The sequence below is a fragment of the Halopseudomonas sp. genome (genome assembly GCF_038130085.1).
In the GTDB taxonomy this organism is placed as follows: domain Bacteria; phylum Pseudomonadota; class Gammaproteobacteria; order Pseudomonadales; family Pseudomonadaceae; genus Halopseudomonas.
Map to the genome: position 1 here is coordinate 1 of NZ_JAYPMU010000016.1, position 57,671 is coordinate 57,671.

Annotated in this window: 50 protein-coding genes and 1 riboswitch (1 of these 51 running past the window's edge); of the genes, 26 read left to right on the forward strand and 24 right to left on the reverse strand. The window is 60.4% G+C overall.

What is annotated here, in order from left to right; genetic code table 11:
- Positions 1-125: 125 nt before the first annotated feature.
- From AAFM31_RS12530 to AAFM31_RS12540, 3 genes are all read right to left on the reverse strand, one after another.
- Positions 126-842: a divalent cation transporter gene (locus AAFM31_RS12530; RefSeq protein WP_341708269.1), complete on the reverse strand. Its 717-nt coding sequence runs from the start codon at positions 840-842 to the stop codon at positions 126-128.
- Between the two features lie 77 nt (positions 843-919).
- On the reverse strand, positions 920-1,867 hold the full coding sequence (trxB, locus tag AAFM31_RS12535) for a thioredoxin-disulfide reductase (RefSeq protein ID WP_341708270.1): 948 nt from the start codon (positions 1,865-1,867) through the stop codon (positions 920-922).
- 105 nt (positions 1,868-1,972) lie between these two features.
- Positions 1,973-2,572 carry a peroxiredoxin gene (locus tag AAFM31_RS12540; RefSeq protein ID WP_341708271.1) on the reverse strand — a complete coding sequence of 200 codons (600 nt, stop codon included), beginning with the start codon at positions 2,570-2,572 and terminating at the stop codon, positions 1,973-1,975.
- A gap of 153 nt (positions 2,573-2,725) precedes the next feature.
- On the opposite strand from AAFM31_RS12540, the gene cysZ reads away from it, so the two are divergent.
- Both cysZ and AAFM31_RS12550 read left to right on the forward strand, forming a co-directional pair.
- The gene (cysZ, locus tag AAFM31_RS12545) at positions 2,726-3,466 is read left to right on the forward strand and encodes a sulfate transporter CysZ (protein ID WP_341708272.1); all 741 of its coding nucleotides are present in this window, start codon (positions 2,726-2,728) and stop codon (positions 3,464-3,466) included.
- A gap of 56 nt (positions 3,467-3,522) precedes the next feature.
- Entirely contained in the window at positions 3,523-4,719 is a 1,197-nt protein-coding gene (locus AAFM31_RS12550; RefSeq protein ID WP_341708273.1) for a glycosyltransferase family 1 protein, read from the forward strand.
- A 24-nt stretch (positions 4,720-4,743) separates the two neighbouring features.
- Here the strand turns inward: AAFM31_RS12550 and AAFM31_RS12555 are convergent, their stop codons facing one another.
- The 3 genes from AAFM31_RS12555 to AAFM31_RS12565 form a co-directional block, all read right to left on the reverse strand.
- The gene (locus AAFM31_RS12555; RefSeq protein ID WP_341708274.1) at positions 4,744-5,853 is read right to left on the reverse strand and encodes an NADH:flavin oxidoreductase; all 1,110 of its coding nucleotides are present in this window, start codon (positions 5,851-5,853) and stop codon (positions 4,744-4,746) included.
- Positions 5,854-5,937: 84 nt separating this feature from the next.
- Positions 5,938-6,525, reverse strand: coding sequence for a TetR family transcriptional regulator C-terminal domain-containing protein (locus tag AAFM31_RS12560; RefSeq protein ID WP_341708275.1), 588 nt, complete (start codon positions 6,523-6,525; stop codon positions 5,938-5,940).
- Positions 6,526-6,687: 162 nt separating this feature from the next.
- Positions 6,688-7,173 (reverse strand): peptidylprolyl isomerase, encoded by a 486-nt coding sequence (locus AAFM31_RS12565; RefSeq protein ID WP_088274689.1) that lies wholly within the window; start codon positions 7,171-7,173, stop codon positions 6,688-6,690.
- 164 nt (positions 7,174-7,337) lie between these two features.
- Here AAFM31_RS12565 and AAFM31_RS12570 point away from each other — a divergent pair, with 164 nt between their 5' ends.
- The 3 genes from AAFM31_RS12570 to AAFM31_RS12580 are packed head-to-tail and all read left to right on the forward strand — an operon-like array spanning position 7,338 to position 11,637.
- Positions 7,338-8,537: an acetate kinase gene (locus AAFM31_RS12570; protein WP_341708276.1), complete on the forward strand. Its 1,200-nt coding sequence runs from the start codon at positions 7,338-7,340 to the stop codon at positions 8,535-8,537.
- 2 nt (positions 8,538-8,539) lie between these two features.
- Entirely contained in the window at positions 8,540-10,675 is a 2,136-nt protein-coding gene (gene pta, locus AAFM31_RS12575) for a phosphate acetyltransferase (RefSeq protein ID WP_341708330.1), read from the forward strand.
- 47 nt (positions 10,676-10,722) lie between these two features.
- Positions 10,723-11,637, forward strand: a complete 915-nt coding sequence (locus AAFM31_RS12580) for an acyltransferase (RefSeq protein WP_341708277.1) — start codon at positions 10,723-10,725, stop codon at positions 11,635-11,637.
- Positions 11,638-11,715: 78 nt separating this feature from the next.
- Here the strand turns inward: AAFM31_RS12580 and AAFM31_RS12585 are convergent, their stop codons facing one another.
- The 3 genes from AAFM31_RS12585 to AAFM31_RS12595 all read right to left on the reverse strand — a co-directional run bounded on the left by AAFM31_RS12585 (position 11,716) and on the right by AAFM31_RS12595 (position 15,555).
- A complete protein-coding gene (locus tag AAFM31_RS12585) occupies positions 11,716-12,369 on the reverse strand; it encodes an OmpA family protein (RefSeq protein WP_341708278.1) in 654 nt (217 codons plus the stop codon).
- A 68-nt stretch (positions 12,370-12,437) separates the two neighbouring features.
- On the reverse strand, positions 12,438-13,079 hold the full coding sequence (locus AAFM31_RS12590; protein ID WP_341708279.1) for an MBL fold metallo-hydrolase: 642 nt from the start codon (positions 13,077-13,079) through the stop codon (positions 12,438-12,440).
- A gap of 208 nt (positions 13,080-13,287) precedes the next feature.
- A complete protein-coding gene (locus AAFM31_RS12595) occupies positions 13,288-15,555 on the reverse strand; it encodes an EAL domain-containing protein (protein WP_341708280.1) in 2,268 nt (755 codons plus the stop codon).
- Between the two features lie 233 nt (positions 15,556-15,788).
- Here AAFM31_RS12595 and AAFM31_RS12600 point away from each other — a divergent pair, with 233 nt between their 5' ends.
- Positions 15,789-17,570 carry a diguanylate cyclase gene (locus AAFM31_RS12600; RefSeq protein WP_341708281.1) on the forward strand — a complete coding sequence of 594 codons (1,782 nt, stop codon included), beginning with the start codon at positions 15,789-15,791 and terminating at the stop codon, positions 17,568-17,570.
- Positions 17,571-17,587: 17 nt separating this feature from the next.
- Here the strand turns inward: AAFM31_RS12600 and AAFM31_RS12605 are convergent, their stop codons facing one another.
- The 3 genes from AAFM31_RS12605 to AAFM31_RS12615 are packed head-to-tail and all read right to left on the reverse strand — an operon-like array spanning position 17,588 to position 23,698.
- On the reverse strand, positions 17,588-17,968 hold the full coding sequence (locus AAFM31_RS12605; protein ID WP_341708282.1) for a response regulator: 381 nt from the start codon (positions 17,966-17,968) through the stop codon (positions 17,588-17,590).
- Positions 17,961-21,590 carry an ATP-binding protein gene (locus AAFM31_RS12610; RefSeq protein WP_341708283.1) on the reverse strand — a complete coding sequence of 1,210 codons (3,630 nt, stop codon included), beginning with the start codon at positions 21,588-21,590 and terminating at the stop codon, positions 17,961-17,963. The genes AAFM31_RS12605 and AAFM31_RS12610 overlap by 8 nt, the downstream gene beginning before the upstream one ends.
- An 11-nt stretch (positions 21,591-21,601) precedes the next feature.
- On the reverse strand, positions 21,602-23,698 hold the full coding sequence (locus AAFM31_RS12615) for an EAL domain-containing protein (RefSeq protein WP_341708284.1): 2,097 nt from the start codon (positions 23,696-23,698) through the stop codon (positions 21,602-21,604).
- A 337-nt stretch (positions 23,699-24,035) separates the two neighbouring features.
- Between AAFM31_RS12615 and AAFM31_RS12620 the strand changes: the two genes are divergently transcribed.
- Positions 24,036-24,794, forward strand: coding sequence for an SDR family oxidoreductase (locus AAFM31_RS12620; protein WP_341708285.1), 759 nt, complete (start codon positions 24,036-24,038; stop codon positions 24,792-24,794).
- Positions 24,795-24,813: 19 nt separating this feature from the next.
- On the opposite strand, the gene AAFM31_RS12625 is transcribed toward AAFM31_RS12620, so the two are convergent.
- The 3 genes from AAFM31_RS12625 to AAFM31_RS12635 are packed head-to-tail and all read right to left on the reverse strand — an operon-like array spanning position 24,814 to position 26,664.
- Complete coding sequence (locus AAFM31_RS12625; protein ID WP_341708286.1) at positions 24,814-25,182, reverse strand: GFA family protein; 369 nt, start codon at positions 25,180-25,182, stop codon at positions 24,814-24,816.
- Positions 25,183-25,204: 22 nt separating this feature from the next.
- Positions 25,205-26,077: a carbon-nitrogen hydrolase family protein gene (locus AAFM31_RS12630; protein ID WP_341708287.1), complete on the reverse strand. Its 873-nt coding sequence runs from the start codon at positions 26,075-26,077 to the stop codon at positions 25,205-25,207.
- Positions 26,077-26,664, reverse strand: coding sequence for a GNAT family N-acetyltransferase (locus AAFM31_RS12635; RefSeq protein ID WP_341708288.1), 588 nt, complete (start codon positions 26,662-26,664; stop codon positions 26,077-26,079). The genes AAFM31_RS12630 and AAFM31_RS12635 overlap by 1 nt, the downstream gene beginning before the upstream one ends.
- 99 nt (positions 26,665-26,763) lie before the next feature.
- Between AAFM31_RS12635 and AAFM31_RS12640 the strand changes: the two genes are divergently transcribed.
- On the forward strand, positions 26,764-27,162 hold the full coding sequence (locus AAFM31_RS12640; protein ID WP_341708289.1) for a ketosteroid isomerase-related protein: 399 nt from the start codon (positions 26,764-26,766) through the stop codon (positions 27,160-27,162).
- Between the two features lie 67 nt (positions 27,163-27,229).
- Here the strand turns inward: AAFM31_RS12640 and AAFM31_RS12645 are convergent, their stop codons facing one another.
- Positions 27,230-28,591, reverse strand: a complete 1,362-nt coding sequence (locus tag AAFM31_RS12645; protein ID WP_341708290.1) for a DUF1329 domain-containing protein — start codon at positions 28,589-28,591, stop codon at positions 27,230-27,232.
- A gap of 438 nt (positions 28,592-29,029) precedes the next feature.
- A complete protein-coding gene (locus tag AAFM31_RS12650; protein WP_341708291.1) occupies positions 29,030-30,715 on the reverse strand; it encodes a fatty acid--CoA ligase in 1,686 nt (561 codons plus the stop codon).
- Positions 30,716-30,942: 227 nt separating this feature from the next.
- Between AAFM31_RS12650 and AAFM31_RS12655 the strand changes: the two genes are divergently transcribed.
- From AAFM31_RS12655 to AAFM31_RS12685, 7 genes are all read left to right on the forward strand, one after another.
- The gene (locus AAFM31_RS12655) at positions 30,943-32,124 is read left to right on the forward strand and encodes an acetyl-CoA C-acyltransferase (RefSeq protein ID WP_341708292.1); all 1,182 of its coding nucleotides are present in this window, start codon (positions 30,943-30,945) and stop codon (positions 32,122-32,124) included.
- Positions 32,125-32,479: 355 nt separating this feature from the next.
- On the forward strand, positions 32,480-33,778 hold the full coding sequence (gene urtA, locus AAFM31_RS12660; protein ID WP_341708293.1) for an urea ABC transporter substrate-binding protein: 1,299 nt from the start codon (positions 32,480-32,482) through the stop codon (positions 33,776-33,778).
- Between the two features lie 102 nt (positions 33,779-33,880).
- The gene (gene urtB, locus AAFM31_RS12665; protein WP_341708294.1) at positions 33,881-35,527 is read left to right on the forward strand and encodes an urea ABC transporter permease subunit UrtB; all 1,647 of its coding nucleotides are present in this window, start codon (positions 33,881-33,883) and stop codon (positions 35,525-35,527) included.
- Positions 35,528-35,556: 29 nt separating this feature from the next.
- Complete coding sequence (urtC, locus tag AAFM31_RS12670; RefSeq protein WP_371833035.1) at positions 35,557-36,669, forward strand: urea ABC transporter permease subunit UrtC; 1,113 nt, start codon at positions 35,557-35,559, stop codon at positions 36,667-36,669.
- Positions 36,666-37,502 (forward strand): urea ABC transporter ATP-binding protein UrtD, encoded by an 837-nt coding sequence (gene urtD / locus AAFM31_RS12675; protein WP_321348779.1) that lies wholly within the window; start codon positions 36,666-36,668, stop codon positions 37,500-37,502. Before urtC ends, urtD begins: the two co-directional genes overlap by 4 nt.
- A gap of 2 nt (positions 37,503-37,504) precedes the next feature.
- Positions 37,505-38,200, forward strand: a complete 696-nt coding sequence (urtE, locus tag AAFM31_RS12680) for an urea ABC transporter ATP-binding subunit UrtE (protein ID WP_341708295.1) — start codon at positions 37,505-37,507, stop codon at positions 38,198-38,200.
- Between the two features lie 205 nt (positions 38,201-38,405).
- Complete coding sequence (locus tag AAFM31_RS12685) at positions 38,406-39,311, forward strand: SDR family oxidoreductase (RefSeq protein ID WP_118129081.1); 906 nt, start codon at positions 38,406-38,408, stop codon at positions 39,309-39,311.
- A gap of 100 nt (positions 39,312-39,411) precedes the next feature.
- Here the strand turns inward: AAFM31_RS12685 and AAFM31_RS12690 are convergent, their stop codons facing one another.
- The 3 genes from AAFM31_RS12690 to AAFM31_RS12700 all read right to left on the reverse strand — a co-directional run bounded on the left by AAFM31_RS12690 (position 39,412) and on the right by AAFM31_RS12700 (position 42,259).
- Complete coding sequence (locus AAFM31_RS12690; RefSeq protein ID WP_341708296.1) at positions 39,412-39,987, reverse strand: GIY-YIG nuclease family protein; 576 nt, start codon at positions 39,985-39,987, stop codon at positions 39,412-39,414.
- Between the two features lie 152 nt (positions 39,988-40,139).
- Positions 40,140-40,889, reverse strand: a complete 750-nt coding sequence (locus tag AAFM31_RS12695) for a hypothetical protein (RefSeq protein ID WP_341708297.1) — start codon at positions 40,887-40,889, stop codon at positions 40,140-40,142.
- Positions 40,890-41,095: 206 nt separating this feature from the next.
- A complete protein-coding gene (locus AAFM31_RS12700) occupies positions 41,096-42,259 on the reverse strand; it encodes a type III PLP-dependent enzyme (RefSeq protein WP_088274661.1) in 1,164 nt (387 codons plus the stop codon).
- Positions 42,260-42,747: 488 nt separating this feature from the next.
- On the opposite strand from AAFM31_RS12700, the gene AAFM31_RS12705 reads away from it, so the two are divergent.
- The 7 genes from AAFM31_RS12705 (at position 42,748) to AAFM31_RS12735 (ending at position 49,424) form a co-directional block, all read left to right on the forward strand.
- Positions 42,748-43,584 (forward strand): MotA/TolQ/ExbB proton channel family protein, encoded by an 837-nt coding sequence (locus AAFM31_RS12705; protein WP_341708298.1) that lies wholly within the window; start codon positions 42,748-42,750, stop codon positions 43,582-43,584.
- On the forward strand, positions 43,574-43,969 hold the full coding sequence (locus AAFM31_RS12710; RefSeq protein ID WP_341708299.1) for a biopolymer transporter ExbD: 396 nt from the start codon (positions 43,574-43,576) through the stop codon (positions 43,967-43,969). Before AAFM31_RS12705 ends, AAFM31_RS12710 begins: the two co-directional genes overlap by 11 nt.
- Positions 43,966-44,394: a biopolymer transporter ExbD gene (locus AAFM31_RS12715; protein ID WP_341708300.1), complete on the forward strand. Its 429-nt coding sequence runs from the start codon at positions 43,966-43,968 to the stop codon at positions 44,392-44,394. Before AAFM31_RS12710 ends, AAFM31_RS12715 begins: the two co-directional genes overlap by 4 nt.
- Complete coding sequence (locus AAFM31_RS12720) at positions 44,391-45,140, forward strand: energy transducer TonB (protein WP_341708301.1); 750 nt, start codon at positions 44,391-44,393, stop codon at positions 45,138-45,140. Before AAFM31_RS12715 ends, AAFM31_RS12720 begins: the two co-directional genes overlap by 4 nt.
- 152 nt (positions 45,141-45,292) lie before the next feature.
- Positions 45,293-47,539, forward strand: a complete 2,247-nt coding sequence (locus AAFM31_RS12725) for a TonB-dependent siderophore receptor (RefSeq protein WP_341708302.1) — start codon at positions 45,293-45,295, stop codon at positions 47,537-47,539.
- Positions 47,540-47,611: 72 nt separating this feature from the next.
- The gene (locus tag AAFM31_RS12730; RefSeq protein WP_341708303.1) at positions 47,612-48,295 is read left to right on the forward strand and encodes a Fe2+-dependent dioxygenase; all 684 of its coding nucleotides are present in this window, start codon (positions 47,612-47,614) and stop codon (positions 48,293-48,295) included.
- A gap of 13 nt (positions 48,296-48,308) precedes the next feature.
- On the forward strand, positions 48,309-49,424 hold the full coding sequence (locus AAFM31_RS12735; protein WP_341708304.1) for an alpha-hydroxy acid oxidase: 1,116 nt from the start codon (positions 48,309-48,311) through the stop codon (positions 49,422-49,424).
- 51 nt (positions 49,425-49,475) lie between these two features.
- Here the strand turns inward: AAFM31_RS12735 and AAFM31_RS12740 are convergent, their stop codons facing one another.
- From AAFM31_RS12740 to AAFM31_RS12755, 4 genes are read right to left on the reverse strand one after another with little or no spacing between them, the layout of a single operon-like run.
- Entirely contained in the window at positions 49,476-50,342 is an 867-nt protein-coding gene (locus tag AAFM31_RS12740) for an ABC transporter ATP-binding protein (protein ID WP_341708305.1), read from the reverse strand.
- 18 nt (positions 50,343-50,360) lie between these two features.
- Positions 50,361-51,380: an ABC transporter permease gene (locus AAFM31_RS12745; RefSeq protein WP_233049021.1), complete on the reverse strand. Its 1,020-nt coding sequence runs from the start codon at positions 51,378-51,380 to the stop codon at positions 50,361-50,363.
- Between the two features lie 60 nt (positions 51,381-51,440).
- Entirely contained in the window at positions 51,441-52,823 is a 1,383-nt protein-coding gene (locus AAFM31_RS12750) for a CmpA/NrtA family ABC transporter substrate-binding protein (RefSeq protein ID WP_341708306.1), read from the reverse strand.
- A 41-nt stretch (positions 52,824-52,864) separates the two neighbouring features.
- The gene (locus AAFM31_RS12755) at positions 52,865-54,091 is read right to left on the reverse strand and encodes an alginate export family protein (RefSeq protein WP_341708307.1); all 1,227 of its coding nucleotides are present in this window, start codon (positions 54,089-54,091) and stop codon (positions 52,865-52,867) included.
- Between the two features lie 517 nt (positions 54,092-54,608).
- Positions 54,609-54,709: riboswitch (guanidine-I (ykkC/yxkD leader) on the forward strand.
- A 53-nt stretch (positions 54,710-54,762) separates the two neighbouring features.
- On the opposite strand from AAFM31_RS12755, the gene AAFM31_RS12760 reads away from it, so the two are divergent.
- The 4 genes in view from AAFM31_RS12760 to AAFM31_RS12775 are tightly spaced (at most 45 nt apart) and all read left to right on the forward strand, a layout consistent with a single transcriptional unit that may run on beyond the window.
- Entirely contained in the window at positions 54,763-55,806 is a 1,044-nt protein-coding gene (locus AAFM31_RS12760; RefSeq protein ID WP_341708308.1) for a putative urea ABC transporter substrate-binding protein, read from the forward strand.
- Between the two features lie 45 nt (positions 55,807-55,851).
- Complete coding sequence (locus AAFM31_RS12765) at positions 55,852-56,670, forward strand: ABC transporter permease (protein ID WP_233049017.1); 819 nt, start codon at positions 55,852-55,854, stop codon at positions 56,668-56,670.
- On the forward strand, positions 56,670-57,452 hold the full coding sequence (locus AAFM31_RS12770; protein ID WP_341708309.1) for an ABC transporter ATP-binding protein: 783 nt from the start codon (positions 56,670-56,672) through the stop codon (positions 57,450-57,452). Before AAFM31_RS12765 ends, AAFM31_RS12770 begins: the two co-directional genes overlap by 1 nt.
- 26 nt (positions 57,453-57,478) lie before the next feature.
- Positions 57,479-57,671 carry the beginning of an urea amidolyase associated protein UAAP1 gene (locus AAFM31_RS12775; protein WP_341708310.1) on the forward strand. The gene runs 524 nt beyond the window's last position, so the window shows 193 of its 717 coding nt (coding positions 1-193); it begins with the start codon at positions 57,479-57,481; its stop codon lies beyond the right edge, outside the window.

Sequence of the window (57,671 nt, forward strand, 5' to 3'; positions counted from 1 at the left end):
TTATACTCGGGGCTGGGTACTCAGGCAGATGGCTGATTTGTGCAGCGTTTCCCTAGTTCGTCCTTTTCATATGACTCGAACCCGAGTCTAACTGGCCGCCAACCGGGCGACGATGCCCGGCATGCTCAGCCCAGCGTCAACTGGTGTCCAATCATGCCCAATACAAATCCGAGCACCGCACCCATCGGCGGCGCCCACTTGCGCTCCAGCTTCGCCTGGGGAGCAATGTCCTGAAACACTGAATAACAGATTCCGCCTGCGGCAAACAGCATCACCGCTGCGACCGCTTCAGGATAGGCCGACAACCAGCCAAACCCAAGCAGCCCAAACAACGGCCCGAGAAGCGCCATCGCGGCGAAGCCCTTAGCGATTCGCGCAGTTCGATAGTGGGTGCTGGCCTGCAACTCTCGGCAGGCGTTGAAGCCCTCGGGCAGATTCTGCAGCGCCATCAGACACGCGAGCAACAAGCCACTGCTGCCACCCGCCGCAAACGCTGCGCCGAGGGCGATAGACTCTGGCACAAAATCAGACAACATCGCCGCCATCTGACTGGCCGGCGTTTTGTTGCGATACAGGGTGATATCCAGCCACATGAACGCCAGCCCGCCGGCGACGAAGCAACTTGCCGACATCAGCGTGCTGACCCTGGCGATGCCCTCGGGCACCAGCACCAACGCCACGGCCGACAGCAGCGCGCCGCCGCCAAAGGCGATGATGCCATGACGCAACTCCTGATCCAGCCAGTTTGGCCGCACCCGCTCAATACCCGCCAGCAAGGCACCAGCAGGCATTGCCATGCCGGCGATCAAGGTCAATCCAATTACCACCAGCCAGTCGGTCAACTCAATCTCCCTGTCGCGCAGTGGCTACACGCAATAAAAAACCCCGCCAGAGCGGGGTTTTCATATTGCCGCAGCAATTACATTTCGTCGAGGAAGCGCTCTGCATCCAGCGCTGCCATGCAGCCGGCACCGGCAGAGGTGATGGCCTGACGGTAAATATGATCAGCGACGTCACCGGCGGCGAACACGCCCGGAATGTTGGTTTGGGTAGCGTTACCCTCGGTGCCACTCTTAATCTTCAGGTAGCCGTCTTTCATATCCAGCTGACCTTCAAACAGACCCGTGTTCGGCGTATGACCGATGGCAACGAAAACACCTGCCAGCGCGATATCTTCGGTGCCACCTGCATTCAGCGCGACGCGCATGCCGGTCACACCACTATCGTCACCCAGCACCTCGTCGAGGGTGGCATTGAGCTTCAGCTCGATCTTGCCTTCAGCAACGCGTGCCATCAGCTTGTCGATCAGAATCTTCTCGGCACGGAAGGTATCGCGGCGGTGCACCAACGTAACCTTCTTGGCGATATTGGCCAGATACAGCGCCTCTTCGACCGCGGTGTTGCCGCCGCCGATCACGGCAACGTCCTGATTGCGGTAGAAGAAACCGTCACAGGTCGCGCAAGCGGAAACGCCCTTACCCATGAACGCCTCTTCCGATGGCAGACCGATGTAGCGGGCAGATGCACCGGTGGCGATGATCAGTGCATCACACTTGTACTCGCCGCTGTCACCCCACAGGGTGAAGGGGCGCTGGGTCAGGTCGACCTTGTTGATGTGATCAAACACGATCTCGGTCTCGAAGCGCTCGGCGTGCTGACGCATACGCTCCATCAACTCCGGACCCTGAACGCCGGCAACGTCGCCCGGCCAGTTATCCACTTCAGTCGTGGTGGTCAGTTGCCCGCCCATCTGCATGCCAGTAATCAGCACCGGTTTGAGGTTGGCGCGCGCCGCATAGACGGCAGCGCTGTAGCCCGCCGGGCCGGAGCCCAGGATGATCAGGCGAATGTGACGCACTTCAGACATGTAAACCTCCAGTTTCGCCAGCAGGCTGGCGGCAAGAATAAAACGGGCAGCCGAGGGTAAGGGGAACCCTGAACAGCAGCGACTGCCCCAAAACCAGTCAATCGATCAAAGCTGGGTTGCGTGTTCGGCCAGGTAACGGGCGACGCCTTCAGCGCTTTCCTGCATACCTTTCTGGCCCTTGCGCCAGCCCGCCGGGCAGACCTCACCGTGCTCTTCGGTGAACTGCAGCGCTTCAATCAGGCGAATCATTTCGTCGACTTCGCGACCCAGTGCCAAATTATTCACCACCTGATGCTGGACAATGCCGTCGCGATCAATCAGGAAAGACGCACGCAGGGCAACCCCGTCATCGTGTTCCACGCCATAGGCGCGGGTAATCTCGTGCTTGACGTCAGCCACCATGGTGAACTCGACGGGACCAATGCCGCCCTTCTCCACCGGCGTGTTGCGCCAGGCGTAATGGGTGAACTGCGAATCCACCGACACACCAACAACCTCGACACCCAGCGCACGGAACTTGTCCATGCGATTGTTGTGGGCAATGATCTCGGAAGGGCAAACGAAGGTGAAATCCAGCGGCCAGAAAAACATCACAACGTATTTGCCGCGCAGCGTCGAGAAATCAAAGTGCTCAACAATGCTGCCATCAGCCAATACTGCCGGGGCAACGAAATCCGGCGCGGAACGATTGACCAGAACGCTCATCCAACCCTCCAGAGCAATACAGGCCGCAGCTTATAGCGACCTGAAACAAGTGGAAATTGCAAAGACTGTATCAGCCAAATAGTTTACCCCTATAGTACCCGGCGAAGCACTGCACATTTCTGCAAGAAACTTTCCCACCAGGACCAGTGATCAATGAAGCAAGTCACGGACGTATTGCGCGGCCCCGACTACCTTAAGGAAGGCTGGAAAACCATTAAACAGCCGGGACTACGGCGCTTCGTCATTATCCCGCTGATCGCCAATCTGCTGCTGTTCGCCGCCCTCATCAGTTGGGGTATCGCCCAGTTCAACCTGTTGATGGCCAAGCTCATGCCGCAGCTACCGGATTGGGCGGCATTCGTCGAGTGGCTGCTGTGGCCGATGTTCGCACTGGTTGTGCTGCTGGTGCTGTTCTTCGGCTTCAGCGTATTGGCGAACATCATCGCGTCGCCCTTCTATGGCTTTCTTGCGGAGAAAATCGCCGAACAGGAACGCAACGAGGTTAGCCCACCAACCGGCTGGAAGGACATCATCGCCGCCGTCCCGCACAGCGTCGGCCGCGAACTGCGCAAACTGGTCTATTACCTGCCGCGCATGGCTGCGCTGCTGCTGCTGTCGCTGATCCCGGTGGTCAACCTGGTTGCATCACCGCTGCTGCTGGCGTTTGGCGTCTGGATGATGGCCGTCCAATACGTTGACTATCAGGCCGACAACGACAAGGTCGGCTTCCGCGACATGCTGCGCTGGATGCAGACCCGCCGCAGCCTGTCGCTGGGCTTTGGCTTGCCGGTCTATTTCGGCATGCTGATCCCGCTGCTGAACCTGCTGGTAATGCCCGCAGCGGTGGCCGGTTCAACCCTGTTGTGGGTGCGTGAGCGCCAGCAGCGCAATTAATAAAAGCGTCACGACCATGTAACACGCCGATCATGCCCGGGCACCATACTCGGAGCATGATCACTTCTCCTCCCCCCGGCCAGCGCTTCGCCCTGGTCACCGAAACCTACCCGCCACAGATTAACGGTGTCGCCAATACCCTTGGCCAACTCTGCCGCGGTCTGCTGGCTCGCCAGCATCAGCTACAACTGATCCGTCCGGCCATGGGGGACGAGCAACCCGGTAGCAGCCGCCAGGATAATCTGCTCGAACGCCGGGTGCGCGGCCTGCCAATTCCGGGCTACAGCAACCTGCAGTGGGGGCTTCCTTCTGGTCGAGCGCTGACCCGACTGTGGCGCAAGGAGCGGCCTGACGCGGTGTATCTGGCGACCGAAGGCCCGCTCGGCTGGTCGGCACTGCGCGTCGCGAGGCGCATGGGCATCCCGGTCATCAGCGGCTTCCACACTAATTTCCAGCAGTACAGCGACCACTTTCATCTCGGCCTGCTGCACGAACCGGCCATGCGCTACCTTCGCTGGTTTCACAACCAGACCCTGACCACCCTGGTGGCCAGCACCACCCAGCAGCGCGAACTGAGCCGTCTCGGCTTGCACAACCTTGGCCTGCTTGGGCGTGGCGTCGACTGCGAGCGCTTTCACCCAACCCATCGCGATTGCGCACTGCGCGCCGAATGGGGCGCGGGCAAGGAGGATCTGGTGCTGCTGCACGTGGGCCGGCTGTCGCCAGAGAAAAACCCGGATCTGCTGGTTGAGGCGTGGACGCAGCTGCAAACACGCATCGAAGGTCCGCGACTGCATCTTGTTGTCGTGGGTGATGGGCCGGCGGAGAACGACCTGCGCAAGCGCCTGCCTGACGCCATTTTTACCGGTGCATTAACCGGAGCCCCTCTCGCACGAGTGTTTGCCAGCGCCGATATCTTCGTCTTCCCGAGCCTCACTGAGACCTTCGGCAACGTCGTCACAGAGGCAATGGCATCGGGGCTGGCGGTCTGCGCCTTTGATACCGCGGCTGCGCATCAGCACATTCAGGATCGTTACAGCGGGTGCTTGGCCCCACCATCACATGACCGGGTATTCATCGACAATCTGCAATGGCTGACACAGGATCAGGAAGGACGTCGCAGCATTCGCCTGCACGCCCGCCATCGGGCCTGCCAGCTGGACTGGAGCAGTGTGGTTAGCCGCTTTGAGCGGTACCTGGTGCAGGCCGCCGGGCGGCAGCCTGCGCTGGTACAGGCGGTCCCGAGCAAATAGCTCGGGCGCCTGCGGTGACGCGAATCAGACCAGAGTCTTGAGCGCGTCGCGGCTGAAGGGAGCAATATCTTCGAAACGACCTTCGCGCACCTTGTCAGCCCACTGCGGATCAACCAGCAGCGCGCGACCAACAGCAACCAGATCAAACTCGTCAGCTTCCAGACGTTCCAGCAGGCCATCGATGTTGGCGGTCTGGGCAACCTTGTCAGTGTTAACCATGAACTGCAGGAATTCGCCATCCAGGCCGACGCTGCCGACGGTGATGCACGGCTTGCCGGTGATCTTACGGGTCCAGCCAGCCAGGTTCAGGTCTGAGCTCTCGAATTCCGGCTCCCAGAAACGGCGCTGCGAGCAATGGAAAATGTCCACGCCAGCGTCCGCCAGCGGCGCCAGGAACTGCTCCAGCAGCTCAGGGGTGGGTGCCAGACGCGCGGTGTAATCCTGCTGTTTCCACTGGGAGAAGCGGAAGATGATCGGGTAATCGGCGCCCACTGCGGCGCGGACGGCCTTGATGATCTCAACGGCGAAACGGCCACGGTTTTCCATGCTGCCGCCGTATTGGTCTTCGCGCTGGTTGGTACCTTCCCAGAAGAACTGGTCGATCAGGTAGCCGTGAGCACCGTGCAGTTCGATGGCGTCGAAGCCAACGTCCTTGGCATCCTTGGCCGCCTTGGCAAACGCCGCAACCACATCGTCGATGTCCTGCTGGGTCATGCCCTTGACCACGACCTTGCCGTCTTTCAGTCGCTCCATTGGACCGTACCCGGGTACATCAGCATCCGGCTCAGTGCCCAAACGACGGACGTTACCCACGTGCCACAGCTGCGGCGCGATCTTGCCACCCGCTGCATGGACGGCGTCGACAACCTTCTTCCAGCCGGCCAGCGACTCTTCACCGTGGAAGTAAGGGACGTTCGGATAGCCGTTGGCAGCAGCGTGATCAACCACGGTACCTTCGGTGATAATCAGACCAACACCGGACTCGGCACGGCGGCGGTAGTAATCGACCACACCCTGATTCGGCACGCCGTTGGGCGAGAAGTTACGGGTCATCGGCGCCATGACGATGCGGTTGGACAGTTCCAGATTGCCCAGTTTGAAGGGCTGGAACAGGGAAGTTGTGGCTGCGGACATACTAGATCTCCTGAACGGGGACTGAGCCGGACCACCGGTGAGTCATAGAGCTGACCAGTCGTCTCGGGTAAACGAAAGAAAAAATCAGGGCTGCAGCAAACGCTCCAACTGCTGAATGAATACGCGCAAGGGGCCGATCTGACGATCCGCCTTCATGCGCAACAAGGCGCCTTCCCAGGCTGCACTGATAAATCCGGCAAGCTCAGCCGGGTTCTGATCAGCGGCGATCTCTCCTGCCGTTTGCGCCTCGGCCAGACAGTCAGCCAGCACCTGGTTGGAGCGCTGCAAAATCGCACTGGCGGCGTAGCCAATCGGCTGGCTTTCTTCTGCCATCTCATGACACAGACTGCCAATGAAACACTGATGACTGGGCTGGTCCTGATTGGCAAAGTAGCCAACGAGATCGCGGTAGCAGCGCAGCACCCGCTCGCGCGGCGACAGCTGCGGCGTACTTAGCGCGTCGGCAAAACGCTCAATGCGCGGCGTGTAGTAGTAATGCAGCGCCTGGATGGCGAAGTCTTCCTTACTCTCGAAGTAGTGATAGAAAGACCCCTTCGGCACACCAGCGCCCTGGGTAATTTCCTGCACACCGGTACCGTTATAACCCTTGCGCAGCATGACGCTGGTACCAGAGGCGAGAATACGGGCGCGCTTGTCTTGAATCGTGTTCATGTCGCGCACTATACGACCGGTCAACTTTGACTGATAGATCAAAATCACCACTATAAATACTGCTGATAATGAACAATCAGGCCAAAGCAGAAAGCAGGGACGCGTTCCTGCGGGCACAAAAAAACCGGGCCAATGCCCGGTTTTTTTGATGCCGTCAGCCACTTAGTGGTGGTGACCGCCTTCGCCGTGGATATGACCGTGGGCGATTTCTTCTTCGTTGGCGTCACGTACCGCGACAACCTTCACTTCAAAGGTCAGACGCTCGCCAGCCAGCGGGTGGTTGCCGTCGACGGTGACTTCATCACCTTCCAGTGCCTTGATGGTAACGATCTGCATGCTGCCGTCCGGACCGGATGCGTGGAACTGCATGCCGACTTCCAGCTCGTCGACGCCTTCAAACATGTTGCGACCCAGAACAGCGATCAGCTCAGCATTGAACTCACCGTAAGCTTCTTCCGGCTCAACAGTTACTTTGACGTCGTCACCAGCTGCCTTGCCTTCCAGCGCCTTTTCCAGACCCGGAATGATATTGCCGGCACCGTGCAAGTAGACCAGCGGTGCACCACCGACGGACGAATCCAGCACTTCGCCATCGTCATTGGTCAGGGTGTAGTCGATGGACACGGCCTTGTTGGCGGCAATCTGCATAATCTCTTTCCTGTGATTGAGGGTATAAGAGGCTCGAGTGTACGCGTTATGGCACTGAAACGCACGGCTTGACCCGACCAGTGGGGCGCCGGAAGATAGCCGAACGCAATCGATATCCGGCGGTCAATAGATGACACCCGACTGAAAGGAACTCGCATATTCCCATGACAAACCGACTGGTTCTGGTCATCAACGGAGGCAGCTCCTCCATCAAGCTGGCACTGCGCCGTGAAGACACCCCGGGCGCCCTGTTCGAAGCCATCGCCGAGCGCCTGAATACCTCGCAGGCATGCTACTCGACCTCCGAGGACGCACGTGGCGAGTTACCGAACGCGACCCACCTGGATGCTCTCAACGCGCTGCTGCCAATGATCGAGCGTCATCTGGATCGCCCCCTGAGCGCGGTCGGCCACCGCGTAGTGCACGGCGGCGAGCGCTTCACCAGCGCCCAACTGTTGAATGACGAAATCATCGCCGGTATCGAGGCTAACGCGCCGTTGGCACCACTGCACAACCCGGCCAACCTGACCGGTATTCGCGCCGCCATGCACCTGCTGCCCGAAACGCCGCAGGTCGCGGTGTTCGATACAGCCTTCCACCAGAGCATGCCTCCGCACGCCTTCCGCTATGCGCTACCGGACGAGCTGTACGCCGTACACGGGGTACGCCGTTACGGCTTCCACGGCACCAGCCACAAGTACGTCAGCGACCAGGCAGGCCAATTGACCGGCCTGGGCAAGGGCCGGGGCGCCTGGCTGACCGCCCACCTCGGCAATGGCTGCTCCAGCTGTGCGGTACTCGATGGTCGCAGCATGGACACCAGCATGGGCCTGACACCGCTCGAAGGCTTAGTGATGGGTACGCGCAGCGGCGACGTTGACCCCAACCTGCACGCCCATCTGGCCCGCACCTTGGGTTGGGATCTCAACCGCATCGAACAACTGCTCAACCGCGAGAGCGGCCTGCTCGGACTGTCCGGCCTGTCCAACGACATGCGCGAACTGGAGCAAGCCCGCGCTGACGGACACAGCGGCGCGCAGCTGGCGATCGAAGTGTTCTGCTACCGGCTGGCCCGCTCGCTGGCTGGCCTCTCGGTCGCGTTGCCACGCATCGACGGACTGATCTTTACCGGTGGCATTGGCGAAAACTCGGCCCTGACACGCGCCCTGACCCTAAAGCACCTCGCGGTGCTCGGCCTGCAGATCGACCCGGACCGCAACAGCGTGCTGCCGCGCGGCGAGGCCGGGTACATCGAAAAGGCGGGGGCGCCAGCGATCCTGGTGATCCCGACCGACGAGGAGCGCCAGATCGCCGACGAAAGTCTCGCCCTGCTGGAAACGCAGCCAAGGAGCCAAACGGCATGAGCCTGCACACCTTCTTCATCGCCCCGACCGGTTTCGGCGTCGGCCTGACCTCTACCAGTCTGGGCCTGATTCGCGCGCTGGAACGCACAGGCCTGAAAGTGCACTTCCTCAAGCCCATTGCCCAGCCACACCCGGGCGACGAGGGCCCGGAGCGCTCCAGCGAGCTGATCAGTCGTACCCTCGGCCTCTCGCCACCAGCAGCCATGCCGCTGTCACAGGTTGAGCATCAGTTGGCCATGGGTGAACTCGATGAAGTGCTGGAAGAAATTGTCAGCCGCTACCAGCAGGCCGCCGAGGGCGCCGATGTGGTGGTGGTCGAAGGCATGGTACCCACCCGCCAGAGCAACTACGCCGCCCAAATCAACCAACAGCTGGCCAAAAGCCTGGACGCCGACGTTATTCTGGTCACGGCCCCCGATGGCGATGACTTCGCCGCCCTGGCCGACCGGATTGAAATCAACGCGCAAACCTTCGGCGGCCCCAAGCATCCGAAAGTCCTCGGAGTGATCATCAACAAGGTCAAGGCGCTCGCCCCGGAAACGACCGCAGACATCCCTGATCGGCCGACCCTGAAGAGCACCCTGAAGGACTTCGCCCAAAGCCTGCGTGACGCCTCAAGCCGACTGGATACCGATGACTTCCGGCTGATCGGTTGCGTGCCATGGCAGGATGAACTGAACGCACCGCGCACTGCCGATATTGCCGAGCTGCTCAAGGCCACGACGTTCCACGCGGGCGATATGCAGCAACGCCGGGTAATGGAAATGGCGCTGTGCTCACGCACCGTCCCCAACATCATTCACCTGCTGCGCCCCGGTGCACTGATCGTCACCCCCGGCGACCGCGACGACATCATTATCGCCAGCTCACTCGCCGCACTCTCAGGCACCCCACTGGCGGGACTGCTGCTGACCGGCGGCTTTGAGCCCAACCCACGGGTGATCCAGCTGTGCCAGCCGGCACTGGACCAGGGGCTACCGATCCTCGGCGTACCGACCGACACCTTCGCTACCGCCACCCAGCTCGACCGCATGAACCGCGAGATTCCAATTGATGACCGCGAGCGCGCCAACAAGGTGACTGATTTCGTCGCCAGCCACATCGACCATCTGTGGCTGGCCAAACGCTGCGATACCCCGCGTGAAAAGCGCATGTCGCCGCCCGCGTTCCGCTACGAGCTGGTGCGTCAGGCCCAGCACGCAGCCAAGACCATCGTACTGCCCGAGGGCGACGAGCCGCGCACCGTGCAGGCCGCCGCCATCTGCCAGCGCCGCGGCATCGCCAACTGCATTCTGCTGGCCAAGCGCGAATCGGTTGAAGCCGTCGCCCGCGCCCAGCACATCAGCCTGCCGGACGGCCTGCAGATCATCGACCCGGATGAGGTCCGTGAGCGCTATGTCGCGCCCATGGTCAAACTGCGTGAAGGCAAGGGCCTGAACGAGCCCATGGCGCTGCAACAGTTGGAAGACAACGTGGTACTGGGCACCATGATGCTGGCATTGGATGAAGTCGACGGGCTGGTGTCCGGCGCCATCCACACCACCGCCAATACCATTCGCCCGGCGTTCCAGCTGATCAAGACCGCTCCCGGCTACAACCTGGTGTCATCGATCTTTTTCATGCTGCTGCCAGAGCAGGTGCTGGTCTACGGCGACTGCGCAGTTAACCCGGAACCCAGTGCCGAGGATCTGGCCGAGATCGCCATCCAGAGCGCCCGTTCGGCCGAAGCCTTCGGCATCCCGGCGCGGGTGGCGATGATCAGCTACTCGACCGGCAGCTCCGGCAGCGGCAGCGAAGTCGAGAAGGTCCGCGAAGCCACCCGACTGGCCCGCGAGCGCGAACCCGGGCTGTTGCTCGACGGCCCGCTCCAGTATGATGCCGCCGCCATCGCCAGTGTCGGCCGCCAGAAAGCGCCAGACAGTCCGGTGGCCGGTCAGGCAACGGTATTCGTCTTCCCTGACCTGAACACCGGCAACACCACCTACAAGGCGGTGCAGCGCAGCGCCAACGTTGTCAGCGTCGGCCCCATGCTGCAGGGCCTGCGCAAACCGGTGAATGACCTGTCGCGCGGTGCGCTGGTCGACGATATCGTCTACACCATTGCGTTAACCGCGATCCAGGCCTACAACAACGAATAACCAATAAAAACGGTCGCCCTCGGGCGACCCCTGGAAGAGCCAACCCCATGCTGTCGTTTCTGCCTGCCCCTATGCGCGGCATCATCGCTGCCCTGCTGCTGGTGCTGAACACCCTTGTCCACGCGTCGGTCCTGTTCGTTTTCGCGCTGATCAAGCTGCTGCCGATCCCCCCACTGCGTACCTGGTGTACCAAAGTGATGATTCGGATCGCCGAATTCTGGATTCGCTGCAACAGCGGCTGGATGGCACTTAGCGGCAATACCCGCTGGGATATCGAGGGCCTGGAGCGGCTGGATTACAACGGCTGGTATCTGGTCACCAGCAACCATCAGAGCTGGGTCGATATCCTTGCACTACAGCACGTGCTCAACCGCCACATGCCGATGCTCAAGTTCTTCCTCAAGCAGGAGCTGATCTGGGTACCTATCATCGGTCTGTGCTGGTGGGCGCTCGATTTCCCGTTCATGAAGCGCTACACCAAGGCCTATCTGGCCAAGCATCCCGAGAAGGCAGGTCAGGATCTGGCCACTACCCGCAAAGCCTGCGAGAAGTTCAAGACCACCCCGGTCGCCGTATTCAACTTCCTCGAAGGCACCCGGCTGACCCACGTCAAACACCAGCAACAGCAGTCACCGTTCACCTATCTGCTCAAACCCAAGTCCGGCGGCATCGCCTTTGTGCTCGACGCCATGGGCGAGCAGCTGCGCTCACTGCTGGATATCACCATCCACTACCCGGGCGGCACCCCCAACTTCTGGGATCTGATGTGCGGCAAGGTTAGCCACGTGGTCATGCACCTCGAACTCAAGCCCATTCCCGCCGAGTTTATCGGGCGCAACTATCAGGACGACGAGGCCTTTCGCGCCGAGTTCCAATCCTGGGTCAATACACTGTGGACCGACAAGGACGCGCACCTCGCGCGCCTGCATCAACAGTACCCAACGCCAGCAGACCGCCGATAAGCCTAGCCCCGAATCCGAACCACAAAAAAAGGCCAACCGGTTACCCGGTTGGCCTTTTTTGTTTGCTGCCCGCGGCGCTTAGAGCTGACGCAGGGTAATCTCGACCCGACGGTTCTGCGCGCGGCCTGCCTCGGTATCGTTGCTGGCGATCGGCTGGCTCGGGCCGACACCGGCGCTGCTGATACGCGCACCGCTAACACCCTGACCAGCGATGTAGGATGCAACGCTGGCAGCACGCTCACGCGACAGACGCATGTTCAGCTCCATGGAGCCAGTGCTGTCGGTGTGACCGACGATGTTGATACCGTTCTGGTCGAACTCCTTAAACACCTTGACCAGCGAATTCAGCGTCGGATAGAAGCTGCTGGAGATGTCGGACGAGCCGGAGGCGAAAGTAATGTTGCCAGGCATGACCAGTTGCAGAGTATCGCCGTTACGGATGACCTGCACACCGGTACCGGTCAGCTCCTGACGCAGACGCTGCTCCTGCTTGTCGACGTAGTAACCGTAACCGCCACCGGCAGCACCACCGACCGCGGCGCCAATCAGCGCACCCTTGGCACGATCATCGCTGCTGGAGGTTGCCGCGCCAATTGCTGCGCCGGTCAGCGCGCCGATGCCGCCGTAGATGGCGGACTTGCCCGCCTGCTCTTCACCGGTGTAAGGGTTGTTGGTACAACCGGCAATCATCAGTGCGCAGGCACCCGCAATAATCAAACCTTGGCTTTTCATGGTAATTCCCTTGTTCTGGTTGGTTCTGTGTCCAATCCGTCCTGGCAGGAACGGATCAAGCGCGGCCCTTAGCCGCGAATAAATGGATTCTCGCGAATCTCATCGCCGATGCGCGTATCGGGACCGTGCCCGGTCACTACAATCGCATCTTCATCAAGCGTATAGAGTCGTTCACGGATCGATCGTTCAATCTGACGCGAGTCACCGCCCCACAGATCGGTCCGCCCAATACCGCGCCGAAACAGCGTATCGCCCGCAATCAGCAGCTTGCCTTCGGGAAACCAAAAGCTCATCGACCCCGGCGTGTGACCCGGCGTATGCAGGGCAACGCCGCAACCACAAGCCAGCTCCTCATCGTCCTGCAGCCACTGATCCGGCGCCGGAGCAGGTTTGTAGGGAATGCCGAACATCTTGCATTGCATCTCCAGATTGTCCCAGAGGAACTGGTCTTCCTTGTGCAAATGCAAGGTCGCCCCAGTCAACTTCTTCAACTCGCCAGAAGCGAGAAAGTGATCAAGGTGCGCGTGGGTATGAATGATGCTGATCAGCTTGAGCCCCAGTTCATTGAGGCGCTTGACGATAAACTCATGGTCCCCGCCCGGATCAACCACAATAGCCTTCTTGCTGATCGGATCACCGATCAAGGTGCAGTTGCACTGCAACGGACCAACGGGAAAGGTTTCGCGGATCAAGGTTGGAGCTGGGTTCATGGTGCTTCCGACATCAGACAGACTGGAGGCTACGCAGCTGCGCAACCAGTGTACTTAGCCGCAAAGTATAGGGAGCTCAACTCATATGAGCCAGTCACTAGCACAAGCCTTCAGAAGCCCAAAGCCTATGCGCTACGCCAACAACCTGAAAGCCACCCATTAAAAAAGCGTGCACCAAGCACGAATTCAGCCGCATGCCCCACCCGCACTAGCTGACATCCGCCGTCGCTTCGATAGCCAGCACCCAAGCCTCAAACTTATCCGCCGGCATCGGCGGCGAGAATAGGTATCCCTGGGCCTGGTCGCAGCCAAGTCCACGCAGCGTGCCCAACGTTTCGCTATCTTCGATACCCTCGGCGGTGGTCTTCAACCCCAGACTCGCCGCCATCTGCACCACCGCCTGCACAATGGCGGCGTTCTGAGAGTTGAGCGTCACATCACGCACAAATGACTGATCGACCTTCAACTTATCGACCATGAAGCGCTGCAGGTAGGTCAGATTCGAATAGCCCGTACCGAAGTCGTCGATCGCCAGGCGCACACCGAGCCGGCGCAAGCGCGCCAGCAGATCGACGAACTGCTCTGGCTCATTGATCAGCGCTGACTCAGTGATTTCCAGCTCGAGCAAATTGGCTGGCGTGCCATGCACCTCCAGTGCCCGTGCCAACACGTGGTCCACATCCCCACGGCCAAATTGCTTGGCCGAGATATTGATCGCCAGTGTCAGCTCGTTGAACGCTGGCTGAGCGTGCCAGCGGGTCAGAGTTGCACAGGCCTGATCAATCACCCAGCTACCGATCTCAATGATCAGTCCGGCCTTCTCGGCGATCGGAATAAACACTCCCGGGGAGACAAAGCCACGAACCGGATGCACCCAGCGAATCAAGGCCTCGGCTCCCACCACGCGCTCGGTGTGCATGTCCAGAATCGGCTGCAAGTACAGCTCGAACTCGTTGCGCTGCACCGCGCCATGCAGATCGTTGGTCAGTAGGATCTCCTCGTGCAACTGGCCATCCATCGCACTATCAAAAAAGCGGATTGCGTTCTGCCCAGCTTCCTTCGCGCTTTTTACCGCCAGACTGGCCTGTTTCAGTAGATGCTCGAAACTATCGCCGTCGTTGGGGTATAGCGCCACCCCAATAGACGCGGTGATATTCAGCTCTATACCTGCCAGTTGATAGGGCCTGGCCATACTTTGCAGCAGCCCAGCGGCAATACTGCTGGCACTTGCCACTCCTTCCTGCAATGGCAGCAACAGCAGAAACTCGTCACGCGAAACCCGCGCCAGCGATGGATTGGCGTTGCTGGCATCTGCCAATCGGGCTGCAACCAGACTCAACAGTTCGTCCCCCTTGGTATAACCAAAAGCATCGTTTATCCCGGAAAAGCGGTCGATATTGACTAGCATCAGCGCATGCATGCGGCCGTCGCGCAGTGCTACCCGAGCCAGCCGCTCGATACCAAAACGATTCAGCGCTCCGGTAAGACGATCATGTGTCGCCTGCTGGATCAGTTGCTGCTCTGCCTCACGAATGTCCGTTTCGTCAGACAGCACTACCTGAATCGCTGGCTCACCTGCCCACTCAGTCACCCAACAGGTCAGACGCAGCTGAAGGGTTCTCCCTGTGTGATCTTTCAGCGCCTGAACCCAGGACAAATTCTCCAGCTCGCCCGAGCGTAACTTTTCCAATCGCTGACCAAGCAGTTGGCGATCAAAATCATTGAGCGCCAAGCGCGCCCAATTGTCCGGAATCTGCGCATGACCTTTCAGGCCGAACAGACGCAAGGCTACCGGGTTGGCGTAAACAAAATGCTCTCCGACCATGATCAACACACCCTGGTGCGACCCATCAGTCAGCCGCAGAAACTGTGAACTCATGCGCTCCGCGTCACGCGCAGCGCGGTCAACACAGGCGTACAACAACGCCAAGCCGAGCATCAGCCTAACCAAGGTAACGATCTCTGCCTGAACCGGCTGAAACTCAACACCCCAAATCGGCGTTATCCACCAGCACAAGGCGTTTACCAGCAGCAGAACCGCGGCCAATTTTTCAGCGGGTGGCCCCTGCCGCAGCAGCCGGGCAACAAACACCGCAACGACGGAAAAAATGGCTGCAATGGTCAACACCGCCAGTCGTGGTGACACACTCAGGGCCACCATCAATGCCACGAACATGACTAAGCCGGACATCAAGAAATGCCACAACCGATAGCCAGCGCCGTGCATCAGCGATACACCGTACAACAGGAACAGCATGCTCAAGGCACCGTGAGCACACCAGATGACGCCGCCCAGCCAGTTCAGCGATGAGTCGCTGAAATACAGCAGGTAGGACGGCACCCACACAGCGCCGACCATAAAGAAAAGGCCAATCCAACGGGTAAACGGTTGTCCTCTACCCCGCTTCCACGCCAATAGCAGGGCGCCGCCAACGGCGAGGTTAACGGCCATGGAATACAGCATGAATAACGGCATGAAACCTACTCCAGCGGCAGCCGTCATCGCTGTTTAGACGGCGTATTCAGAACAAGGACGCACACACCCTGCTCAAGGTATAGCACCGAGCCATGATTTATTCCTTGTCAAAGCGGACAGACCCGCGCAATCCAATTGCCCCGCAGTAGTCCCTGCGAACCATGCTGTCGATTGGGTAGCCCAAGGCAGCGGATACTCTGCTATCGTTCTCTGCAAAACCAAGAAAGAACCCCGTGACACTATTCATTTCCGCAGCCCTTCTCCGCTACCTCGCCAGGCTAGGCCTTGTTGTCTTGGCCCTGTTTGCGGCTGCGACTCACGCTCAGGCTGCGCAAGGCGCCATCGACGTTCAACGCCCTAATACAGAGCTGCTCGGCCGTCATTTCTCACTGCTGGTTGAGCGCGACGGGCCACTGAACATCGACCAGGCCTACGACCGCTTCAGCACCGGTCAACTGCCCAAAGGCGCCTACGACGTTCTCAGCTTCGGCCTCAACTCGGAGCCACTGTGGCTATTTCTGCGTCTAAGCAACGGCGGCGAGACCCCGGTAAACAAACAACTGAGTATTGAGGCATCCTGGCTGGACCGGATCGAGCTCTACCTTTACCAGGGCAGTACGCTCACCCACTCCTCGCTAATGGGCGACGCTTTGCCATACGCCGCCCGTCCGCAGCCCAGCAACTACTTCGTCAACAGCCTGGACATCCCGCCCGGGGATAGCGTGCTGATCCTGCGGATCAGCAGCTCCGACCCTATGGTGCTGCCAATTCGGCTGTCGGATCACGCCTACCTCCACACACTGGAGCGCCTGGACGCCTACCACTACGGCTTTCTGTATGGCCTTGTCGTTGCTTTGATGCTCTACAACCTGCTGCTTTTTCTTCGCCTGCGCAGCCCGCCATACCTGTTCTACTCCATCTACATGCTGGCCTTTGTGACCATGAATATCGCCTATAGCGGGCACGGCTTTGCCTGGTTATGGAGCGACAGCGTCACCCTGCAGAAGTGGTCAAACGCGCTGTTCATGATCCTCTACTCAGTTGCCGGACTGAGCTTTGCCGTGTACTTCCTCGACGTCCGCTCTCACGCGCGACGGCTGGCGCGGCTGATCGACGCCTACGTCTACTCCGTGGTGTTCAGCATCTTCTTCTGCATCGCGTTCAACCTCCACGCCCTCGCCATCGTCCTGTCGTTTGTCTACGTATTCATATTCACCATCGGTGTGCTTTTGCTTGGTATCCACGCGGTACTCAAGCGCCGCCCATCCGCCGATTACTTTCTGGCAGCGACCCTGATTGGTGCCATCGGTGCAGGCATCAGCTGCATTACGGTCTGGGGCTGGATTCCGTTCACCCGTTTCACCTATCTGGCAGTGGAACTGGGGTTGTCGCTCGAGGCGGTCTTGCTATCGCTAGCGGTTGCCGACCGGTTCAACCTGGTTCGACAAAAGAAGGAAGTGGCGGAGCGCCTGGCCCGCATTGATCCACTGACCGAGCTCTATAACCGCAGGGCCTCCCGGGAGCTGCTGCTTCCGCATTGGGAGGTTGGCAACCGTCAAGGCCAGCCGCTCTCGGTAATCATCATCGACATCGACCATTTCAAGCAGATCAACGACAGCTATGGTCACGACGCTGGCGATCAGGTGATCGTGCAGGTTGCCAACCTGATCAAACGCAACTCACGCGCGGATGACATTGCCGTGCGCTGGGGTGGCGAAGAGTTTCTGATTTACCTGCCCGGAACCCGACTGCAGCAGGCGGGCATGATCGCAGAACGTTTGCGCTGCGACGTTGGGCAACAGGAATTTACCTGTAATGGCAGTCGGTTCTCGGTGACCTGCAGCTTTGGCGTTGCAGAAAGAAGCAGCACCGACACACAGCCGGAGCAGCTGTTCAAGCGGGCAGATGAATTGCTCTATCAGGCCAAGCAGTCAGGTCGCAACCAAGTGATGCTGGATATGCAGAACACCCCGCCTGCAGAGGTAGAGCGCAGCCTCAACCACGCAGCTGACTGACTCCCACAGGCTACTCGTCAGGCGCGCCGCGGGGCATCCAGGGCACGCTGGACGCTTCCTGTCAGCACCTCAGCACTCAAGGGCTTGACCAGATAGTCCATCGCGCCGGCAGCCAGGACCTCGGCAATCTTGGCCGGCTCACCATCTGCACTCATCACCAGAATCGGCAGGGTCCCCATCGCTGACTGCGTTTTTATGCGCCGCAGCAACTCCAGCCCCGACATGTCTGGCAGGCCCAAATCAAGCAACAGCAGATCCGGCTGTTGCTCAAGCAGCTGCAACGCATCAAGGCCGCAGGTGGCGATGCAGACGGTGTAGAGCTGGCAGAGATGGCTGGCCACAACGCGCGCGGTGGTGACATCATCCTCGACGATCAGAATACGCTGGCCGTTACTCATCAGCGGCGCTCAGACTGGCCAGAATACGCGTCACCAGCTCACTTGCTTCAGTAAAGCGGAAGTTGGTAATCGCTCGCTGCAAGTCATGCACCAGCAGCCTGTCCAGCCCACCCGGAGCGGTATGCAGCAGCGTGTCCAGCTGCTCCTGAGGAACAAACATATGCTGCTGCAGTTGCTGTGACAGGCGCTGCAGCCGCTCCCTGAAGCGCTCGACGCCCTCCTCTGGAGCTATCTGCTGAAACGTTTCATGGCGCTGTAAAAAGGCTTGGGCGTCCTTCATAAACTGCTCCAAGCGATTCTGCAGCGTGGGCAGGCTTGGACTTTCACCCTGCTCGAGTTCCAGCTGCAGCTTCTTTGCCAGGCTTGCCAATTGGTTGGCATAGATGCTGGAAGCTGCGCCCTTGAGCTTGTGCGCCGTCTTGCTGGCAGACGCGCCATCACCCGCATTCAGCTCGGCCTCCACAGCAGTCGGCCAGCCGCCAAAGTCTTGCACGAACGACTTTATGCACTCGACGTATAACGCGGGGTTATGCCCGAAGTGGTTGGCCACCTCGCCAAGATCAAGGTGCGCGGCCAGCGAACCGAATTCGGGCAGGCTGTCATGCACCTGACTATCTGGAACCGGCAGCGCCTGCGCAGGCTCGGCAGGGAAGCGAACATGTACATGGGTAGCCAACGCCGTTGCCAGCTCCACAAAGTTGATCGGTTTTGAGACGTGAGTATTCATGCCCGCGTCTTCAGCCAAGCGCTTGTCCCGCTCGAACGCGGCGGCCGTCATTGCGATTACCGGCAACTGATCGCGGGTGAAATGCTCACGGATCAGACGGGTGGCTTCCAACCCATCCATCAAGGGCATATGGAAGTCCATCAACACCGCGTCGTAGCTATTCTTTTTGACCATATCCACAGCCTGCATGCCGTTCTCGGCAACATCCGCATGGATACCCAGTTGCTGCAGAAAGTCGAGGGCGATGATCTGGTTGGAGTACACATCCTCGGCTAGCAGAAGGCGAATCCCGCGCAGATGCGCGGCAATGCGCCGAGCCGAGTCGACCAGGCTCGCGCCCATGGCAAGGCTGTGCTTGCGGCGCAGACTCAGACAATCGAACAACCGCGAGGGTGTCATCGGGTATGGCACAAAGGTCGGGCTGATATCAGAGAAGCGGGTGTCGGCGGACATGCCGAAGCGGTCAAGCACCAAAATGTCATCCCGGGCGTTATGCACCATCCACTGCTGACAGCAGCGAATGGTGCCCTCAACATGATCGGGCGTGGTCATATCGACCAACAGCAGCGTGTACTCACCACCCTCAAGCCCGCCCAGCAGCGCGGCAGACTCGCCCCCAAACTCCAGCGTTTTCAACTGCACCCCCCAGTTGAGCAGATACTGGCCGATCAGGCCCTGCAGCTCCAGATCATCACTGACCAGCAGCATGTCCTGCGGTGTCAGACTAAGATCCGCATAACGTCGGGCGCCGGCGCTGTGTCCGAGCTTGAGATCAAAGCTGAAACTCGAGCCACGACCGGGCTCGCTGCTGACTTCCAGCCGGCTGTTCATCAGATACAGCAGCGATACGCAAATGGGCAACCCCAGACCGCTGCCGCCATAACGCCTGGTTGTGCCCATATCCGCCTGAGTGAACGGCTGCAGTACCAGTTGCTGCTGCTCCTCAGTCATACCGATGCCACTGTCGCTGACGATAAAACGCAGCTCGGTGCTGTTGTCATTGGTACTCAGCAGCTCAACCTTGAGTTTGACGCCCCCCGACTCGGTGAACTTGATGGCGTTGCTGAGCAGATTGTTGATGATCTGAGTCAGGCGCAGCGAGTCGCCAATCAGGTGCATGTGCGCTTGCGGCTCTACCTCGACATTCAACTGCAGGCACTTTTCCGCCGCGACCACCGAGAACAGATCCAGCGAGCGGTGGAGCATTTCGTCGAGGCTGAACTCCTCGTTCTGCAGCACCATCTTGCCGACTTCCAGTTTGGACAGGTCGAGAATGTCGTTGAGGATCTGCAGCAGAGACTCGGCCGAAGCCCGGGCACTGCCAACCAGCTTGCCCTGGCGGTCACTGAGCGGCATGTCCTCAAGCAAATTAAGGGTGCCGAGGATGGCGTTCATCGGCGTGCGAATTTCATGGCTCATGTTGGCTAGAAACTCACTCTTGGCCGTGTTCGCCCGCTCAACCTGCTGCAGCGAGTGCTCCAGCTGTAACTTGGCGTTCTCGTAGGCCGTGATGTCATACAGCACGCCGACGATGCGCAGCGCCAGTCCTTCCTGGGTACATTGCCCTACCACCCGCACGAAGCGTCGCTGAGTAGTTTCTTCGCAGCTCCACAGACTCTGATCCAGCGCATGCCCGTGTTGGCATTCCACAATACTGGTCTGCAGCAAAGCTTTGTCGGCATCACAGAAACAGTCGAGAAAGTGAGCCAGCGAAACCTCTTCACCTGTCAGTGACAGACTCAGCAATCGCTGCGACCACTCATCCAGCGTGACCATTTCCCGCTCGACATCCAGCTCCCAGACCCCGAGCGACGCGACTTCAGAGGCCAACCGGACGCTTTGTTGATAATGCTGCAACGCCCGACGCTGCTCGTTCTGTTCCTGCACATCGTGCATACAGGCAACGATGACCAGTTCGCCGTCACTGCGGTTATAGCCACCGAGGCTGATGTTTACCTCGCGCCGAACACCGTTCTTCTTGAGGATTTCGACCTTGCGCTCGCGCCCCATCTGCCGACGTTGCGGGTTGGCAGAAAACATGTCGCGCAGGCGCTGATGCTGCGCGCGGTAATCCGCTGGCATCAACTGCTCCACCGCCATGCCGACCAGTTCCTCGCCATAGCCGAACAGCTCTCTGGCAGCAACGTTGGCGCGGGTAACGACGCCAGCCGGGTTGATCGACAGCACCGCCTCCGGCGTGGTGTCCTGCAGCAAATCCGTCTCACGCTGATTGTCATGCAGGCGCTTGGCCTGCCGGCCCATCATCACCAGCGCCAGCACGAAGGCGATATTCAGCAGCACCATCGGCGCAAGCAGCAGCAGACCGCGTTGAATATCGGCCTGCAGCGTGGAAATGGCTTGAGCGATAACCAGCCGCTGCTGCATCAGCCGATTCCGGTTGTTGGTCTGCAGCGCCTTCAGCGCGCCCACCGCGGCGGTATCATCAACGCGCACCGCACGGTCAACGTCGCCAATTGCCTCGCCCCGAGCACGCATTTGCGCCACATCGTCGATATGACTTTCATAGCGCAGCAGGGTCGCGAGGACGGTATCCAGATAAACGCTATCCTCCGGGTACCCGCCTGCACGAAGTGCACTGATTGCCTGCTTGCTGCTGGCCAGCTCCCAATACATGTGGGTCACGTATTGCTCGTCGCCGCGCAGCACATAGTTCTTGAAGTCGTGGATAAAGCCACCGTAGCCAATACGGCTGACGATCTCGTTCAGCAGGTCGTTGGCCTGCAAATAGCGATCCTGAGCAGCCACCCATTCATCGTCTATTTGCTCGTGACGTTGCGCTACACCACCTCCCCAAAACCAGAACACCGTCGCCAGCAGTGTCGAACTGAACACCACGACTGCGATGAGCAGCAGATACATTCCCTTGTTTTTCATGGCTCACTCCATCAACTGTCGCCATCAGGTTCGCTGACAAAACGCTGCATGAAGGCCTCAAAGTCAGACCGGTTCAATGGCCTGCTGAACAGGTATCCCTGATAAAAGTCGCATCCCAGACTGCTCAACAGCATCTGCTGCTCTTCATTCTCGATACCTTCCGCGACTACCTGCAGGCCCAGATTACGGGCAATCCGCAAGATGCCGTCGCACAGGTGATAGTCCGCGCCAAAGTCTCGCAGGCTGGCGACGAACGACTTATCGATTTTGAGCAGCTTCACCGGGTAGTGCTTAAGGTAGGAAAGGGACGAGTAGCCGGTACCGAAATCGTCGATGGCGATTTCTATGCCCAGCCCCTGATAGGAGTCGAGAATCCGCCGGGTGACCTGCGAGTGATCCATCAGCGAATGCTCGGTGATCTCGATCACCAGATTGCGACCGCTGAGACCGTGATGATGCAGAGCGCGAGTCATCGAACCGATGCTTTCGTCATGGTCATAGAACTCGTACGGCGATTTGTTGATGCTGAGCTGAAAGTTCTGACCGAACAGCGCCACCCACTCAGCCAGTGAGCTCAGCGCCTGATCGGTTACCCAATTGCCGAGCTGCTTGATCAGCCCGTACTTCTCCGCTAGCGGAATAAAGCGGTCTGGCGGTACAAAGCCCAGCTCTGGGTGGCGCCAGCGAATCAACGCCTCAGCCTTGACTACACGCAGGGTATGGGCGTCGAGAATCGGCTGATAGTGCAACTCCAACTCGCGATTTTCGATTGCCAGGCTGAGCGCCTGCACCAGCGAGTAATCCTCAGGTCGGTCGCTCTCAGCGATACCGGAGAAGAAACGGAACTGCGACTTGCCCTTCTTCTTGGCGCCGTACATCGCGTGATCCGCTTTTTGCAGCAGACTCTTGAGGTCGCCACCATCATCAGGGAAAACAGCAATACCGATGCTGCAGGTCATCGCGATCATGGTGCCGTCGATCTCCACCACCGCGCCAACCTGATCAATGATCTTCTGCGCGGTGTCCTGGATACCGCTGGTAGAGGAAAAACCGGACAGGCAAACAATGAACTCGTCGCCACCGAAGCGCGCCAGTTCATCGGATTCACGCAGGCAGCCCTTGAGCGTTGTGGCGACGTGAAACAGCAGCTTGTCGCCGAAGTCATGGCCATAGGTATCGTTGTAGATCTTGAAGTTGTCAATATCCAGCAACAGCAACGCAAAGCGCTTCTCGCACAGGCTGGACATGCGCACCAAGTCGTCGACGTAACGACTGAATCCCTCGCGGTTGAACAACTGGGTCGTTGCGTCGAAGTTGGCCTGCTTCCAGATCATCTCCTCGTGGATGATCTCCTTGGTGATGTCGCGGGCAATCTTGCACACACCACAGACCCGGCGGCGGCTGTCGTAGACCGGCGAAATCGACACCGATACGTAAATTGGCGCGCCATCCTTCTTCAAACGGGTCGTGCGAAAGTGACGGATGTGTTCGCCGCGGCGAATCGCCTCAAGAATGCGCTGCTCTTCCTTCAGCCGATCCGGCGGAAACAGGCGGGTAATCGGCTGGCCAATCATTTCGGCGCTGCTGTAGCCAAACATCTGCTCGGCCGCCGGATTCCATGTCTGCACGTTGCCCTGCAGGTCTTTACTGATAATGGCGTCTTCGGAGGACTCGATCAGTGCCTGATAGCGGGCGATTTCCTGCTCGGTACGCACCTGCGCGGTGATGTCACGAGCGATGCTGGATACCCCGACCACCAGACCATCCCAGCTGCGTATGGGTGACGCGGTGACCGATACGTTGAGCAGGCTGCCGTCCTTGTGCACACGCTGGGTATGAAAGTGATCGACCTTTCCGCCCTTGGCTATCTGCGACAGGATCGCCGACTCTTCCAGCTCCTTGCCTTCGGGAAACAGAAGAATCATCTTCGCGCCGATCATCTCCTCGGCCGTATACCCGAAGATACGCTCGGCAGCGAGGTTCCAGCTTAGAATGGTCCCAGCCAGATCCTTGCTGATGATGGCATCATCCGAGCCCTCGACAATCGCCTTGAATTGAGAATTCTGGTCGAAGCCCGAAAGACCCAGCGTTTTACTGAGCGAATCCATTGGCACGTCCTCGTACGTCACACGCACAAACCACCTAACGAACCCGGGCATCACAGGATGCCTTGCAGCCCAGCTTAGACAATCATGGCAAAACCGTAGCACCTGGTCGCAAATTACCGCCGTGCGAAGCCGACCGCCCGACAGCAGGTCACCAATACGCCAGAAAAACACGCCGCGCGATGCGCAATCCGCCGCATTGTCGCCTAGAGGTCATTTCGGCCGAAACCGCTATGCTAGAGTCCGACGCAACAGCTGAACCGGCGGGAACACCCGTCAATTGAGCTGTTGCAATAAAACCCAATAACAACCCCATCAATCGGTTCCAACGGAGTCACGTATGGAATACAAGAAGGTTTTAATTACCGGTGCAGGTGGTGATCTCGGGGCCGCGCTGTGCCGTCGCTTTGCTCAGGCAGGCAGTGCCATTGTGGCGGTCAACCGCTCACAGGCCCCAGTGCAGAAGCTGGCCGCCGAACTCGGCGACAGCGTGGACTTCAGTTCCTACTTTGTCGATTTTGCCGATCTGGAAGCACTGGACAAACTGGTGCCCACCATCCTCGCCGAGCATCCGGATATTGATCTGCTGGTGCTTAACGCCGGTATCGACGTGCCGCAAAAGCTGACCAAGCCGGATTGGCGACTGGCCAAGCAGCACTTCGACGTGAACGTGATTTCCAGCTATGTGATTCTGTCCCACGCAGCGCCGCTGCTGATCGAACGCAACAGCGGTCGCATTGCGGTGGTCTCAAGCATGGCCAGTTACGCCGGCTTCCCCTACGAGCACGCCTACAACGGCTCCAAGGCGGCGGCGCGCATGCTGGTTGACGGCATCCGCGCGGAGCTGACCAACACCAATGTCGAAGTCACCGGCATCTACCCGGGCTTCCTGGAAGGCCGCATGGCCGCCAGCAACGCCTGGACCGTCGACAGCGTCGTCAGTCTCGCTGACGCCTCCGAGACCATCTACCAGGGTCTGGTCGCCGAGAAGCCGGAAATACGCTTCCCGGAAGAGCTGGCGGCGATGGTTGATCAGGTCGTCAGCCTGTCGGTCGAAGAGCGCAATGGGCTGGTCAACAGCATGATGAAGCACGACTGAGCGGGCCGGACGCCTGCGCTCAGGCGTCGCGCGCAAAGCGCTGCCGCACCCTAAAGGGCGGCAGCCACACCTCACGCCGACAGGTCCACAACTCGTAGGTCGGCACAAACTGATCCGGCGCATCCAGCGTACCCAGATGCACCTCCATGTCGTCGCCGCTGCGTGAATACACCGACGACCCGCAGACTGGGCAGAAATGGCGCCCGGCGTAATCCGCAGTCCTACCCGTCACCTGAACCGCCGCCGACGTAAAGATCGCCGAAGCATGAAACAGTGCGCCGTGGTGCTTGCGGCAATCCAGGCAATGGCAAACACCGACGCGCAGTGGCTCGCCTACGGCAACCAGCCGCACAGCCCCGCACAAGCAACCACCGCTGACGCTTGGCATTCCTGCCTCCCGATCCGCCCCGTTAGTGACCAAAGCCAAACTGTTTAGGCCAATCCCGCCGGGTGAATACCTGGCCGTTATCGCGCACCCGGCGCACTTCATCCAGATCCAGCCGACAAATCAGCCACTGACTGCTGTCCGGGCATAACTCGGGGCTTTCGGCGACGATGCCGCTGGCCGGCATGCCGTAATCCGAGGGCACATAGAGCGCAGCGCGGCCGTTGTTCTCGTCCAGTGCAGGTGACCACGGGGCCATACCGACAGTGGGTGCCTGCAGCACCGCGATCTGGTTTTCCAGCGCCCGCGCCTGCGCGCCAATGCGCACCCGGTAGAAGCCCGCCACCGTATCGGTACAGCTGGGCGCCAGAATCAGATCGGCGCCCTGCTCGGCCAGCGCCCGCGCCAGCATGGGGAATTCGTTGTCGTAGCAGATCAAAATGCCGAGCTTACCGAGTGCGGTATCGAACACCCGCAATTCGCTGCCGGCGGCGATGTTCCACTGTTCCAGTTCGAAGCGGGTCATCATCAGCTTGTCCTGACTGCCAAGGCAGCCCTCGGGGCCAAACAACCAGGCGCGGTTGCGATATTGCCCGTCAGCGTCCAGCACCGGCAGCGAGCCCGGCTGCAGATAGACGTTACAGTCCCGCGCGATCTGCTCACACAGCGCCAGCCAGCGAGGCGCCAGCGGCTGGATGCCGGCAATCGAGGCGTGCAGATCGCTGCGCTCGGCGGCGGGCAGCTGGCCGCTGAGCACCAGTCCGGCGTACTCCGGCAGCAGCAGCAGTTGGGCGCCCTGCTCGGCTGCCTGCTGGCACAGGCTCGTCAGGTGCTCGGCGTAGGCATCCCACGTCTCCAGCAGGTCAATGTGGTACTGGCAGGCAGCGAGGGTAAGCATTAGATAAGCTCCTTGAGCCAGAACGACATCGGCTTGGCCGACTCGTCGGCCTCATCCAGATCACGCCAGTGATACACCGTCGCCAACTCAGGATGGTGCTGATAGCCGCGGTGCGTCCAGAAGTCGTCAAGTGGCTGGTAATCCGCCGGCCGCCGCGGGTGATCGGCCGGGCGTTGCACCGCGCAGAACGCTGACCAGTCGAAACGGCCAAGCCGGCGGGCATGCCCTTCCCGCTCGGCAAAGAACCGCACGCCGAGCCCCTTGCCACGCCATTCGGGCAGCACCACCGACTCGGCACAGTAGAAGATGCGCTCACAGTCCCAACCCTGCGCAACGAAGGGCCGCTTGAACTCCTCGGTCTCATCTGCCAACGGCAGCGCAGTCGAGGCACCAACCACCTGACCTTGGTCCTGCACCAGCACACACAGACTGTCCGGGCTGCGCAGGTAGGTCGACAGATACTCCGCCTCGTACTCGCGACTGCCGTCGTACAGATAGGGAAACTCGCGAAACACGCGGATGCGCAGGTCTGCCAGGGCATCAATCCAGGGCGCAATCTGCTGCCCGCTGAGCAGGTGGATATCCATGCTGAAACTCACTGCCAATTTGTCTCGCCGGCGTCTGTACCGGCACCTGCGGGCAACTTATCATGCCTGCAACCTAACCTCTAACCGGAGCCATCAAACGTGACCACCCAAGCCCTGATTCAGGCCTACTACGACGCCTTCAACGCCGCGGACATGCCCGCTTTCCTTGCCCTGCTCAGCGACGACGTGGTGCACGACATTAACCAGGGCGAGCGCCAGATCGGCAAAGCGGTATTCGCCGACTTTATGGACAAGATGAATCGCTGCTACCGCGAACAGCTGACCGACCTGGTCATCATGGTCAGCGCCGACGGCAGCCGTGCAGCCGCCGAGTTTGTCGTCAACGGCGAATACCTCGCGGACGACGAAGGTCTGCCGCCCGCCAATGGCCAGAAGTATGTGCTGCCAGCAGGTGCGTTCTTCGAGGTAAAAGACGGCAAGGTCGCGCGCATCAGCAACTACTACAACCTGAACGACTGGGTCGCGCAGGTCTGCTGAAAATCGGCAATCGCCAGACAGCAAAACGCCCGGCAAAACCGGGCGTTTTGGGTACTGCAACGAACGCTTAGCGCACGCCGGACTGACGCAGGGCAGTCGGAGTGAAGTCGACGCTGGCCATCTCGTTCTCATACGAGTAGTTGCGACGCTCTTCGTTGTTCATGCCCATCGCCAGATAGCGGCCGGCAATCAGGTCGTACAGAGTTTCCATGGTGTAACCCGGAACCTCGTCAACAAAGCGCTGAACCGCATGCGCTTCAGCTACACGCCACATTTCGCCACGACCGTCGTAGTGGTCGATGTGGGCAGCTTGCCAGGTGTCCTCGTCGAGGAAGAAGTGACGCTTGGCGTAGATGTGACGCTCGCTCGGCTTAACGGTAGCAACCACATCCCACACACGATGCAACTCATAGCGAGTCAGATCAGAGTTGATGTGACCAGCCTTGAGAATGTCATCGTACTTGAGCTTGTTGGAGCCCAGTTCAAAGCTGTTGTAGGCGATGAACATTTCGCGCTTGCCATTGAGCTGCCAGTCGTAACGGTTCGGAGCACCGTTGTACAGATCCAGGTTGTCGGACGTACGCATGCCGTCAGCTGCGGTACCCGGACCGTCGTAGGAAACCTGCGGAGCGCGACGAACGCGACGCTGACCAGCGTTGTAAATCCAGGCCATACGCGGCGTGGCAACCTGGTTGATGGTTTCGTGAACCAGCAACACGTTACCGGCCAGACGCGCGGGATCGGTTACCTGCTGCTTGAAGTAGTACAGCATGTCGGTCGGTTCACCGGCCTTGTAGTCGGTCAGGCCGCTCGGCAGCGCGTACTGCTCGACGAAACGCACGACGTTGAAGTTACCGTTGACCTGCGGGGTAGCCTGAGTGACGACGCGATCAAAGGTTTCGCCACGGTAGCGGGTGATCTGGTTCCAGATCACTTCCAGACCGTCGGACGGAATCGGGAAGGCGTAAGCCAGGCTGTAGTTGTTCAGGCCGTTGCCACCTTCGACCAGCGTGGTGTTTACCGCGTTGCTCTTGGCTGCGTCATACACCTTCTGCGGCAGTGCAGCGGAACGATGAGTCGGGTACACCGGCATCTTGAAGGTGTCGGGGTAGCGCTTGAACATGGCGATCTGGCCCGGCGCCAGGTTGTCAGCGTACTGCTCGTAGTTAGCAGCAGTGATGACAAACAGCGGCTGCTCGCCAGCGTATGGGTTGGACAGGAAGCCGTTGGCATCGACCGCCGCAGCGTCGGTTGCCAGACCGCCAGTCCAGGCGGGGATGGTGCCAGCTGCGTTACCGGCAACCTCTGCGCCAACCGGCGTCAGGCTGGTGCCGAGTTTGGCTGCTTCCTGCTCACTTACCGCGGCATAAGCGGACTGCGCTACCAGCGCCGTCGCCAGAAGTGAAGAAACGATAAAGGTGGGTTTCATTGAATCGCCCTGTTCTGCTTTTGTGTTTGGGGTAACCGGTCTCAGCGCGTGGCTGCAACGATCATGACCGGTGTTCGTCCCTCAAGGAGCACGCACTGTGCCTGCGGCCAGTTTTCGGACGCACAACATCGCCCACATCGCTCGGTGATTAATGGACCGGGCAACGCAGCGATTGGATTTATTAGGATTCTTATAAGACTTGAGAGGGCGTCGACTCTACTGGTTGCAAGCAAGCTAATCAAGCCCGTTCGTCCCACAGCAGCAGTGAAAAATACAGCAACAAAAAACGCAATAACGGCTCTATTTCGGCACTTACAGACCAAAAATCAAAAAAGCACCTAAGCCCGCCATGAGACATATGTCTTATTGTGGCGCACGCTCTCAGAAAACAAAAAAACCGCAGCGGTGTCCCACTGCGGTTTTTTGTTTAAAGCCGGATCAAGACAGCGAGGAAATGCACTCCGCACCGGCGTCCAGCCAGCCGACGATATCGCTACGAATGCGCTTCTTGTCGAGCTTGCCAACACTGGTTTTCGGGATTTCGGCAACCACGGCAATCTGACGTGGGATCGCCCACTTGTTGATGTGGCCTTCCTCGACAAACGGCGTCAGGTGCTCAGCGATGGCTTGAGCCGTGACGGTCTGACCGGCTGCGGGGATGATCAGCGCAAACGGACGCTCGTCCCAGCGTGGGTCAGGCACACCGACCACGGCCACTTCGGCTACCAGCGGGCTGCGGCTGATCAGGTCTTCCAGCTCCAGCGAGGAAAGCCATTCGCCGCCAGTCTTGATCACGTCCTTGATACGGTCACGGATGTCGATAAAACCGGTCGGGCTGATGGTTGCCACGTCGCCGGTGTGCATCCAGCCGCCGGCCCACAGCTCCTGGCTCTTCTCCGGCTCACGGAAGTAAGCCTGGGTCAGCCACGGAGCGCGCAAGACCAGCTCACCCTGGGTTTCGCCGTCCTTCGGCAGCAGCGAGCCGTCCGGCCCCATGATCTGCGCTTCAACCAGCGGGCCAGGTACACCGGCCTTGATGCGATGCGCAATCTGCTCGTCTTCCGACGCCTGCTCCAGCTCCAGGTTAATGTAACCGGCGGAGATCATTGGGCACGTCTCGGACATGCCGTAGGCTGCACCCAACTGCATACCCTTGGCCTTGGCTGCCAGATACAGCGAGCGGTTCAGGGCGCTGCCGCCGATGATGACGCGCATGCCACCGAAGTCAAAGTCTTTCGCGCCCTGGGCATTGAGCACCATCTGCAGGATGGTCGGCACACAGTGCGAGAAGGTGACCTTGTGATCCTTGATCAACTGTACCAGGCGCTCCGGCTCGTATCGGCCCGGATAAACCTGCTTGATACCCAGCATGGTGGCGGTGTAAGGAATGCCCCAAGCGTGCACATGGAACATCGGCGTAATCGGCATGTAGACATCGCGATTACCAAGCTGGCGCACGCTGTCCAGCGCTCCCAGCGAAGCAGCCTGACCCAGCGTGTGCAAAACCAACTGACGGTGGGTGAAGTACACCCCTTTCGGGTTACCGGTGGTGCCGGTGGTATAGAAGGTAGTGGCGACCGAGTTCTCGTCGAAATCGGCGAACTCGTATGTCGGCTCGGCAGCAGCCAGCAGCTGCTCGTACTCACCAGCAAAGCCCGGCAGATCTGCGGTCTTGTCTTCTTCGTCGGTCAGCAGGATGGTCGTGGTGACGGTGGTCAGGTCGTTCTCGATGGCCTTGTAGATCGGCACGAACTCGCTGTTGATCAGCACCACGACATCTTCAGCGTGGTTCATTGTGTAGAGAATCTGATCAGGCGACAGGCGGACGTTGATGGTGTGCATCACCGCACCCAGCATCGGAACCGCGAACATGCACTCCAGATAACGGTGGCTGTCCCAGTCCATCATCGCAACGGTATCGCCCGCTTTCACGCCGGCTTTGGTCAGGGCGTTCGCCAGGCGGCAGACGCGCTCGTTGAAGGTGCGATAGTCGTAACGAACAAGATCCCGATAGATGATTTCCTGCGTGCGCTCGTAGCGCTGCCCTGTCAGCAGCAGGTTCTTGATCAGCAACGGAGTGGAGCGCGCCTCTTCGGTCGGCTTGAGGATACGAGTATTGAGCATTGAATGACCTACTGTTTTTGGGATTGTCAGGACATGGATCGGTCGTAATACGCAACCGGGCAAATGCAATTCATTCCAGAGTAGCCCAGCCAGCGCAAGCGGAAATTATCATACGGATTTTCTTTGCGACCATCATGCGTATAATTGTAAACAAAGTCGTTTTATGACTGAACTCAGCTTCATAGTTTCAACAACACCCACGCAATAACATCAAGTCAGGAGCCGGTATGTCGGACCAAAGCATCGTAATCGTCAGTGGCGTTCGCACCCCTATGGGTGGTTTCCAGGGCAGCCTGTCCAGCATCAGCGCAGTTGACCTGGGCGCCATCAGCATTCGCGAAGCCGTCAGCCGTGCCGGCATTACTGCCGATGCGGTAGAAGAAGTGATCATGGGCTGCGTGCTGCCCGCCGGTCTGAAGCAGGGTCCGGCCCGTCAGGCCAGTCTGAACGCCGGCCTGCCGGCCGCGACCGGCTGCACTACCATCAACAAGCTGTGCGGCTCCGGCATGAAGGCCGTGATGCAGGCCCACGATGCGCTCAAGGCAGGCAGCAACAGCATCATGGTTGCCGGTGGCATGGAAAGCATGTCCAACGCCCCCTACATCATTGAGAAAGCCCGCACCGGCCTGCGCATGGGCCACGGCGAAATCAAGGACCACATGTTCTTCGACGGCTTGGAAGACGCCCGTACCGGTCGCCTGATGGGCTCCTTCGCCCAGGACACCGCCGACCAGAACGGTCTGACCCGCGAAGACATGGACGCCTACGCAATCGAGTCGCTGAAGCGCGCTCAAGCGGCCATTGAAAGCGGCGTGCTGGCCAATGAAATCATTCCGGTCACCGTCAAGACCCGCAAGGGCGACGTTGTTGTCAAAGACGACGAGCAGCCGCTGAACGCCAATCTGGACAAGATCCCGACCCTCAAGCCTGCGTTCAAAAAAGACGGTACCGTGACCGCCGCCAACGCCAGCTCCATCTCCGACGGCGCCAGCGCCATCGTCATGATGACGGCCGCCGAAGCCGAGCGCCGCGGCATCAAGCCGCTGGCCCGCATCGTTGGCCACGCGACCCAGAGCCAGGCCCCCAGCGAGTTCACCCTGGCCCCGATCGGCGCCATGACCAACCTGTTCAACAAGACCGGCTGGACTGCCGCTGACGTCGACCTGTTCGAGATCAACGAAGCCTTCGCCATGGTTACCATGCTGGCCATGCGTGAGCACGGTCTGGACCACGCCAAGGTCAACATCTACGGCGGCGCCTGCGCCCAGGGCCACCCCGTTGGCTCCACCGGCTCGCGCCTGATCGTCACCCTGATCAACGCCCTGCAGCAGACCGGCGGCAAGCGCGGCGTAGCCTCGCTGTGCATCGGCGGCGGTGAAGCTACCGCAGTCGCTATCGAGCTGGTGTAACAATTCAGACCCGGGTCGCGCAACGCGGCCCGGGCTGTTCACCCCCTTCCCGCACAAAATCCTGACCACGCACCACCGCGCCGCACCAAAATAGCGCACCGCACCACCACGCAGCACCGCAGCCCAACGTCTCGGCAACCCGCTCTCGTTCTCCCAGCATCGCCCACAGCCCCCATTCCTGAGCGCTTCTGGCGTGACAATGTCAACCAATGTCAAAGCTGGCACGTTCTCTGCTCTGTCCTGCCCACAGGCTGCGTCGCCAACGACGGCCTGCATGGTCAAGCGGCTTGCCGCCAGACCAGCAGCATCACGCAACAGCCAGGATTCAAGACAACAACAGAGAAAGGAAAGGAACATGACTCTGAAGAAGATCGTCAAACAGGTCGGCGCACTCGGCGTCGCCTGCAGCATGGCTCTCGGCGCACTCAGCGCTCAAGCTGAGGAAACCATCAAGGTCGGCGTACTGCACTCGCTGTCCGGCACCATGGCCATCTCGGAAACCACCCTGAAAGACACCATGCTGATGCTGATCGAAGAGCAGAACAAGAAAGGTGGCCTGCTCGGCAAACAGCTCGAACCCGTCGTAGTTGACCCGGCCTCCAACTGGCCGCTGTTCGCCGAACGCACCCGCGAGCTGCTCGAGCAGCACGGCGTCGACGCGATCTTCGGTTGCTGGACCTCCGTTTCACGCAAATCCGTTCTGCCAGTGGTTGAAGAGCTGAACGGCATCCTGTTCTACCCGGTTCAGTACGAAGGCGAAGAGTCTTCCCGCAACGTGTTCTACACCGGCGCTGCGCCGAACCAGCAAGCCATTCCGGCGGTCGACTACCTGAAGGATGAAGTCGGCGTCGAGCGCTGGGTTCTGGCCGGTACCGACTACGTCTACCCGCGCACCACCAACCGCATTCTGGAAGCCTATCTGAAGGCCAACGGTGTGGCTGAAGAAGACATCATGATCAACTACACCCCGTTCGGCCACGCTGACTGGCAGAACATCGTTGCCGAGATCAAGCGTTTCGGCAGCGCCGGCAAGAAGACCGCCGTGGTGTCCACCATCAACGGTGATGCCAACGTGCCCTTCTACCGCGAACTGGGTAACCAGGGCGTTTCCGCTGAAGACATCCCGGTTGTTGCCTTCTCTGTTGGTGAAGAAGAACTGTCCGGTATCGACACCGCTCCGCTGGTCGGCCACATGGCGGCCTGGAACTACTTCATGAGCGAAGAGACTCCGGAAAACGAAGCCTTCATCAAAGCCTGGCACGCCTACATCGGCGACACCAAGCGCGTCACCAACGACCCGATGGAAGCCCACTACATCGGCTTCAACATGTGGGTCAAAGCAGTTGAAGCTGCTGGCACCACCGATACCGACAAGGTCATCGACGCTATGGTCGGCGTTGAAGTACCGAACCTGACTGGCGGCGTCAGCAAAATGCTGCCGAACCACCACATCACCAAGCCGGTTCTGATCGGTGAAATCCAGGATGACGGCCAGTTCCTGACCGTATCCAGCACCGAAGAGCTGGTGCCGGGCGATGCCTGGTCCGACTACCTGGAAGGCAGCAAAGACCTGATCTCCGACTGGACTGCGCCGATCAGCTGCGGCAACTACAACACCCAGACCAAGAGCTGCGTCGGCACCACCGCCGAGTAATCAGCAGCCATCTGACGGCGGGCCCTGCGCCCGCCCCTGCAACCGGGGCGCCCATCACGCCCCGTTTGCACATTCAGTTCGATATTCAATCAGGACGATGCCATGAACTCCATCTGCCGTCTGACACCCCGGCATGCCTTGCAGCAATGGCTTACCCGCCTGCTGCTGCTGTGCTTGTGCAGTCTGCCCCTGCACGCCAGCGCCCAGGAGGCTGAATCAGCCCCCGCAGAACCCACCTTCGACGCACTGGTCAGCCAACTGGCGACCGGCAACCTGCGCCAGCGCGCAGCCACCGTCGAGCAATTGGCCACCCATCAAGACGAACGTCTGGCCGACATTTTCAACGCCCTTGTTGCCGGCGACCTGCTGGCCAACAAGGACAAGCCACCGGTCATCGCCATCCGCACCGGCGACCAGCTGACCAACGCCCTGGATGGCTCAGACCTGACCGGCACCGCCGGCCTGCGCCGCATTCCGGTCAACAACAGCCTGCGTACCCAACTGCGCGGCATTGTCGCTCAGCTGAATCTGACTCACCCCAACAGCGAGAAGCGCTACGACGCCGTGCAGCGCTTTATTCGTGATGGCGTCGACGCCGACACCGCCGCACTGCTCGAGCAGCATCAGCAGAGCGAGGAGTCAGGCCGCGTTAACGACGCGATCGACGCCGCACTGGCCCTGTATGACCTGCAAGGCGGTGACCGCGATCAGCGCATGGCCGCTATCGACACGCTCAGCGGCTCCCTCGAACAGGAAGCCCGCAACGCCCTGCGCAGCGTCGCCGAGAACGATGAAGACGCCGAACTGCGCGCCGCTGCCGCCAAGGCCATCGACTCCATTCAAGGCCGCATCGATTTCTACCGCTTTCTCGAGAACGTGTTCTTCGGTCTCAGCCTCGGCTCGATCCTGCTGCTGGCCGCCATCGGTCTGGCCATCACCTTCGGCGTGATGGGCGTGATCAACATGGCCCACGGCGAGCTGATCATGATTGGTGCCTACACCACCTGGGGCATTCAGGTGCTGTTCCCCGATCTGATCGAGTGGAGCCTGCTGATCGCCATTCCGGCAGCCTTTCTGATCACAGCTCTGGTCGGCATCGCCATCGAACGCGGCGTGATTCGCTTCCTCTATGGCCGCCCGCTGGAAACCCTGCTGGCGACCTTCGGCCTGAGCCTGGTATTGCAGCAGGCGGTACGCACCTTGTTCAGCCCGCTCAACCGTTCGGTCAGCTCGCCGGAGTGGATCAGCGGCACCCTGAGCATCAACCCGGTGCTGTCGATCACCTACACCCGCCTGTACATCCTGCTATTCGGTCTGGCGGTGTTCTTCGCCCTGATGGTGGTGATGAAACGCACCAGCCTTGGCCTCAAGGTTCGCGCCGTCTCGCAGAACCGTGCCATGGCCCGCGCCGTGGGCGTGCGCTCCAACTGGATCGACGCGCTTACCTTCGGTCTGGGTTCCGGTATCGCCGGGGTCGCCGGGGTCGCGCTATCACAGATCACCAACGTCGGCCCCAACCTCGGCCAGGCCTACATCATCGACTCGTTCATGGTGGTGGTATTCGGCGGCGTGGGTAACCTCTGGGGCACGCTGGTCAGCGCCATGAGCCTGGGTCTGATCAACAACTTCCTCGAGCCCTGGGCCGGCGCGATGCTCGCCAAGGTGCTGGTGCTGATCATGCTGATCCTGTTTATCCAGAAGAAACCCAAGGGACTCTTCCCGCAGAAAGGACGGGCCGCGGCTGACTGATCGCCGCCCCCCATCCACAGCCACACGAAATTAACGAGGGAAGTATGCTTACCCAACGACTGTTACTCAGTGATCGGGGCGGAATGCTGGTGCTGGGCCTGGTGCTGCTCACCACCATCATCGTGCCGATTCTCAATCTGGCGGTGCCGACCGACTCACCGCTGTACGTTTCCAACTTTACCGTCGGCCTGCTCGGCAAGTTTCTCTGCTTTGCCCTGCTGGCCCTCTCGGTGGACCTGATCTGGGGCTACGCCGGCATCCTGTCGCTCGGTCACGGCGCCTTCTTCAGCCTTGGCGGCTACGCGATGGGCATGTACCTGATGCGCCAGATCGGCGACCGCGGCGTCTACGGCCACCCGGAGCTGATGGACTTCATGGTGGTGCTCAACTGGGACACGCTGCCCTGGTACTGGCAGGGCTTCGACATGTTCTGGTTCGCCATGCTGATGGTACTGCTGGTGCCGGGCCTGCTGGCTCTGGTGTTCGGCTGGCTGGCGTTCCGTTCACGGGTGACCGGCGTCTACTTCGCCATCATCACCCAAGCGCTGACCTACGCGCTGATGCTCGCTTTCTTCCGCAACGAAATGGGCTTTGGCGGCAATAACGGCCTGAACGACTTCAAGGAAATCCTCGGCTTTGATCTGGCGGCCAAGACCACCCGTGTCGGGCTGTTCGTGGCATCTTCCATCGCACTGATCCTGGGTTACATGGCCTGCCGCTACATCGTCACCTCACGCATGGGCCGGGTGATCATCGCCATCCGTGATGCCGAAAGCCGCACTCGCTTCAGCGGGTATCAGGTCGAAAGCTACAAGCTCTGGCTGTTTGTCTTCTCCGCCATGCTGGCCGCGGTGGCCGGCGCGCTCTATGTGCCGCAGGTCGGCATCATCAACCCGGGCGAGTTCTCCCCGCTCAACTCCATCGAAATGGTGGTCTGGGTCGCAACCGGCGGCCGTGGCACCCTGTTCGGCGCCATCGTCGGCGCGTTCAGCGTCAACTACGCCAAGACCTTCTTCACCACCTTCTCGCCGGAAACCTGGCTGTTCATCCTCGGCGGTCTGTTCGTACTGGTAACCCTGCTGCTGCCCAAGGGCATCGTGGGTCTGTTCGACCGCTTCAGCCGCAAGGGAGACAAACAATGAACCCGCTTGAACAACTCCGCGAAACCTGGCGCCGCGATCAGGTCTTTGACTTCGTCCAGCCTGCGCCGGACTTCTCCGCCAAGGTCGACACTACCCACGGCCCGATACTGTATGTAGAGGACGTCAGCGTCAGCTTTGACGGCTTCAAGGCGCTGAACAACCTGAACCTGTACATCGATGACGGCGAACTGCGCTGCATCATCGGCCCCAACGGCGCCGGCAAAACCACCATGATGGACGTCATCACCGGCAAGACCCGCCCGGACACCGGCAGCGTCTGGTTCGGCCAGCGCATGAACCTGCTGAAACTGTCCGAGCACGAGATCGCTCGTGGCGGCATCGGTCGCAAGTTCCAGAAGCCGACCATCTTCGAGGCGCTCTCGGTGTTCGAGAATCTGGAACTGGCCACCGCCTCCAACAAGCACGTCTGGTACACCCTGAATAAAAACCTGACCGGCGAACAGCTCGACCGCATCGACGAGGTGCTCAAGCTGATCGGCCTGAAAGAGCAGTTCCGCATGGAAGCCGGCGCCCTCTCCCACGGCCAGAAGCAATGGCTGGAGATCGGCATGCTGTTGATGCAGAACCCGCGCGTGCTGCTGGTCGACGAACCGGTAGCCGGCATGACCGGCGAAGAGGTCGAACACACCGCCGAGCTGCTGACCTCGCTGGCTGGCCGTCACTCGGTGATCGTGGTCGAGCATGATATGGCGTTCGTGCGCTCCATCGCCCGCAAGGTCACCGTGCTGCACCAAGGCTCGGTGCTGGCCGAAGGCACCATGGATCAGGTGCAGAATGACCCGCGTGTGGTCGAAGTCTATTTGGGGGAATGACCATGCTCAGCATTCAAGGTATCAACCAGTTCTACAACCAGAGCCACATTCTCTGGGACCTCGACCTCGAGCTGAAAGAAGGCAGCTGCAGCTGCCTGCTCGGCCGTAACGGCGTCGGCAAGACCACCCTGCTCAAATGCATCACCGGCCTGCTGCCGGTGAAAAGCGGGCAGATCAGCCTGATGGGCCGCGACATTACCAAGCTCTCGACCGAGAACCGCGCCCGCTCCGGGATCGGTTACGTGCCGCAGGGGCGCGAGATCTTTCCGCTGCTGACGGTGGAAGAGAACCTGAAAATCTCACTCGGTGCCCGTCCCGACCGCGCCCGGCAGATTCCAGCGCATATCTACGAACTGTTCCCGGTACTCAAGGAAATGAAACACCGCCGAGGCGGCGACCTGTCCGGTGGTCAGCAGCAGCAACTGGCGATTGGCCGCGCGCTGGTGCTCGACCCCAAGCTGCTGATTCTCGATGAGCCGACCGAGGGCATTCAGCCCAACATCGTGCGCGACATCAGCGACGTCATCCGCAAGCTCAACACCGAGCTGGGGCTGACCGTGCTGCTAGTCGAGCAGAAGCTGCCGTTTGCCCGCCGGGCGGCGGAAAGCTTCTTCATCATGGAACGTGGGCGGATGGTCGCCAACGGCCCAATGGATGATCTGAACGACGACCTGATCCAGCGTTATCTGACCGTTTGACCTTACCCAACGCTGCCCGCCGCAGAGGATCGCGGCGGCGCAGTGCGTTCATTAAGGCATAGATAACGCAGGCCCTGAATTCATCTATTCCGCTCTGCAGTATTTATGGGCCACTATTCACCGGCCCGCCTTCCCCTTGCCATGTTCAAACAAGTGTTCGACACTGGCTGCCTTTTTCAACCCGCACAAACCAAGGGGACAACCCATGAGCGATATCCGTTTTGACGACAAAGTCGTCATCGTAACCGGTGCCGGCGGCGGTATTGGCCGCGCCCACGCCCTGCTGTTCGCAAAACACGGCGCCAAAGTCGTCGTTAACGACCTGGGTGGCAGCGCCAACGGCGAAGGCGCCAACAGCGAAGCCGCGCTCAAGGTTGTCGAAGAGATCAAGGCCGCTGGCGGTACCGCCATCGCCAACCCGGACAACGTCATCAACGGTGACCGCATCGTTGAGTGCGCGATGGACAACTTCGGTCGCATCGATGTCGTCGTCAACAACGCCGGTATCCTGCGCGACAAGAGCTTCGCCAAGATGACCGATGCCGACTGGGATCTGATCTACAAAGTCCACGTCGAAGGCGCCTACAAGACCACCAAGGCCGCCTGGGACCACATGAAGAACAACAACTTCGGTCGCATTATCTTCACCTCGTCCACCTCCGGCATCTACGGCAACTTCGGTCAGGCCAACTACGGCATGGCCAAGCTGGGTCTGTACGGTTTCACCCGTACTCTGGCTATCGAAGGCCGCAAGAACAACATCTTCGTCAACGCCATTGCCCCGACTGGCGGCACCCGCATGACCGAAGGCCTGTTCCCGGAAGGCGCGTTCGACAAGCTGAAGCCTGAACTGGTTAGCCCGCTGGTTGCTTACCTGTGCTCCGAAGAGTGCAAGGAAACCGGCAGCCTGTTCGAAGTCGGCGGCGGCTGGATGGGCAAGGTACGCTGGGAGCGCTCCCTGGGTATCGGCTTCAACCCGGACGAAGGCTTTACCCCGGAAGACGTTGCAGCCAACTTCGAACAGCTGTGCAGCTTCGAAGGCGCCGTCCACCCGAAAGACAACATCGAAGCCCTGCGCGAACTGATGGCCAACATCCAGAAGTTTGCCTAACGGCTGACGGCCAGCGCCCAGCCACGCACTGAGCGCCAGCCAACAAAAAGCCCGCCCCTGAATTAGGGGCGGGCTTTTTTATTGCGCATTCGCTCTGGAGTTATTCGACCAACGCAACATGCTTGCCCGATGCGCTGCGCCCCACCCGCCCCTCTTTCATGAGCAAACCCAGGACGCTGTAGCTGAGATAGTCTTTCGAACCGCCGCCGTAATCTGATTGCAACCCCAAGTACTTCGCCGCATCCGAGTTCTTGATGCCATCCGGGTTCGCTTTAGCAAGCTCCAACACAGCCGCCTTCATCAGCTCTAAGCCCATTTGCGCCTTCTCGTAGCAGCCATCCGGGATGTTGACCTTCACCTTACGTGAAATATTGTCCGGATTAGGACGAACCCGATTCGTCAGTAGGCCACCCTGCGAACGAATGCCAAACGCCGATATCAACTCAGCCTCAATTTTCAGCGCCTGCTCTTCCGTGAGCCCATCTGAGATGACCGTGTGCAAGACATTCATTCCCGCGCTTTGAATCTCCGCGATGACCCTTCCCTTGTCTGAGTCATCAACCTTTGCCTGATGCTCCCAAGCGCGATTCCCAGTTCCTTTGCCGATGTAAAACGGCCTGGCGGGTTTGCTCCTCGGATCTTTCAGTGCGTATACATAGAACGGACTTTGCGCCATACAACTCCCTGTCTCGTGCGGCTGACCAACCTAGCTGACCTGTAGAGATACCCCAGCCATGCCGCCAGCGCAAAACAAAACGTCCGGCGCGTCAGTAGTAGGGACCTTCAGTGCAGCCTCTCCGTTCTGCATTTGACACTCACTGAAGCGACCTAACCACCCTGCAACCAACGCTTGGTAGCCCGCTGCTTGGCAGCCATAGCGATAACCCGCCCCGGCCACACTGAGCGCCAGGTCATCGTAAACGCCCCATACAGGGTGAGTGACCGCTTGCCGTCGGCATCGATTTCGGGTTTGACCAACCCCTTATCCAGCAGCGCGTCAGACTCTTCACGCAAGAACGCGGTGATCTCGGCGAAGCCCTGCTCCGCCTGATAATCAACTGGCTGTAAATCGCCCTTCAGACGCTGCCGCAACTGCGCATGCAACGACAGCAGCTGCTCAACGACCAGCACTTCGGGGAACTGGAAGCTCTGCTTGATGGGAAGCCGCGGATAGGCTTCAGGGCGGTTGCCATTGAGAACATTCAACCAGCGGCCATCGGCGAATTTCTGCGAAAACTCGCAGTAGGTGAGATCCGGCTGATTAGTGGCGCTGATGCCGACGACCGTTCCCGCCAACTTCAGGTGCTCGTGCCAGTAGACGCGGAAGTAGGTGTCGGTGTGGCTGTCGTGCAACGACGAATTGCCCACGACCACGAACCCGGCATCCATCATCTGCTCATCGAAATACGGAACACCCTCGGTGCAGCGCGTGAAAAAGTCATCATCGGAAAGGGGTTCAAACTGGACGATGGTTGGAATTTTCTGCGTCCGCCAGATGATGAAGGGGCCGACCAGGTTCATGAACAGCGGCCCAATCAACAGCAAACCGAGCAGGCCCCAAAAAGCGATTTCCAGCATACAAGTCCCTATGCGCAGTGTGTTTGTCCTGCTCGGACTGTAACAAACCCAAGCGCCGCCAGTTACCCGCTACCGGCCGATCCCGTTAATGGCACATTGAAACTGCGACCTACGCCCCAAAAACAAAAACCCCGCACTGTTTCCAGTGCGGGGCTTTCACTTCAGCTCGCTGCGTTCAGTTTCAACCGCCCGCAGGCTGAGTCGCCTCAGACGTAAATCGCTTCCAGCGGCGGGAAGCCGTTGAACTCGATAGCGCTATAGCTGGTGGTGTAGGCACCGGTGGACAGCCAGTACAGGCGGTCGCCGATAGCCAGATTCAGCGGCAGGCCGTATTTGTAGTGCTCGTACATGATGTCGGCGCTGTCGCAGGTCGGGCCGGCGATCACGGCTTCTTCCAGCTCACCCTGCTTCTCGGTCCAGAGCGGGAACTTGATGGATTCGTCCATGGTTTCGATCAGGCCGGAGAACTTGCCCACGTCGGTGTAGACCCAGCGCTCCAGTGCGGTGTGCGATTTACGCGAGACCAGTACCACTTCGCTGACCAGAATACCGGCGTTGGCAATCAGCGAACGGCCCGGCTCGAGGATGATTTCCGGCAGCTCGTCACCAAAGTCTTCCTGCAGGAAGCGGGTAATTTCTTCCGCGTAGGTCTGCAGCGTATTGGTCTTGGTGATGTAGTTGGCCGGGAAGCCGCCACCCATGTTGATCATCTTCAAGACGATGTTGTCCTCTTCCTTCAGACGCTCGAAGATCACCTTGACCTTGGCGATAGCGGCATCCCACGCGCCGATGTCGCGCTGCTGAGAACCCACGTGGAAGGAGATGCCGTAGGGCTCCAGGCCCAGCTCTTTGGCCAGCACCAGCAGGTCCATCGCCATGTCGGTCTGGCAACCGAACTTGCGCGACAGCGGCCAGTCAGCGGTAGTGGAACCTTCGGTCAGAATGCGGACATAGATTTTCGAGCCCGGTGCAGCCTTGGCAATGTTGCGCAGGTCGGCTTCGGAGTCAGTGGCGTACAGGCGCACGCCCTTTTCGTAGAAGGCACGAATGTGGCGCGCTTTCTTGATGGTGTTGCCGAAGCTGATCTGCTCCGGCTTGACGCCCAGCGCCAGTACCTTCTCCAGCTCATAGATGGAGGCGATGTCGAAGTTCGAGCCCTTGTCGCGTAGCAGCGACAGCACTTCGTTGGCAGGGTTGGCTTTTACGGCGTAGTAGACCTTGGCGAACGGAAAGCCGTCGACCAGTTCGTCATAGGCACGGTCAATGGTTTTCAGGTCAACAACCAGAAAGGGGGTTTCGCGCTGGTCAGCGGCGGCCTTCAGACGGCTGAAGGTGTCACGATCGAAGTAGTCGTCAAGTTTGATGGACATGGCGTCGGCTCCAAAGCATTAAGTTCGGGTGACGGACCGCGTGGGGACGAAAAGAGGATCAGATATGCAGGGCAGAGGTGCACACGCACGCCCCGCTCGATGAGCAGGAGCCTGAGGTACGCCTTCCGACGGAAGCGACTCTGAACGCTTTCAGCCAACACACAACCCGGGGGTGCGAACGTCTGATCAGTATCCCCACTTTGGTTCGCCTACTTCCCAAGGCGTGCGCCGAAAGCAATAAGTCCGCTCTGTTCCGCGGTCTTGCTGTCTCGTCGTCAGTACTTGAGCCGTATGGATCGTGCCAGCCTCAACGTTCGGAGCGAACCTTAAAACCAAGCGACCCGGCGGTCAATAGCAGGCGACCATTTATCTGGGACAACACCATTCCAGAGATTCTCCCGAGGCAAGCCTTGCACCTTCTTAATTGTTGCAAGACGTAATGAGAACACCTATCATTTGCACCTCAATTTTCTCTCCGGAGACCTCCAGTGACAGTAGAAGCCACCACGCCAACCGCAATCGAACCCGCAGCCACCGCGCTCGGCACCGCCGTTCCTGATGCTGCTATCGACGCAGCGGCAACCAGTGCTGCTGCGGATCCCTCTCTGACTACCGCCCCCCTGGATGCCAGTCTGAACGCTGCGGTTGACAGTGTTGAGACAGCAACCACGCTGGTCGATACCCTGCGCGAATGGCTGATTGTCGGCGGCCCAGTGGTCTGGATTCTGCTGGGTATGTCGGTTATCGCACTGAGCATCCTGCTGATCAAACTGTGGCAGTTCTACCTGCCGGCGCCCGAAGGCGCCCGCGCGGTACGCCGCAGTCTGGCGCTGTGGCACCGGGGCCAGGCCGATGAGGCCATCGCCCAACTGAACACTCGCCAGACTGTGCCAGCCGTATTGCTGCTGGCGATGCGTGGCAAGCGCAGCGGCACCGACCAGGAACTGCTGCGCGAAGAGCTGGAGCGCGTTGCCAGCTTCCGCCTGAACCAGTTGAAAATGCTGCTGCGCCCGCTCGAAGTGATCGCCAACCTGGCGCCGCTGCTCGGCCTGCTGGGTACCGTTCTGGGCATGATCGTCGCGTTCCAGAACATGGAAGCGGCTGGCAGCCGCGTTGATCCGTCCGTTCTGTCCGGCGGTATCTGGCAGGCGCTGCTGACCACGGCAGTGGGTCTGGCAGTCGCCATTCCGGTGGTTGCGGTGCACAGCTGGCTGGAGCGCCGCGTAGAACGCATCGCCGCCAGTCTGAACGATGCCGTCACCCAGGTGTTCACCCACCAGCCCAAGCCCCCGGTCAGCAGCGGAAAAGTCGCCAATGCAGCTTGAAGCCTTCCCGGGCAAGAAGCGTCGCGGCATCAGCCTGACACCACTGATTGATGTGGTGTTCATCCTGCTGCTGTTCTTCATGCTCTCCTCCAACTTCATGCACTGGCGGCAGATCACCCTGTCGTCAGCGGAACAGTCCGAGCAGACGCCGGACAAGATTGAAGTGGTGCGCGTGGAGTCCGATGCAGGCCGCGTAAGCCACGCAGGCAAGAGCTATCAGCTGCAGGATCTGACTGCGCTGAGCGCGCTGGTTGCCGCCAACCCGGATGCGGTCTTCGCCGTTGAAGCCGCGCCCGAGGTCAAGACTCAGACGCTGGTGTCGCTACTCGACCAACTGCACCGCGCCGGTGCCCAGAAGGTCTCCATGACCGGAGTGCTGCCATGAAGCTGGTTGCCGAAAACAGCACCCGCAAGGACAACGGTGACGATCAGCTGATCCCGCTGATCAATATCGTGTTCCTGATGCTGATCTTCTTCATGGTTGCCGGCCAGATCAGCCAGTCCGACGCCACCTTCGTCTCGCCACCGGAGTCGATCGCTGACGCACCGGTTGACGACAACGCGCTGCAGATTCTGATCGATGCCGAGCTGAACATCTGGCTGAAGGACCAACAGATCACGCTGGAGGAACTGGAAGCGCCATTGATCGATGCGTTCGAGCAGGTGGAAGACCCGGAAAGCTTTACCCTGGCGGTCAAGGCCGATGGCGAGGTACCCGTCGAGAACCTGCAAGCGCTGCTGCAGCGCATCAAGGCCGCTGGTTTTCGCCGCGTCACCCTGCTGACCCAGCCGGGCGAGGCGCTACCATGATCCGCACACATCACTGGATCGGTGCGGTCCTGCTGGCAGCCCTCGCACATATCGCAGTTTTCGCGCTGCTGGCGTTCAATCCGCCCAAGGGCACCGCTGCGGCGCAGGGCGAGATGGGTATCGAGATTGACCTGGGCATGCTCGGCGACCTGGGCCAAGCTCAGGAAACACAGCAGCCCAAGGAAGTCGCGCCACCCAAGCCAACACCACCGCCACCGCCGCCGGAACCAACGCCGGAACCGCCGCGCCAGCAGGCCCAGGCGCGGGTGCAAGCCAAGCCCAAGCCGCGCCCTGAGCCGCCACGCGAGCAGGTCGAAGCGCCCCAGCCGGCCCCAGAGCCTGCGCCGGCAGCACCTGCAGTCGAGACTGGTCAGAGCGACGCCAATCAGGCACAGCTCAAACAGTCTACCGGCGTCGGCAACGCCGCCACCGCTGGCGGCATGGGCGGCGCGTCTACCGATTACAAGGCCAAGATCGCGGCCAGCCTGGCACGTCACAAGCACTACCCTCGCGCCTCACGTCGGCGCCGCGAAGAAGGCGAGGTCATCCTGAGCTTCGTTATTCACCGAGACGGCACGGTGACCGACGCACGTGTCAGCAAGAGCTCCGGAGTCACCAGGCTGGATCAGGCTGCGCTGAAAACGCTGGAAAATGCGTCTCCGTTCCCGCCCTTCAGCGACGACATGACAGAAACACAAATGAGCGTACGCGCGCCGATCGACTTCACGGTGGTCAATCGCCGCTGAACCGTAAGCCAAAGAGCAAGAGCAGTGCCTGAAAGGATCAAACCGTAACGCGGCGTTAAGCCTCGGCGATTTCCTGCAAGCGGACGCATTCCAGAGAAGAATGCGCCGCCGCCAACAAGGAAAAAGCCACATACTCCAGGAAGCAAGAGAGCATGACCAACACGACCCTAAACGCCGTCACTCAACGTGGCAGCGATCTCAGCATGCGCAAAATTGCCGGCCCCCACAGTCTGGTAGCCACCTCGCTGGCGCTGGCCATCTCCGGCGGTATCGCCAATCCGCTGTATGCCGAGGAAGTCAGTCTCGACACCCTGCACGTCGAAGACACCGGCATCCAGGCCGACGCCAACCCCTACGCCGAAGAAGCCGCACCGTACAAGGCCCGCACCCTGTCTGACAGCCGTCGCACCCGCGATATTGCAGACACGCCGCAGACCATGACCGTGATCACCCGCAGCGCCATCGAAGACTCCGGCAAGACCGAACTCAAAGATCTGCTGAGTGCGCAGCCGGGCATCACCCTCGGTACCGGCGAAGGCGGCAACTCCTTCGGTGACCGCTACATCATTCGTGGCTACGAAGCCCGCAGCGACATCTACACCGACGGTCTGCGTGACCCGGGCCTGATCACCCGCGAAACCTTCGCGCTGGAGCAGGTTGAAATCGCCAAGGGTCCGAGCTCGACCTTTGCCGGTCGCGGTTCTACCGGCGGTGCAGTCAACAGCGTGACCAAGAAAGCCAACCTGTGGGACGACTTCACCACCGTCGAAGGCGGTCTGGGCACCGACGACTTCGAGCGTTACACCCTGGACACCAACCACGTCTTGACCGACGACCTGGCCATCCGCTTCAACGGCCTGTACACAGAAGCCGAAGTACCGGACCGCGGCCCGGCCGAGAAGCGTCGCACCGGCGCCCTGATCTCCGGCATCTACCAGCCGCTGGATGAGTTCAAGGTTCTCGCCGACTACTACTACGCGCGCAGCGATGACCGCACCGACCCGGGCACCTTTATGACCAACGGCAAGCCGGACGATGATGGCAAGTACGTTGGCCAGAGTGGTCTGGACTTCCAGCGCACTGGCGCCGACATCTTCACTCTGGGCTTCGAATGGGAGCTGGGTGACGGCCTCAAGCTGGAGAACAAGAGCCGTATCGGTTCAACCGAGAACAGCTACATCATTTCCGCCTACAGCTCGCGCAGCGGCGGCACTCGCGCCTTTACCGGCTGGCAGGAAAACGACTACATCGGCAACCAGACCAACCTGACCATCGACAAGATGTGGGGCGAGGTGCGCCACACTCTGGTTACCGGTCTGGAGTTTGCCAACGAGCAGACCGATGCCGGCGGCTACACCGTCACACCGAGCAGCGTACCGGTTAACCCGTATAACCCCGACAACAGCGCCTGGAGCGGCACCACCAGCCGCAACGATGCGGTCACCAAGCTGGAGCTGGAAACCGTCTCGGCTTATGTGATGGACACCATCACCCTGAACGAGGACTGGGAAGTCTTCGGTGGCGTGCGCTATGACCGCTTCGACTACTTCATGGACAAGGCCGAGAGCACCGGCCGCGGCGGCGTAATCATTCCGGCCGCCACCTACAAGTACAACGATGCGTTCTGGAACGGCCATCTGGGTGTGGTCTACTCGCCCTGGGAGCACGGTAACGTCTACCTGAGCTGGAGCACCTCCTCCAACATCAACGGCGGCGAAGCTGACGCTGGCACCAACTGCGGCTACGGCGGCATCTGCACCGACGACGCCGGCAACTACGCCCAGGCCGAGCCTGAGCAGTCCACCAACTGGGAGCTGGGTACCAAGTGGAACCTGCTGGACCACCGCCTGCTGCTGACCGCAGCCGTGTTCCAGACCACCAAGGATGACGTCATCGAAGGCGGCAACGACTCCTATCAGAGCGGTGGTAGCCTGAACACCGGCAAGAACCGCGTGCACGGTGTGGAACTCGGCCTGGCCGGTAACCTCACCGACAAGCTGAGCGGCCAGATCGGCGCGGCGATCATGAACTCCGAGACCATGGAGTCCTTTGATCCGACCAACGAAGGTCTGCCCAAGGCCAACTTCGCCGAGAAGAGCGCCAATGCCCAGCTGCGCTACCAGCTGACCCCGGCCTTCGCCTTCGGCGGCACCATGACCTACTCGAGCGAAATCCATGGCGGCCAACCGGATGCCGGGGCGACCAACCGCATCGTGCTGGACGGCTACACCGTCTACGACCTGTTCGCCAGCTACCAGGTCAGCGAGAACCTGGACCTGCGCGCCAACCTGCAAAACCTGTTCAACGAGGACTACTACACCGCGGTGTACCGCGGCGGCAGCATCGTGTACAAGGGTGACGCACGCAACGCCCAGCTGACTGCCCGTTACAAGTTCTAACGGCGCAGGGCTGAGCACGAAAACAGCGGCGGAGAGCACTCCGCCGCTGTTCCGTTTCCGAGGACTACCGTCATGATCATCGTCATTCCCGGTGTTTTCAGCAGCACCGAGGTAGAGCGCATTCGCAGCCATCTGGACGCCGCCGACTGGCAGGATGGCAACACCACCGCAGGTCAACAGGCCAAGCAGGTCAAGCAGAACCAGCAGTTGCCGCTCGACAGCCAACTGACCCGTCAGTTAGGCGAGATCATTCTGTCCACGCTCGGCAAACACCCGACGTTTATATCTGCGGCATTGCCGCTGAAGATTTTCCCGCCGATGTTCAATCGCTACCGCACCGGCGAAACCTACGGCCTGCACGTGGACAACGCGATCCGCTACGCGCCCGGCAGCCCGACCCCAATCCGTACCGACCTGTCGGCCACCCTGTTCCTCTGCGACCCGCAGGAATACGAAGGTGGCGAACTGGTCATTGAAGACAACTTCGGCAGCCAGCGCATCAAGCTGGAGGCCGGTGATCTGGTGCTCTACCCGTCCACCAGCCTGCACACAGTAACGCCGGTCAGCAGCGGCGCGCGTACCTGCGCGGTGTTCTGGCTGCAGAGCATGGTGCGCAGCAACCAGCAGCGCGAAACCCTGTTCGAACTGGACCAGAGCGTACAAGCGCTGACCGCCGAGCTGGGCGCCAGTCACAGTGAAGTCGTGCGCCTGTCCGGCGTCTATCACAACCTGATTCGCCAGTGGGCGGACACCTGAGCACAAGACCCCGATGAGCCTGCCAGACCACTCCCCGCTGCGTCCGCCACTGACCGCAATCCCGCGTGACCTGGTCAGCGTTACCGACTACGCGCGCTACGCCCGCGAGTTCATCGCCCCACCGGTGCTGGACTACATCGCCGGCGGCGGCGCCGACGAGCTGACGCTCAAGCGTAACCGCCAGCAACTGGATGAGCTGATGATCCTGCCGAGGCCGCTGGTCGACTGCACCCGCGGCGGCACCCACACCACGGTACTGGGAGAGGCGTTGCGCCATCCGCTGCTGCTGGCTCCGGTTGCCTTCCAGCGGCTGGTGCATCCGGATGGCGAACTGGCCACCGCTACCGCAGCCAGCGTGTTGGAAACCGGCATGGTGGTCAGCACGCTGGCTAGCCAACCGCTGGAAGACATCGCCACGCGTCTGGAAAGCCCGCGCTGGTTTCAGCTCTACATGCAACAGAGCCGTGACTTCACCCTGAGTCTGGTCCGCCGAGCCGAGGCCGCCGGGTACAGCCAGTTAATGATCACCGTGGACGCACCGCTGCACGGCATCCGCAACCGCGCGCAACGGGCCGGTTACGAGCTGCCGGCCGGCGTTGAGGCAGTCAACCTGAAGGACCGCCCGCCGCTGCCGAGCGCCAGCTTCGCCCCCAGCCAGAGTATCGTCTTCCAAGGCATGATGAGCGAAGTACCGACCTGGGACGATATCGCCTGGCTGCAGCAGCAAACGCGTCTGCCGATTACCCTCAAGGGGCTGCTGCACCCGGCTGATGTAAAACGCGCGCAGGACATGGGACTGGCCGGTGCCGTCATCTCCAACCACGGCGGCCGCGCGCTGGATTGCGTGCCCAGCGCCATCGAAATGCTGCCACGTATCCGTCAGACCGTTGGTGCGGATTTCTGCCTGCTGCTGGACGGCGCCATCGAACGTGGCACCGACATCTTCAAGGCCATCGCTCTGGGTGCCAACGCCGTACTGCTCGGCCGCCCGCAGCTCTATGCGCTGGCCGTCGCTGGCCCGCTGGGGGTGGCGCACATGCTGCGAGTGCTGCGTGAAGAGCTTGAAGTGACCATGGCGCTGGCCGGCACGCCGACCCTTGCCGATATCACCGCAGATGCGTTGATGTAAGACCCCGCAGGGGCACAGCGTGCTGTGCCCGCATGTGCCTCACAACAGAGATCAAACCCCCTCCGGTCGCCGCTGCCGCTCGTACAGGAAGCTCAGCACTTGCGAGCGGAAGTGGTTGTAACGCTCGTCACTGGCCAGCGCCAGCCGCTCGCGGGGCCGCGGCAGATCCACTTCCAGCACCTCGCCAACCGTCGCGGACGGGCCGTTGGTCATCATCACGATCTTGTCCGACAGCAGCACCGCTTCGTCCACGTCATGGGTGACCATGATCACCGTGTTGTTCAGCTCGGCCTGAATCTCCATCACCGAATCCTGCAGGTGGGCGCGGGTCAGCGCATCCAGCGCCCCGAAGGGCTCATCCATGAGCAGCACTGAGGGCTCCATTGCCAACGCCCTTGCTATTCCAACCCGTTGCTTCATACCCCCGGAGATCTCCGCCGGGTATTTGTGAATCGCGTGATCCATGTGCACCAGCTTGAGGTTGTGTTCGATCCACTCGCGCATTTCCTGCTTGCTCTTGCGGCCCTTGAACACGGTTTTCACCGCCAGTTCGACGTTCTGGTAACAGGTCAGCCAGGGCAGCAGCGCGTGGTTCTGAAAGACCACCGCACGCTCGGGGCCCGGCTCGTTGACCTCTTTGCCATTGAGGATGGCGCCGCCCTCGGTGGCGCGATACAGGCCGGCGACGATGTTCAGCACTGTCGACTTGCCGCAGCCGGAGTGGCCGATGACCGAGACGAACTCGCCCTTGGCAATCTTCAGGTTAACGTTGTCGAGCGCCCGGAACGGCCCCTTGCGGCTTGGGAACTCAATCGACACACCAGACAGTTCGAGAAAGCTCGGCGGCCGAGCCGGGGTGGTCAGCGTGCTGTCTTCAGCGGCTTCCAGCGGTGCTTTACGCAGTGCGATAACAGACATGGTCAATTCTCCTGAAACTCAGTTGCCGGCAACTTTCTGGTGGGACAGCAGGCCTTGCAGGGTCAGCATCAGCCAATCAAGCAGGAAGCCAATGATGCCGATGGTGATCACCGCCACCATGATGCGGCCAAGCGAATCGGAACTGCCGTTCTGGAACTCATCCCAGACGAACTTGCCGAGACCCGGGTTCTGCGCCAGCATCTCGGCGGCGATCAGCACCATCCAACCCACCCCGAGCGACAGGCGCAGGCCGGTGAAGATCATCGGCAGCGCCGCAGGGATGGCGATGCGAAACACCTGAGTGCTCCAGTTCAGACGGATTACCCGGCCGACGTTGATCCAGTCCTTGTCGATGGAGGCCACCGCCACCGCTGTGTTGATCAGCGTCGGCCACAGCGAGCAGAGCGTTACGGTCACCGCCGAGGTAATGAACGACTTCTGAAACAACGGATCGTCGGAGATGTACACCGCACTCACCACCATGGTGACAATCGGCAACCAGGCCAGCGGCGACACCGGTTTGAAAATCTGCACCAGCGGGCTGATCGCGCCATACAGCTTCGGGCTCAGGCCGCAGGCCACACCCACCGGAATGGCAATCAGACTGGCCAGCACAAAGCCGGTAAACACCGTAAGCAGGCTGGTGCCGATCTGATCAATAAACGTCGGCTTGCCGGTGTAGTCACGAATGCGCACCTCGGCGGTCGGATCGCGTTCCAGTTTGGCGGCGTTGCGCTCTTCCTGACGCTGGTAAAAAGCATCGGCCTTGGCGCGCTCGGCCTGATGCTCATCGACCAGATTGACCGCCTGCTCCCAGACAGCAGCCGGACCCGGCAGTACGCCGAGACTGGTTTTGACCTGCGAGGCGCCAACCGACCACACCAGCAGGAACACCAGCAGTGCAATCAGCGGCAGCCCTGCCTTGTTGAACAGCTCGGTGGCCTGCTCGCGCGCATCCTCGCCGCGACACAGCCGCACCACGGGCACCATCCAGTTGAGCCCGGCGGTTTCCAGATAGTTGATCAGCTTGTTGCTCATAGCGTCATACCTCTGCCATCAGGGTGGAAGGGCTCCGACGCCACGCCGGAGCCGCTCGAATTACAGCTGTTCGTCGCCCTTGAGCCCGATCGCAAACTGTTGCAGATAGGCGTTCGGTTGAGTGCCGTCGTAGGTGACACCGTCGATGAACTCGTTGGTCGGGGCCTTGAAGCCGGTTTCGGTGGCAAAGTCGGGGAACGCATCAGCCGCCAGCTTGCCCTCGGCGATCAGCTCCTGCGCTGCCTGAGCGTAGATATCCGGGCGGTAGACCTTCTTCGCTACGTCCATGTACCAGCTGTCCGGCTGGGCTGTGCCGATCTGGCCCCAGCGGCGCATCTGGGTCAGATACCAGATCGCGTCGGAGTAGAACGGGTAGGTCGCGTTGTAGCGGAAGAACACGTTGAAGTCCGGAACCTCTCGCTTGTCGCCCTTCTCGTACTCAAAGGTGCCGGTCATCGAGTTGGCAATCACCTCGGCGTCAGCGCCCACGTAGGTCGACTGCGACAGGATCTGCACCGCTTCGGCACGATTGGCGTTGTTGTCCGCATCCAGCCACGCGGCTGCACGGATCAGCGCCTTGACCACGGCGATGTGAGTATTGGGGTTCTCATCCGCCCATTTCTGGCTGACGCCGAACACCTTCTCCGGGTTGTTCTTCCAGATTTCGTAGTCAGTGATCACCGGCACACCGATGCCCTTGAACACCGCTTGCTGGTTCCACGGCTCACCCACGCAATAGCCATTGATGGTGCCGGCTTCCATGGTGGCCGGCATCTGCGGCGGCGGGGTCACCGAAAGCAACGCATCGGCATTGATCTGGCCCGAGGTGTCGCCGCGGGCCGGTGCGTAGTAGCCGGGGCTGATGCCACCCGCCGCCAGCCAGTAACGCAGCTCGTAGTTGTGAGTGGAAACCGGGAACACCATGCCCATGTTGAATGGCTTGCCGGCAGCGCGGTATTGCTCGATCACCGGCTTCAGCGCAGCGGCGCTGATCGGGTGCTGGGGCTTACCGTCGGCATCCAGCGGGATGTGCTTCTTCATCTCTTCCCAGACGTCGTTCGACACGGTGATGCCGTTGCCGTTGAGGTCCATCGAGAAGGCGGTGATCACATCAGCCTGAGTGCCAAAGCCAATGGTCGCGCCAAGCGGCTGACCGGCCAGCATGTGCGCGCCGTCCAGCTCACCGTCGATGACCCGGTCGAGCAGCACCTTCCAGTTGGCTTGCGCCTCAAGGGTGACGTACAGCCCTTCGTCTTCAAAAAAGCCCTTCTCGTAGGCAATCGCCAGCGGGGCCATGTCGGTCAGTTTGATAAAGCCGAACTTGAGGTCTTCCTTCTCCAGATTCTCGACCGCCTGTACCGCGGTCGACAGTAGACTGCCGAGGCCCAGCGAAACAGCCAGTGACAGAGTGGCAGCGAGAGACTTGCGCTTGAACGTGTTCATAGTCGTGCTCCGTTAAACAATGATCAGTGAGAGGCCGTGGTTCAGAAGGCGACCTGCGCCATCAGCCAGAGCTTGTCGGTATCGGTGGCAAATTCGTCGGCGTTGTAACTGGCGTACTTGGCGACCAGGGTGACATCGCCAAACTTGCGCGCGGCCAGCAGGTCCAGTTCGCTGCCGTAGTCGGCGCCGCCCTTGTCGGCGGAGAAGTCGTGGTAGACCGCCTGCAGCTTGAAGCCGGCGAGGCTGCCGCCGAGCTGCAGATACATGTCTTCCAAGCCGTTGGCCGGGGTATTGAGGAACTTGTCTGCCCAGCCGTTGAACGCGTGGCCGGTTGCCAGCGGCGTGCTGAAGGCCGAGTCGTCCGCGCCCAGCAGCTCGTAACCACCGAGCAGCTGCAGCCCACCGACGTTCACACCCAGCTCAGCCAGCCAGTAATCGGCGCCGATGTTGTTGCCGTCCTCGTAATCGCTCTGGCGTGCGTACTCCAGTGCGTAGCTGAGGCTGGTGCGCTCGCTGAGCTTGGGTGCGCCGGTCAGACGCAGGCCCAGGGTCTTGTTGGACGCAGCCGGCGCATCCTCCAGATCCAGGAAGTAGCCGTAACCGGTGATCTTGACCAGATCAAAACCGCCGTAGGCCAGGTTGACGAAATGGGCCTTGGTGTCCAGGTCGCCCTTCGGCGAATCCTCACCGAAGATGCGGTTGACGTTGTAGACATAGGCATAGTTGAGGGTGGTGTCGGCCAGACTGCTGTTGCTCAGGCTGAAGCCATCGTAGGTCTGTTCGTTCTGACGCCAGCCGACGTTGCCGATAAAACGGGCGTTGTCGTAGATGATGCGCTGACGGCCAAACTTCAGGGTGGTGGCGTCCAGCCCGGCATAGCTCAGCCAGGCCTGGTTGATCTCGGTGCCTTCCGGGTCGGCGACGACCGGATACTGGGTCTTCGCGCTCGGCAGGCCGGTGGCGTTGTTGTAACGCTCGCTGCCAATGACGGTGACATCATCTGCTTCGACGAAGGCGCCAAAGCCGCGATACGGCGCAGTCGCAAAGTTGATGCGGGTGCGCAGAGTGGAGGCACCGGCGCTCTTGTCGATGCCATCCTGATCCACATATTCATAACGGTAACGCAGGTCCAGCCCCGCCTTGCCACCGGTTACCGCCTCACTGATGGAGCCCGCCTCGGCCAACACCAGACTGCTGCCCATCGCCAGCACGGCCCCCATCAGCCATGCCCCAGTTACCCCTGCCCGCAGTTTCATTTGCTCGCTCATGCACACCCCTCCCCAAAAAACGCGCACAAAAAAAGGCGTCCACAAACACCGCTGCTGCTGCAGGAGTGTTGGTGGACGCCTTTGCCCGATAAATCTGTGTGGTCGGAGTTCCCGCCATTGGGATGCCCGACACTGAGGGCAGAGAGCAAGCCCTGTGCCAGATTTCATAACCTACTGATTCAATGCAAAAAACCTATTCCAGAGCAATTCTGGTTCAGGGCAAAAGTGCATTTGCACAGTGCATTGATCAAAAAATGCGCACTGGCGCTGTGCGATTTTTCATCACGTTGCCGCAGGCGGCCGGCACCGAAAACATCGCGGGAAAAATGCCGGAGGCGTAACGCACTGGCATCGCGCACCAAAAAGGAGCAATGCACTACAAGCAGGCACCCCTGTCCGCGCACCGTCATGGAGCCAAAACCTCAACGCCCGTATTCCGCGGTTTTGCCCATTCTGGTCTGCATATTGCTTTGCACTGAGTGTTCGCACTCCGCACTACCGCGCAACACACAATTTGCAAATAGAGCGCTAGGGTTCCGGCCGCTGTAGCGGTGACTGGTCCGAGAGCACTCGACCTTTCAGATAAAGGTTACACGGCGGGATAAAAGCCCGGGAGACGATTGGCAACACTGCCAGGAGTGCTCCACGTGACATTGACTGAGAGGTTCCCGATGAAAAGATTCCCCGCCCTGCTGCTCAGCTCCCTGCTGCTGTCGTCCGCCGCCCAGGCGCAAGATAGCTTCAAGGTCTGCTGGTCGATCTACGCCGGCTGGATGCCCTGGGCCTACGGTGCCGAAAGCGGCATCGTCAAGAAGTGGGCCGACAAGTACGACATCGCCATTGATGTGGTGCAGATCAACGATTACATCGAGTCGATCAACCAATACACAGCGGGTGAGTTCGACGCCTGCACCATGACCAACATGGATGCGCTGACCATCCCGGCCGCTGGCGGCGTCGACAGCACTGCACTGATCGTCGGCGACTTCTCCAACGGCAATGACGGCATCGTGCTCAAGGGCGAAAGCGAACTGGCCGCCATCAAAGGCCAGAACGTCAACCTGGTCGAGCTGAGCGTGTCCCACTATCTGCTGGCCCGCGCGCTGGACTCGGTGGGCCTGAGCGAAGCCGATGTGCAGGTGGTCAACACCTCGGACGCCGACATGGTCGCCGTCTACGGCACCGACGACGTCACCTCGGTCGCGACCTGGAATCCGCTGCTGAGCGAAATCAGCCAGCAACCGAACAGCACGGTGGTGTTCGACTCGGCGCAGATTCCGGGCGAGATCATCGACCTGCTGGTGATCAACACCGACACCCTCAGCGCCCACCCGGAACTGGGCAAGGCCCTGACCGGCGCCTGGTACGAAATCATGGCGACCATGAGCAGCGACAGCGAGCAAGGCGTTGCCGCGCGCAGCTACATGGCCGAGGCCTCCGGCACCGATCTGGACGGTTATGAAGCCCAGTTGGCCGCAACCAAGATGTTCTACACCCCGGCCGCGGCGCTGGAGCTGACCAACAGCGTGCAACTCACGCAAACCATGCAGTACGTGGCGGAGTTTTCCTTCGACCACGGCCTGCTCGGCGACGGCGCGCCGGATGCCGGTTTTATCGGCGTGCAGATGCCCGCCGGCGACTACGGCGACAGCAGCAACCTGAAGCTGCGCTTTGACCCGACCTACATGCAGATGGCTGCTGACGGCCAGCTCTGAGCCCTGAACCAGACCGGGCGCGAACGGGCGCCCAGCGGGATGCATATGAAGCGACTGATCAACCTCACACCGCCACCGGCCAGCAAACTGTTTCTCGGGCTGCTGCCGTTCGCCCTGCTGCTCCTGCTCTACGTAGTAGCCTCGGACGCGCGGCTGGCCGAGAACGCCAACGACAAGCTGCTGCCCGCCTTCAGCCAGATGGGCGAAGCCATCGACCGGATGGCGTTGGAGCCGAGCAAACGCACCGGTGAGTACCTGTTCTGGCAGGACACCGCCAGCAGCCTCAAGCGCCTCGGCCTGGGCGTGCTGATCGCTGCGGCCATTGGTCTGGCGCTGGGGCTGTTTACCGGCGCACTGCCGCTGGTGCACGCCGGTGTCAGCCCGCTGCTGACGGTGGTGTCGCTGATACCACCGCTGGCGATTCTGCCGGTGCTGTTCATTCTGTTCGGCCTCGGTGAAGCCTCCAAGGTGATCCTGATCGCCATCGGTATTACCCCGTTTATCGCCCGTGATCTGCAGCGCCGCACCCAGGAAATCCCCAGCGAGCAACTGGTCAAGGCGCAGACCCTCGGTGCCAACACCAGCCAGATCATGGTCCGCGTGCTGCTGCCGCAGCTGATGCCGAAACTGATCGACGCGGTGCGTCTGTCGCTCGGTGCCGGCTGGCTGTTCCTGATCGCCGCCGAAGCCATCGCCGCCACCGATGGCCTCGGTTACCGGATCTTTCTGGTCCGCCGCTATATGTCGATGGACGTGATCCTGCCGTATGTCGCCTGGATCACCCTGCTGGCCTTCCTGTTCGACTGGCTGCTGGCGACCCTGTCGCGCCGCCTGTTCCCGTGGAATGCCCAAGGAGCCCACTGATGATCGAAGTAAAGAACGTCGGCAAGAGCTACGACGGTAACCCGGTGCTCGAACGCCTGAACGTCACCGTCAAGGAAGGCGAGTTCGTCACCCTGGTCGGCGCCTCCGGCTGCGGCAAGAGCACCTTCCTGAAAATGCTGCTGGGCACCGAGTCCCCAACCAGCGGCGAGCTGCTGCTCGACGGCAAGCCGATTGCTTCGGAACCCGGCCCAGACCGCGGCATCGTCTTCCAGCAGTATTCGGTTTTCCCGCACATGACCGTGCTGGAGAACGTCATGGCGGCGGTCGGCTTTGCACAGCGCGGGCTGACCGGCTACCTGTTCGGCAGCAAGCGCAAGCAGGCCCGCCTTGATGCCGAAGCCATCCTCACCGAAGTCGGCCTTGGCCACGCGCTGAAGAAGTACCCGCACGAGCTGTCTGGCGGGATGAAGCAGCGTCTGGCGATTGCCCAGGCGCTGCTCGGCAAGCCGCGCATTCTGCTGCTGGATGAGCCCTTTGGCGCACTCGACCCAGGTATCCGCGCCGACATGCACGAACTGGTGCTGCGCCTCTGGCAGGAACACAAGCTGACCATCTTTATGGTCACTCACGATATCAAGGAAGGCTTCCACCTCGGCACCCGCTTGTGGGTGTTCGACAAGCTGCGCCACGACCCGCACGCACCGCAAGCCTATGGCGCCACCATCACCTACGACCTGCCGATCGACCATAGCGCCCGGCAGCCAGCGCCGCAGAACACCGAACAAACCATTGCCCCGCTGCTGGCCGAAGCCGCCAGCTGAGCCACCGAATCACGGAGACAAGGCAGATGACTCTGAAGACCTACACCACTGAAATCGCCGGCGCCAGCCACTGGTCCCTGCGCGTGCGCAAGGGCACCCTGATGCGCCTGACCGATCTGGCCGGTAATGCCAACGTCGGCATGCTGTTCTACAACCCGGAAAACCTGCTGGAGCGTTACAACGCGCCAGACACCCTCAAGTGCCAACACACCTTCAAGC

Bases quoted from the DNA above. Each gene is read 5' to 3' on its own strand.
- AAFM31_RS12725 (WP_341708302.1), top strand. From the start codon at position 45,293: ATGACCAACACGACCCTAAACGCCGTCACTCAACGTGGCAGCGATCTC.
- AAFM31_RS12645 (WP_341708290.1), bottom strand. From the start codon at position 28,591: ATGAAACCCACCTTTATCGTTTCTTCACTTCTGGCGACGGCGCTGGTA.
- AAFM31_RS12625 (WP_341708286.1), bottom strand. From the start codon at position 25,182: ATGCCAAGCGTCAGCGGTGGTTGCTTGTGCGGGGCTGTGCGGCTGGTT.
- AAFM31_RS12550 (WP_341708273.1), top strand. From the start codon at position 3,523: ATGATCACTTCTCCTCCCCCCGGCCAGCGCTTCGCCCTGGTCACCGAA.
- AAFM31_RS12700 (WP_088274661.1), bottom strand. From the start codon at position 42,259: ATGTCCATCAAACTTGACGACTACTTCGATCGTGACACCTTCAGCCGT.
- AAFM31_RS12635 (WP_341708288.1), bottom strand. From the start codon at position 26,664: ATGGATATCCACCTGCTCAGCGGGCAGCAGATTGCGCCCTGGATTGAT.
- cysZ (WP_341708272.1), top strand. From the start codon at position 2,726: ATGAAGCAAGTCACGGACGTATTGCGCGGCCCCGACTACCTTAAGGAA.
- AAFM31_RS12605 (WP_341708282.1), bottom strand. From the start codon at position 17,968: ATGAGTAACGGCCAGCGTATTCTGATCGTCGAGGATGATGTCACCACC.
- urtB (WP_341708294.1), top strand. From the start codon at position 33,881: ATGAACTCCATCTGCCGTCTGACACCCCGGCATGCCTTGCAGCAATGG.
- AAFM31_RS12555 (WP_341708274.1), bottom strand. From the start codon at position 5,853: ATGTCCGCAGCCACAACTTCCCTGTTCCAGCCCTTCAAACTGGGCAAT.
- AAFM31_RS12565 (WP_088274689.1), bottom strand. From the start codon at position 7,173: ATGCAGATTGCCGCCAACAAGGCCGTGTCCATCGACTACACCCTGACC.
- urtA (WP_341708293.1), top strand. From the start codon at position 32,480: ATGACTCTGAAGAAGATCGTCAAACAGGTCGGCGCACTCGGCGTCGCC.
- AAFM31_RS12685 (WP_118129081.1), top strand. From the start codon at position 38,406: ATGAGCGATATCCGTTTTGACGACAAAGTCGTCATCGTAACCGGTGCC.
- AAFM31_RS12770 (WP_341708309.1), top strand. From the start codon at position 56,670: ATGATCGAAGTAAAGAACGTCGGCAAGAGCTACGACGGTAACCCGGTG.
- AAFM31_RS12630 (WP_341708287.1), bottom strand. From the start codon at position 26,077: ATGCTTACCCTCGCTGCCTGCCAGTACCACATTGACCTGCTGGAGACG.
- AAFM31_RS12735 (WP_341708304.1), top strand. From the start codon at position 48,309: ATGAGCCTGCCAGACCACTCCCCGCTGCGTCCGCCACTGACCGCAATC.
- AAFM31_RS12760 (WP_341708308.1), top strand. From the start codon at position 54,763: ATGAAAAGATTCCCCGCCCTGCTGCTCAGCTCCCTGCTGCTGTCGTCC.
- AAFM31_RS12590 (WP_341708279.1), bottom strand. From the start codon at position 13,079: ATGAACCCAGCTCCAACCTTGATCCGCGAAACCTTTCCCGTTGGTCCG.
- AAFM31_RS12765 (WP_233049017.1), top strand. From the start codon at position 55,852: ATGAAGCGACTGATCAACCTCACACCGCCACCGGCCAGCAAACTGTTT.
- AAFM31_RS12570 (WP_341708276.1), top strand. From the start codon at position 7,338: ATGACAAACCGACTGGTTCTGGTCATCAACGGAGGCAGCTCCTCCATC.
- AAFM31_RS12560 (WP_341708275.1), bottom strand. From the start codon at position 6,525: ATGAACACGATTCAAGACAAGCGCGCCCGTATTCTCGCCTCTGGTACC.
- AAFM31_RS12720 (WP_341708301.1), top strand. From the start codon at position 44,391: ATGATCCGCACACATCACTGGATCGGTGCGGTCCTGCTGGCAGCCCTC.
- AAFM31_RS12655 (WP_341708292.1), top strand. From the start codon at position 30,943: ATGTCGGACCAAAGCATCGTAATCGTCAGTGGCGTTCGCACCCCTATG.
- AAFM31_RS12595 (WP_341708280.1), bottom strand. From the start codon at position 15,555: ATGCCGTTATTCATGCTGTATTCCATGGCCGTTAACCTCGCCGTTGGC.
- AAFM31_RS12650 (WP_341708291.1), bottom strand. From the start codon at position 30,715: ATGCTCAATACTCGTATCCTCAAGCCGACCGAAGAGGCGCGCTCCACT.
- AAFM31_RS12690 (WP_341708296.1), bottom strand. From the start codon at position 39,987: ATGGCGCAAAGTCCGTTCTATGTATACGCACTGAAAGATCCGAGGAGC.
- AAFM31_RS12710 (WP_341708299.1), top strand. From the start codon at position 43,574: ATGCAGCTTGAAGCCTTCCCGGGCAAGAAGCGTCGCGGCATCAGCCTG.
- AAFM31_RS12730 (WP_341708303.1), top strand. From the start codon at position 47,612: ATGATCATCGTCATTCCCGGTGTTTTCAGCAGCACCGAGGTAGAGCGC.
- trxB (WP_341708270.1), bottom strand. From the start codon at position 1,867: ATGTCTGAAGTGCGTCACATTCGCCTGATCATCCTGGGCTCCGGCCCG.
- AAFM31_RS12610 (WP_341708283.1), bottom strand. From the start codon at position 21,590: ATGAAAAACAAGGGAATGTATCTGCTGCTCATCGCAGTCGTGGTGTTC.
- AAFM31_RS12540 (WP_341708271.1), bottom strand. From the start codon at position 2,572: ATGAGCGTTCTGGTCAATCGTTCCGCGCCGGATTTCGTTGCCCCGGCA.
- AAFM31_RS12695 (WP_341708297.1), bottom strand. From the start codon at position 40,889: ATGCTGGAAATCGCTTTTTGGGGCCTGCTCGGTTTGCTGTTGATTGGG.
- AAFM31_RS12580 (WP_341708277.1), top strand. From the start codon at position 10,723: ATGCTGTCGTTTCTGCCTGCCCCTATGCGCGGCATCATCGCTGCCCTG.
- AAFM31_RS12585 (WP_341708278.1), bottom strand. From the start codon at position 12,369: ATGAAAAGCCAAGGTTTGATTATTGCGGGTGCCTGCGCACTGATGATT.
- AAFM31_RS12715 (WP_341708300.1), top strand. From the start codon at position 43,966: ATGAAGCTGGTTGCCGAAAACAGCACCCGCAAGGACAACGGTGACGAT.
- urtD (WP_321348779.1), top strand. From the start codon at position 36,666: ATGAACCCGCTTGAACAACTCCGCGAAACCTGGCGCCGCGATCAGGTC.
- AAFM31_RS12755 (WP_341708307.1), bottom strand. From the start codon at position 54,091: ATGAGCGAGCAAATGAAACTGCGGGCAGGGGTAACTGGGGCATGGCTG.
- AAFM31_RS12745 (WP_233049021.1), bottom strand. From the start codon at position 51,380: ATGAGCAACAAGCTGATCAACTATCTGGAAACCGCCGGGCTCAACTGG.
- AAFM31_RS12750 (WP_341708306.1), bottom strand. From the start codon at position 52,823: ATGAACACGTTCAAGCGCAAGTCTCTCGCTGCCACTCTGTCACTGGCT.
- AAFM31_RS12620 (WP_341708285.1), top strand. From the start codon at position 24,036: ATGGAATACAAGAAGGTTTTAATTACCGGTGCAGGTGGTGATCTCGGG.
- urtE (WP_341708295.1), top strand. From the start codon at position 37,505: ATGCTCAGCATTCAAGGTATCAACCAGTTCTACAACCAGAGCCACATT.
- AAFM31_RS12740 (WP_341708305.1), bottom strand. From the start codon at position 50,342: ATGTCTGTTATCGCACTGCGTAAAGCACCGCTGGAAGCCGCTGAAGAC.
- AAFM31_RS12615 (WP_341708284.1), bottom strand. From the start codon at position 23,698: ATGGATTCGCTCAGTAAAACGCTGGGTCTTTCGGGCTTCGACCAGAAT.